This is a genomic window from Mesobacillus foraminis, assembly GCF_004340465.1.
Classification (GTDB): domain Bacteria; phylum Bacillota; class Bacilli; order Bacillales; family Cytobacillaceae; genus Mesobacillus_B; species Mesobacillus_B foraminis.
In genome coordinates this window covers 57672-102749 of record NZ_SLVV01000015.1, presented here as the reverse complement: position 1 = coordinate 102749, position 45078 = coordinate 57672, and the positions used below count along the sequence as shown (strand labels likewise).

40 protein-coding genes (1 of these 40 cut by a window edge) are annotated in these 45078 nt (G+C 44.0%); 7 read left to right on the top strand and 33 right to left on the bottom strand.

Annotation, left to right across the window (positions count from 1 at the left end; translation table 11 throughout):
• Window positions 1–127 precede the first annotated feature (127 nt).
• The 3 genes from EV146_RS28270 to EV146_RS23825 all read right to left on the bottom strand — a co-directional run bounded on the left by EV146_RS28270 (window position 128) and on the right by EV146_RS23825 (window position 2376).
• Complete coding sequence (locus tag EV146_RS28270; RefSeq protein WP_258236051.1) at window positions 128–253, bottom strand: hypothetical protein; 126 nt, start codon at window positions 251–253, stop codon at window positions 128–130.
• Window positions 254–476: 223 nt separating this feature from the next.
• Window positions 477–1634 carry an ABC transporter permease gene (locus tag EV146_RS23830; protein ID WP_132011231.1) on the bottom strand — a complete coding sequence of 386 codons (1158 nt, stop codon included), beginning with the start codon at window positions 1632–1634 and terminating at the stop codon, window positions 477–479.
• Window positions 1624–2376, bottom strand: a complete 753-nt coding sequence (locus EV146_RS23825; RefSeq protein WP_121610125.1) for an ATP-binding cassette domain-containing protein — start codon at window positions 2374–2376, stop codon at window positions 1624–1626. Before EV146_RS23825 ends, EV146_RS23830 begins: the two co-directional genes overlap by 11 nt.
• A 185-nt stretch (window positions 2377–2561) precedes the next feature.
• Here EV146_RS23825 and EV146_RS23820 point away from each other — a divergent pair, with 185 nt between their 5' ends.
• The 4 genes from EV146_RS23820 to EV146_RS23805 all read left to right on the top strand — a co-directional run bounded on the left by EV146_RS23820 (window position 2562) and on the right by EV146_RS23805 (window position 7076).
• Window positions 2562–3260: a LytR/AlgR family response regulator transcription factor gene (locus EV146_RS23820; protein ID WP_132011230.1), complete on the top strand. Its 699-nt coding sequence runs from the start codon at window positions 2562–2564 to the stop codon at window positions 3258–3260.
• Between the two features lie 13 nt (window positions 3261–3273).
• Window positions 3274–4254 carry a sensor histidine kinase gene (locus EV146_RS23815; RefSeq protein WP_241994037.1) on the top strand — a complete coding sequence of 327 codons (981 nt, stop codon included), beginning with the start codon at window positions 3274–3276 and terminating at the stop codon, window positions 4252–4254.
• A gap of 392 nt (window positions 4255–4646) precedes the next feature.
• A complete protein-coding gene (locus tag EV146_RS23810; protein WP_132011229.1) occupies window positions 4647–5864 on the top strand; it encodes a threonine synthase in 1218 nt (405 codons plus the stop codon).
• A gap of 12 nt (window positions 5865–5876) precedes the next feature.
• Entirely contained in the window at window positions 5877–7076 is a 1200-nt protein-coding gene (locus tag EV146_RS23805; RefSeq protein WP_241994036.1) for a dicarboxylate/amino acid:cation symporter, read from the top strand.
• Window positions 7077–7124: 48 nt separating this feature from the next.
• Here EV146_RS23805 and nagE read toward each other — a convergent pair whose 3' ends face one another.
• The gene (gene nagE / locus EV146_RS23800) at window positions 7125–8567 is read right to left on the bottom strand and encodes an N-acetylglucosamine-specific PTS transporter subunit IIBC (RefSeq protein WP_132011228.1); all 1443 of its coding nucleotides are present in this window, start codon (window positions 8565–8567) and stop codon (window positions 7125–7127) included.
• A gap of 285 nt (window positions 8568–8852) precedes the next feature.
• Here nagE and EV146_RS23795 point away from each other — a divergent pair, with 285 nt between their 5' ends.
• Window positions 8853–9032, top strand: coding sequence for an SE1832 family protein (locus tag EV146_RS23795; protein WP_121610129.1), 180 nt, complete (start codon window positions 8853–8855; stop codon window positions 9030–9032).
• A 162-nt stretch (window positions 9033–9194) separates the two neighbouring features.
• Here the strand turns inward: EV146_RS23795 and EV146_RS27310 are convergent, their stop codons facing one another.
• From EV146_RS27310 to EV146_RS23740, 12 genes are all read right to left on the bottom strand, one after another.
• Window positions 9195–9353, bottom strand: coding sequence for a hypothetical protein (locus tag EV146_RS27310; protein WP_158287201.1), 159 nt, complete (start codon window positions 9351–9353; stop codon window positions 9195–9197).
• 484 nt (window positions 9354–9837) lie between these two features.
• Window positions 9838–10446, bottom strand: coding sequence for a class I SAM-dependent methyltransferase (locus EV146_RS23790; protein ID WP_132011227.1), 609 nt, complete (start codon window positions 10444–10446; stop codon window positions 9838–9840).
• Window positions 10447–10497: 51 nt separating this feature from the next.
• Window positions 10498–11562 carry a C45 family autoproteolytic acyltransferase/hydrolase gene (locus tag EV146_RS23785; RefSeq protein WP_132011226.1) on the bottom strand — a complete coding sequence of 355 codons (1065 nt, stop codon included), beginning with the start codon at window positions 11560–11562 and terminating at the stop codon, window positions 10498–10500.
• A 150-nt stretch (window positions 11563–11712) separates the two neighbouring features.
• Entirely contained in the window at window positions 11713–12099 is a 387-nt protein-coding gene (locus EV146_RS23780; protein ID WP_132011225.1) for a YidH family protein, read from the bottom strand.
• A gap of 248 nt (window positions 12100–12347) precedes the next feature.
• Window positions 12348–13124 carry a sulfite exporter TauE/SafE family protein gene (locus tag EV146_RS23775; protein ID WP_132011224.1) on the bottom strand — a complete coding sequence of 259 codons (777 nt, stop codon included), beginning with the start codon at window positions 13122–13124 and terminating at the stop codon, window positions 12348–12350.
• A gap of 50 nt (window positions 13125–13174) precedes the next feature.
• Window positions 13175–13402 carry a sulfurtransferase TusA family protein gene (locus EV146_RS23770; protein ID WP_132011223.1) on the bottom strand — a complete coding sequence of 76 codons (228 nt, stop codon included), beginning with the start codon at window positions 13400–13402 and terminating at the stop codon, window positions 13175–13177.
• 31 nt (window positions 13403–13433) lie between these two features.
• The gene (locus tag EV146_RS23765) at window positions 13434–14561 is read right to left on the bottom strand and encodes an MBL fold metallo-hydrolase (RefSeq protein ID WP_132011222.1); all 1128 of its coding nucleotides are present in this window, start codon (window positions 14559–14561) and stop codon (window positions 13434–13436) included.
• A gap of 45 nt (window positions 14562–14606) precedes the next feature.
• On the bottom strand, window positions 14607–15170 hold the full coding sequence (locus EV146_RS23760) for a sulfurtransferase TusA family protein (protein WP_132011221.1): 564 nt from the start codon (window positions 15168–15170) through the stop codon (window positions 14607–14609).
• 48 nt (window positions 15171–15218) lie between these two features.
• Window positions 15219–15515: a rhodanese-like domain-containing protein gene (locus tag EV146_RS23755; RefSeq protein ID WP_132011220.1), complete on the bottom strand. Its 297-nt coding sequence runs from the start codon at window positions 15513–15515 to the stop codon at window positions 15219–15221.
• A 100-nt stretch (window positions 15516–15615) separates the two neighbouring features.
• Window positions 15616–16095, bottom strand: coding sequence for a DsrE/DsrF/DrsH-like family protein (locus EV146_RS23750; RefSeq protein WP_132011219.1), 480 nt, complete (start codon window positions 16093–16095; stop codon window positions 15616–15618).
• 84 nt (window positions 16096–16179) lie between these two features.
• Complete coding sequence (locus EV146_RS23745) at window positions 16180–16443, bottom strand: metal-sensitive transcriptional regulator (RefSeq protein ID WP_132011218.1); 264 nt, start codon at window positions 16441–16443, stop codon at window positions 16180–16182.
• A gap of 290 nt (window positions 16444–16733) precedes the next feature.
• Window positions 16734–18242, bottom strand: a complete 1509-nt coding sequence (locus tag EV146_RS23740; RefSeq protein WP_132011217.1) for a DHA2 family efflux MFS transporter permease subunit — start codon at window positions 18240–18242, stop codon at window positions 16734–16736.
• 187 nt (window positions 18243–18429) lie between these two features.
• Between EV146_RS23740 and EV146_RS23735 the strand changes: the two genes are divergently transcribed.
• Window positions 18430–19329, top strand: coding sequence for a TetR/AcrR family transcriptional regulator (locus EV146_RS23735; RefSeq protein ID WP_132011216.1), 900 nt, complete (start codon window positions 18430–18432; stop codon window positions 19327–19329).
• Window positions 19330–19389: 60 nt separating this feature from the next.
• Here the strand turns inward: EV146_RS23735 and EV146_RS23730 are convergent, their stop codons facing one another.
• From EV146_RS23730 to EV146_RS23670, 13 genes are all read right to left on the bottom strand, one after another.
• On the bottom strand, window positions 19390–21075 hold the full coding sequence (locus EV146_RS23730; RefSeq protein WP_132011215.1) for a methyl-accepting chemotaxis protein: 1686 nt from the start codon (window positions 21073–21075) through the stop codon (window positions 19390–19392).
• Window positions 21076–21536: 461 nt separating this feature from the next.
• A complete protein-coding gene (locus EV146_RS23725) occupies window positions 21537–23285 on the bottom strand; it encodes an alkaline phosphatase D family protein (RefSeq protein ID WP_132011214.1) in 1749 nt (582 codons plus the stop codon).
• A 548-nt stretch (window positions 23286–23833) separates the two neighbouring features.
• Window positions 23834–24826 (bottom strand): LLM class flavin-dependent oxidoreductase, encoded by a 993-nt coding sequence (locus EV146_RS23720; RefSeq protein ID WP_132011213.1) that lies wholly within the window; start codon window positions 24824–24826, stop codon window positions 23834–23836.
• A gap of 138 nt (window positions 24827–24964) precedes the next feature.
• Entirely contained in the window at window positions 24965–26659 is a 1695-nt protein-coding gene (locus EV146_RS23715; protein WP_132011212.1) for a sigma-54 interaction domain-containing protein, read from the bottom strand.
• A gap of 507 nt (window positions 26660–27166) precedes the next feature.
• A complete protein-coding gene (putP, locus tag EV146_RS23710; protein WP_132011211.1) occupies window positions 27167–28630 on the bottom strand; it encodes a sodium/proline symporter PutP in 1464 nt (487 codons plus the stop codon).
• 116 nt (window positions 28631–28746) lie between these two features.
• On the bottom strand, window positions 28747–30318 hold the full coding sequence (gene pruA / locus EV146_RS23705; protein WP_132011210.1) for an L-glutamate gamma-semialdehyde dehydrogenase: 1572 nt from the start codon (window positions 30316–30318) through the stop codon (window positions 28747–28749).
• Window positions 30319–30348: 30 nt separating this feature from the next.
• Entirely contained in the window at window positions 30349–31263 is a 915-nt protein-coding gene (locus EV146_RS23700; protein ID WP_132011209.1) for a proline dehydrogenase family protein, read from the bottom strand.
• A 464-nt stretch (window positions 31264–31727) separates the two neighbouring features.
• On the bottom strand, window positions 31728–32129 hold the full coding sequence (locus EV146_RS23695; protein WP_241994035.1) for a YsnF/AvaK domain-containing protein: 402 nt from the start codon (window positions 32127–32129) through the stop codon (window positions 31728–31730).
• 71 nt (window positions 32130–32200) lie between these two features.
• A complete protein-coding gene (locus EV146_RS23690) occupies window positions 32201–32803 on the bottom strand; it encodes a YsnF/AvaK domain-containing protein (RefSeq protein WP_132011208.1) in 603 nt (200 codons plus the stop codon).
• Window positions 32804–32954: 151 nt separating this feature from the next.
• On the bottom strand, window positions 32955–33788 hold the full coding sequence (locus tag EV146_RS23685) for a carbonic anhydrase (protein WP_241994034.1): 834 nt from the start codon (window positions 33786–33788) through the stop codon (window positions 32955–32957).
• A gap of 205 nt (window positions 33789–33993) precedes the next feature.
• On the bottom strand, window positions 33994–35469 hold the full coding sequence (locus EV146_RS23680) for a glycoside hydrolase family 32 protein (RefSeq protein ID WP_132011233.1): 1476 nt from the start codon (window positions 35467–35469) through the stop codon (window positions 33994–33996).
• A gap of 12 nt (window positions 35470–35481) precedes the next feature.
• Complete coding sequence (locus EV146_RS23675) at window positions 35482–36723, bottom strand: MFS transporter (RefSeq protein ID WP_132011207.1); 1242 nt, start codon at window positions 36721–36723, stop codon at window positions 35482–35484.
• A gap of 145 nt (window positions 36724–36868) precedes the next feature.
• The gene (locus tag EV146_RS23670; RefSeq protein ID WP_132011206.1) at window positions 36869–37852 is read right to left on the bottom strand and encodes a LacI family DNA-binding transcriptional regulator; all 984 of its coding nucleotides are present in this window, start codon (window positions 37850–37852) and stop codon (window positions 36869–36871) included.
• Window positions 37853–38136: 284 nt separating this feature from the next.
• Here EV146_RS23670 and EV146_RS23665 point away from each other — a divergent pair, with 284 nt between their 5' ends.
• Window positions 38137–38436, top strand: a complete 300-nt coding sequence (locus tag EV146_RS23665; protein WP_121610154.1) for a hypothetical protein — start codon at window positions 38137–38139, stop codon at window positions 38434–38436.
• Between the two features lie 225 nt (window positions 38437–38661).
• On the opposite strand, the gene EV146_RS23660 is transcribed toward EV146_RS23665, so the two are convergent.
• From EV146_RS23660 to EV146_RS23645, 4 genes are all read right to left on the bottom strand, one after another.
• A complete protein-coding gene (locus tag EV146_RS23660; RefSeq protein WP_132011205.1) occupies window positions 38662–39495 on the bottom strand; it encodes a GNAT family N-acetyltransferase in 834 nt (277 codons plus the stop codon).
• A gap of 289 nt (window positions 39496–39784) precedes the next feature.
• Entirely contained in the window at window positions 39785–41851 is a 2067-nt protein-coding gene (locus EV146_RS23655) for a DUF4179 domain-containing protein (RefSeq protein ID WP_132011204.1), read from the bottom strand.
• A gap of 874 nt (window positions 41852–42725) precedes the next feature.
• Window positions 42726–43709 (bottom strand): tRNA dihydrouridine synthase, encoded by a 984-nt coding sequence (locus tag EV146_RS23650; protein ID WP_132011203.1) that lies wholly within the window; start codon window positions 43707–43709, stop codon window positions 42726–42728.
• A 594-nt stretch (window positions 43710–44303) separates the two neighbouring features.
• Window positions 44304–45078, bottom strand: partial view of a malate synthase gene (locus tag EV146_RS23645; RefSeq protein ID WP_132011202.1) — the 3' portion only. The gene runs 80 nt beyond the window's last position; 775 of the gene's 855 nt are visible here — the last part of the coding sequence; the start codon falls outside the window, past its right edge; its stop codon occupies window positions 44304–44306.

Below are 45078 nucleotides of genomic sequence, written 5' to 3'. Positions count from 1 at the left end.
CCAATTAAAAATAAGAAGAAAATCGTAAAAATATAGAAAATGAACCAAATAAAAAGCTTGTGGAAGAAAAAATAGTGCCTTTCTCCACAAGCTGAAAGCGGCAGCGGCCGCTTCTTTGTTAATTTTTTTATAGAGAAGGATCATTGTAAGAATTGTCTTCTTTGCTATGCTCATCTAATAAGTAGTTGAGGTAGGAATGCAATTCAAAACGGTCTTCTTCGACAAAGTCTGTTAACGTCTTTTCCATTTGCATGTTCATTTCCTCCCTTCATTATGTAACTCTTACTTCTATCTTTCCCTTTTATAAGACTTTTATACATGGAAAATAGCAGAAATTTTTATTCTCCGAAAGATTGCTAGTATAGCTTCCTATTTTATTTTTAAATAGATGTATATAAATAGGGAACTGGGACAAACTATGAATGTATTCCCCCTCATTAAAAAAGCATCTGCCCCACTGGCAGATGCTTCTTTTTTTAATTCATGACCCACTTATCCTTCAGGAATAAGATTCTTCCGATGATAAAAATAATAATCATGCAAATTAGGTTGCTGGCAATCGTAATCAGGATATGTTCGTAGTTGATGACACCAAACAGAAGCTCCTTCAGCAGGCTGAAAAGGTTCAGGACCGGAATGGCAAAGTGCTGAAAGCTTAACTCATTGACTCCGATACCTGTGGTGATCATCGTTGGGAACACCGCCAGCATCATAATCGGGGTACTGTAGCTTTGGGATTCCTTTACCGTCTTCCCGATCACGCTTGTGAGCATTAGAAGCGAGGCCGTAAACATCGCGTAAATCACCGATACAAGGACACCGAAGCCAATGACCAGGCCGGCATTGTCCCCAAACGAAACCGCCTTTCTCAGGTTTTCCGTCAGTAAATTAATTTCAATCGCTACCACAATCAAAGTAATGATCCCAGTAACCGCCCCGATGGTTGCAATGGTCAGCCATTTCGCAAACAGCAGCGTCGGGCGCTTGACAGGCGTCATTAACAGGGCCTCCATTGTCTTCCGTTCTTTTTCCCCGGCGAATAGATCAGAGGCAGCCGGTCCGGCACCTATCCCAATGGCAATGGACAGGATCAGGGGAATGAGCATGGCAATTAAATTGATATTAGGGTCCTCTTCCGACATTTCTTTCTGGTCGATTGTAAAAGGCTGAATTAATTTCAGGTCTGTTCCCTGTGCCTGAAGCCGCTCGGAAATGACTGTTTTTTCATAAATGGACAGGGCATTGGAGACCAGGGACATTAAATTGGATGACTTCTGGCTGAAGGAATCCCCCACCATGGTAACTGAGGCCTCCTGGCCGCTTTCGATCTTAGAGATAAAATCCGGACTAAGGACCAGTGCGGCAGCAGCATCCCCATCCTCCAGGGTTTTTTCCGGGTCGGAGGATTTCACGATGTCAATATTGTCAAACCCGGCTAAGATTTTCTCCTCTTCCTTGCCAAACGACTGGTCGACAGCGAGCGTATAGGTTTCTCCCTCATCCCCGGAAACCAGCTGTTCATAAAAGAACGTTAGCCCGGTCATCATGACAATTGGAAGAAGGACGGTCAGAAACAGGGTACGGCGGTCGCGGAAGCAATCCTTCAATTCTTTTAAATATATTTTAAGAAGCATAATTCTCATTCCCCCTTACAAGCTTGCTCATGAAGATATAGTTCAGGTCGGAGCTGCCCTCAGATTGATAAAGCTCCTGAAGATTTCCATGGTAGACCAGCTCCCCTTTATGCATCATGGCCACACTGTCGCAAAGCATAGAAACCTCCTCCATGATATGGCTCGAGAACAGGATCGTCTTGCCTTCACGCTTCAGCTGGTGAACCAGCTGGCGGAAGACATTGGAAGAAGTGATATCAAGGCCCGTGGTCGGTTCATCGAACAGAATGATGTCCGGGTTATGGATAAGCGTCCGGGCGATCGAAACCTTTTGGCGCATCCCTTTTGAAAATCCGCCGACTTTCCGATCCAGATAATCCCTCATCCCAAACATTTTGGCCAGGTCATCAATCCTCACTTTCGTCTCATGCTTGCTGAGCCCATACAAAACCGCAAAATATTCAAGGTTTTCCCGGGCTGTCAGGCGGTCATACAGTCCTGTTTCCCCTCCGAATAAAACACCGATTCTTTTCTTGATTTCATTTGGATTCTTAATGGTGTCATATCCGGACACCGTAACAGTTCCGTCCGTTGGCTGAAGCAGTGTGGCAATGGTTCGAAGCAGGGTTGTTTTGCCTGCCCCGTTCTCCCCAAGCAATCCAACGACTTCACCTTTATTTACCGAAAAGGAAACATGCTTTAAGGCCGTTACGAATTTCTTTTTATCCTGAAACTGCTTTGTCACTTCGTTAATTTCAATCATTTCTCCACCCCGTTCAATGATTTCTTGTTTTTATCTTACAAACAAATCCTTTTTGATTCTGCACTTCTGTCGCGAATCATCCATTTGTTGTCGCGAAAATGCCAAATCTTGCTGAAATGATGGTAAAATAAAGAAAAAATCGCTGTCATCCTGCGGTATGAAGTCAGCTTAGTGAGGCGTTAACTATGAAAATTGGTCTTGTGGATGACCGCCAAATCGATTTGGACAAATTAAATGCGATCGTTTCCGGCATTCCCAATGTGGAAATCATTTTCTCAACTGCTTCTGCAGAGGAGGCCTACGAACATATTAAAAAAGAGACAATCGATTTATTGATCGCGGATATTGAGATGCCCAATCTGTCCGGCTATGAGCTCGCGGATATCATCCACTCCCACGCTCTCAGCATATCTGTCATCTTCGTTACGGGGAACAGCGGCTACGCGGTACATGCTTTTGAACTGAATGTGCACGATTATATTATGAAGCCCTATCCAAAGGAACGGCTGATCAAATCGATTGAACGCCTGGCTGAGAAGTCAAGCTCCGCGGAAATTGCCGGCCGTCTCTATTTAAAACAGAAAAACAATATTCATATTATCCAAAAGAAGGATATTATTTTTATTGAACGCTCCGGCAGGTCGACCACTATATACACAAAGACCGAACAGATTAAAACCTATCAAACTCTGAATGAGCTTGAGGGAGAATTGCGGGAGCGGGATTTTATCCGTTCACACCGGTCTTTCATCATTAACATCCACTATGTCAAAAACTTTTCCCTCTATGCGAAAAACTCTTATATTGTGGCATTTGAAGGGATTGAAGCGCAGGCAATGATTACAAAGGAAAAAGTGGATTTCTTGCAAAAACATTATTTTTAAAGGTGGGGCGGGTTTGAAACAGGCAATCTTTTACTGGATTTATATAGCATTAATGGGGATTGTCCATCTGCAGGCAATGGTCATGAATTTATCATGGAAAACTCCCTTTTATCTGACAGTCCTGGTGGCAGGAATCCTAAGCTATTTCTTGTATAGACGAATGATGCTGCAGCTGCCGGTGCTGGGTACCTGGCTTCATCTTCTGCTGTTCGTCATGCAGCTTTTAATCCTTCTTGTTTATACCGCTGAGGGACCTTTTTGGCTGAATTTTATACCTGTCGTTCTTTTTATGGGGTTGGAAGCTACCCGGATCATTGGTGCGGGCAGGCTGGCAAGGCTTGAAAAGCAGGCTGAGCAATATGAAGAGGAACGGGAACATTTTAATGAAACCTTCCGGATTATCCGCAGCGAACGGCACGACTTCCTGAAACATATTTCCTCCATCCATTTTATGCTGGACCACGGGCAGCCTTCAGAAGCGAAGGATTACCTGGACCAGTTAGTTGAAGGTTATGAGGAGACCAACCTTTCGATAAAAGGTGAGCGCGGAGTTGTTGCCGGTGTATTGCACCAGATGCACCGGCGGGCAAAAGCAGCCGGGATTTCGCTGGTTTATGACCTCGATCTTCCCTTGTCGACGCTTCCGCTTTCTGACAAGGACCTTGTTGCGCTTATTGGCAATCTTTTGGCCAACAGCATCGACGCTGCGGAGGAATGGCAGCAGGAACGCGAGGATCAGGCACTGATTACTCTTCAGTTTTATAAAAGAAGCGGACTGTTTCTCTTAATCTGCAAGAACAGCACATTGCCAATTTCCGCTTCCATCTTGGACCATTTATTTGTTTCTTATGGAAAAACAACAAAAGGAGAAGGGCATGAAGGGCTCGGGACGAAGCTGATCCAGGATATTGTCTCGCACCACCAGGGATTCCTGGATTTTGTCCATAAAGAGGAAGAATTCACCCTTAAAATCAAAATCCCGGCCATTCGCTAAGACCGGATTTGAATAGCAATCATCCAGCATACGGAAAAGGTCTTAATCAAACGATTGATTAAAGTCTCCCTGTCGTACCGGGACCCAACGGATTTCACCTTTCCCTAAATTCTCAATTTAAGAGAAAGATTAATCGCAGATTGCTGTGTTTCGCTATCCTGCTATAAAAATAAACACGTTTATACCTTGGGTGTCCACAGGATGGAACCCTTTTTTCTATTCCATTACCTCAGAGAAACACCCTGGAAAACTTGGCAAAATTTAAATGCAAGTTGACAAGTAGGATTACTATTATTAATCTATTTATATAATATTCTTTATTTAACCAGACTCAGCAAGTATTGTATTTTCAGTTCTTACATGAATAGTTAATAAATATTGGAGGTTTTACTGTGTCTTATAGTTATGTTTCCCACCTTGAATGCCCTAAATGCCATAAAACTTATTCTGACCAGGAAGTGCAGCAGCTTTGTGAATGCGGAGCACCGTTGCTTGTCCGCTACAATCTGGATGAAGTGAAAGCAAATTGGAAGAAATCCGATCTCTCCACTCGTGATACCAGCTTATGGCGCTACCATGAAGTGCTCCCGGTCCGAAGTGAAGAAAACACGGTTTCATTGGGAGAAGGAATGACTCCTTTTGTGCATATGAAAAAATTGGGCCAGCAAATGGATATCCCCAATCTTTATATGAAAGATGAAGGAATCATTCCGACCGGTTCTTTTAAAACTAGAGGAGCTAGCGTTGGAATTTCTAAAGCAAAAGAGCTTGGAGTAGAGCAGCTGGCAATGCCGACAAACGGAAACGCCGGTGCCGCATGGGCCCTTTATTCCGCTCGTGCAGGGATCAAGGCAACCATCGTGATGCCAGTGGATGCACCGAATATTACCAGGAAAGAAGTGGCTGTCTCCGGCGGCGATTTGCACCTGGTCAATGGATTGATTTCTCATGCTGGTAAAATTGTCGGCCAGCTTGTAAAAGAAAAGGGCGTTTATGATGCTTCTACCCTTAAAGAGCCTTACCGCATTGAAGGTAAGAAAACCATGGGCTACGAAATCCTGGAACAAATGAACTGGGAAATCCCCGATGTGATTCTCTACCCTACCGGCGGCGGTGTCGGACTGATCGGCATTTATAAAGCGATCCTTGAGCTGAAGGAACTGGGCTGGATTCCTGAAGACAAGCTGCCAAGACTTGTGGCCGTTCAGGCAGAAGGCTGTGCGCCTATCGTAAAAGCATGGGAAGAAGGAAAAACAGAGTCGGAGTTCTTCGAAAACTCGCAGACCAGCGCTTTCGGAATCAATGTTCCAAAAGCACTCGGTGACTTCCTTGTCCTTGAAGCGGTCTATAAAACAAATGGCTGTGCCATTGCCGTATCCGAAGCAGACCTTGACAAGGCACAAAAAGAAGTGGCACAGCTTGAAGGGAATTTTATCTGCCCAGAAGGAGCAGCTACTTTCGCCGCAGCGCAAAATTTGCGCAAACAAGGCTGGATTAAAGAAAACGAAACCGTCATATGCTTAAACACCGGACAGGGAATCAAGTACCCGGAAACAGTTAACATCGAAAACCTGCCGCTGCTTGAGCCGGGTGATGTAATCAAAGGATAAAGGAGCGAACCAGTGAAAAAGTTTGGGATGCTGACGCAAATACTGATTGGCTTTGTGCTTGCGATTGTTTTAGGCGCCATTTTCGGTCCTAAAATAGCCGTCGTCCAGCCATTGGGAGATTTATTTCTCCGCTTGATCAAATTCATCGTGGTGCCATTAGTGCTGGCATCATTGGTTACAGGGATTACAAGCTTAAATAACGTCAATAAACTGCTGTCGATTGGCGGCAAGACGATCGCCTACTTTATGGCTACGACCTTTATGGCGGTCGTGATTGGCCTTGTGGTTGGTTTTGCCATTTCTCCCGGCAAAGGCCTGGATATTGAGATGCCGACCCAAAATGCCGAAAAGACCGAGATTCCAGGTACAATTGACACCATTTTAAACATTGTCCCGGTGAATCCGTTCGAATCCCTCAGTACCGGAAATATTCTGCAGATCATTTTTGTGGCGATTGCATTTGGGATTGCGATTACAGCCGTCGGTGAAAAAGCGAAGCCTTTGGCAAATTTCTTCGACGCACTGGCTCTTGTCATGTACAAGATTACAGGCGTGATCATGAAATTTGCGCCAATCGGGATTTTCGGAATCCTGGCTCCAATCGTCGGAAATTACGGGCTGGAGGTTCTGATGCCGCTGCTGAAGGTCATCCTTGCCGTAGCCATTGCCTGTTCAATTCAGCTGCTGGTTACCTATTCAATTGCAGTGCGCACAATGGGCAAGATGAGTCCTATTACCTTTTTAAAAGGAATTGCGCCGGCCGGTGTTTTTGCTTTTACAACCGCTAGCAGCTCGGCCACCCTGCCAATTTCAATCAGAAATGCAGAAGAAAACCTAGGCGTTTCCAAAGAGGTCAGCTCTTTTGTCCTCCCTCTTGGATCAACCATCAATATGGACGGTTCCGCCATCTATCAAGGAATCGCTGTTGTCTTTATTGCCCAGTTTTTTAATGTTGATTTAACCTTTGCGAACATCGTTACGGTGGTCCTCATGTCCATCCTGGTATCCATTGGTGCAGCCGGCGTTCCAGGCGCAGGCCTCATTATGCTTACGATGGTCCTGCAGTCTGTAAACCTTCCTCTCGAAGGAATTGCCCTGGTCGCAGCCATCGACCGGATTCTGGATATGTTCAGAACGAGCGTCAATGTCATGGGGGATGCTTCCGCTGCTGTTGTGGTGCAGAACCTTGAAAACAAAAAAAAGAGCGCGTAAAAATGAAGCCGGGTCAATAGCTGACCCGGCTTTTTTTCGGAAAGATACTTACTGTCCGCGGATTTTATGAATTTCATCCGCAACGAACTGGACCTGGGTTCCAACGATCACCTGAATGCTTCTCGGCCCTACCACATTGATCCCCGGAACCCCGGTATTTTTAATCATCTGCTGGTTGACCCTGGCCATGTCGATTACTTCAATTCGCAATCGGGTGACACAGTTATCCACTGAGGTGACATTCTCATCTCCGCCGAGACCTTCATAAATCTGGGCAGCCATCTGTGCAAAACGATCCTTCCCTGGCGCCATCTCCACGATTTCTTCATCGGTGTCTTCTTCCCGCCCAGGAGTCATCAAATTGAATTTTTTAATAATCAATCGGAACAAGAAATAATAAATGATCGCAAAAACTAGACCTTGAACAAGCAGCATATAAGGCTGGTTAGCCAGCGGAAGTCGAGAGCTTAAAACAAAGTCAATCATCCCCGCACTAAAACCGAAGCCTGCAGTCCAATTAAAGGCAGCAGCAAGGGCTAGTGAAATCCCCGTCAAGGCGGCATGGACCACGTAAAGTGCCGGCGCAACAAACATGAAAGCAAATTCAATCGGTTCGGTCACACCTGTTAAAAAGGCTGCAAACCCAGCCGCCAACATCAAGGAGGCTACTTGCTTTTTCTTCTTCGTTTTAGCAGTATGGTACATGGCAAGCCCGGCTGCCGGCAGCCCGAACATCATGACCGGGAAAAATCCTGCCTGATACATGCCAGTGACCCCTTTTGTCCCTGTTCCCGCCCAGAAATTGCCGATGTCATTAATTCCCGCAACATCAAACCAGAATACCGAGTTCAAGGCATGATGCAAGCCGGTCGGAATCAGCAGCCGGTTGAAAAACCCGTAAAGCCCGGCACCGGCAGCTCCCAGCTTGCTGATGGAGGTACCAAAGGAAACTAACGCCGTGTAGATGACCGGCCATACAAAAAAGAGGACGATGGAAACAGCCAGCATTGTCAGTGCCGTCATGATTGGAACTAAACGCTTCCCGCTAAAAAAGGCCAAGGCATCCGGCAGCTTTACCTGACTAAAGCGATTGTACATGATGGAGGCCACAACCCCCGAAAAGATTCCGACGAAGGCATTCTTGATTTTAGCGAACGCAGGATCCACATTCGCAGCATCTATCCCCTGAAGCATCGCTACCGAATCGGTTGACAGCAAAGTGGTGGTCACCAGAAAGGCCACCAGCCCGCTCAATGCCGCCGAACCGTCCTTTTCTTTGGCCAGACCTAAAGCAACCCCCACCGCAAACAGCACAGGGATATTATCAATAATAGAACTTCCTGCTTTGATTAAAAAGGCTGCCAAGGGGCTTTCTGCTCCCCAGCCAACAGGATCAATCCAATAGCCAATCCCCATTAAAATAGCTGCAGCCGGCAGGACAGCCACTGGCAGCATCAAGGAACGGCCCAGTCTTTGCACATACCTCATCATTTGGAATTCCCCCCTATCAAATGCTGATTCCCTCTAGAATTTGGCGAGAAAAAATCCATTGCCCTCAGGCATTCCCCCTTTAACGCTTTATAGAAGCAACCTGATTTGTCCTATTGCCTCTTGTTTGAATTTTATGTGCAAAATTTCCTATTAGTAGCGAAATAAAAAATAAACTTCCATGGGAAATGCCAGCATCCCATACCTGCCGGACCACACCTTACTGGGGCCAATCAGCCATGTACGATGATATAATAAACCTGACTCAATCAGAAATGAGGGATTGTATTGGAAGATAAGAAATCAATAGAATATAAAATTGCGGAGTTAAAAGCGGAGTATATACGCCTGCAAAACGACCTGGAGAAGCTGGAGTATGTAGACGGCAAGCTCTCTCCACTCGAACAGCAAATCGCCGGAATCGAAGAGGAACTACGGACCCTCAATCAAAAACTGCGGGAGCTGTAAAAAGAGATTTTCTGCTGTCACGCTGAAGGCAGCATACTGCTGATTCAGAAGATGGATGGAGCTAGAAGTTTTAGCGGGAGCCACTATCCCACTTGGAGAGGTTTGATCCTGATTCGACTTCATGAAGACCGTATATCTTTTTTTCGAGGGAGTTCTCAGTCTTCATCGCCTTGATGAAGGCCTTTCCCGCTTTCGCCCGGCGGCATTTTGGCCTTCATACCTTTGATGAAGGCCTTTCCCGCTTTGACTCGGCGGTATTTTGGCCTTCATACCTTTGATGAAGGCCTTTTCCACTTTGCCCGGCGGTATTTTGGTCTTCATCCCCTTGATGATGACCTTTTAGGCTATCGCCAGGTGGCATTTTGGCCTTCATCGCCTTGATGATGACCTTTTCGGCTATCGCCAGGCGGCATTTCGGCCTTCATCGCCTTGATGAAGGCTTTTTCCGCTCTGGCCCGGCGGCATTTTGGCCTTCATCCCCTTGATGATGACCTTTTCCTCTTTCATCCGGCGGCATTTTGGCCTTCATCGCCTTGATGAAGGCCTTTTACCTCCCGTCCCAGAGGAATTTCCGTCTTCATCACCTTAATGAAGACCTCTTTCCGACCTACCCCGAGGAGTTTTCGTCTTCATTCCCTTCATGAAGACCTTTTACCTCCCGACCCCGAGGAGCTTTCATCTTCCTCCTCTAAGAATTAGAGTCTTTCAACGTCCCTGCTAAAACCCTCTTTCCCCACACCAAGAGAAATTCATCCCTGGCTTCAAAGAGCCCAATCAATTTTCATCTTTCCTGATCGGGCTTCCCCTAAAAGTCCAGCTCATATATTAAAAACCGCTCGAACGGGTTTTGTTCATATAATTCTTTTAAAACGACTTCCTCCTTTAACTGGAAAGGAGTCTGGTTCTCTAAAAAGTAGATGTAATCCTGAGATGGGTAGTATAAAAGCAGCTCCATCTTTCTTGGTGCCTTTTCAAAGGAAAGCAGAATGCTGCTGGTGATTTTCATGAATATCTGGATGGAAAACGGGTTGAAAAAATAAAACTTATTGTCCGCAGGATGAACATTATATTCCTCCGCCAGACAGCAGAAAAACTGGATTTTCCCTTTAGGAAGCCGATGCTTTTTTGAATATCCATCAAGGTTTTCAATGCAATCATGATAGAAAGATTCGTTCATTTCCACGCCCGCCACAGCGGCCTTGAAATAATGATGGATATAAAAGTTGAGCCGCCCTTTTCCACAGCCAAAGTCCACTACATGATCGCTGCTTTTTACTTCGTATGTTTCAAACAGCTTCTCCAAAGCGCTATAAGGTGTAGGCTCATAACGGTGGTAGTGGAACGATTTCGCGAACCCTGCCTGGTCTCCGCCCGTTTTAATATTCAGCAGTTTATCGTAAAAATGTTCTTTCATGGATTTTCCCCTCTGGATTCAAACTGAATTCCGTCATTTCTGCTTCCGATTCTATCTTCTGAACCAATCTGCTTTCTCGTCCATATGCAGGAATGGTATATCGGTATCAATTTCACCTGTAATCCGGTTTATGTCTACATCCTCGCCTTCGAGCCACTTCCCAAAGTCGCACTCCACTGGCTCCCTGTCCCCGCCCAATGCAATCCATGCCTTCATTTCCCTTGGAAGATAGGCGGTCGTATGAATGGTCCCTGCCCAGCTGCTGTATAAATCAGAAAACACGCCTTTATTCCGGTCATTCAACAGCCTGAAAGCCTGTTTCGCTTCTTGGTGGGCATATTGCTGTTTCCGCATGACATCCAGCCGGCGCTTTGAATCTTCTAGGTGATTGCGGTTTTCGTGCTTCATAATCTCAAAGTGGTTGGTGCAGGCATTGGACTGCCGAACCTCTACACCGCGAGGCGATGTCTCGACAACAAAGGTCTCGCCGCTTTTATCATAAACGACATAAGTGAACGAATGCCGGTGAGGGATTTCCTTCAGCATGGCTACGGCCTCTCCTGTATTGGCACAGGATTCTAAAATAAGCCTGCCAATCATACAGCAAATGAAGCCATCACCAGGATTTTTCCGATTCATAAAATTATATCCGATTGCCAGCCCTTTTTCGTTCATACCATCCATGCGCCCAGTCACCCGCTGGCTTGGGCCAATCATGGCATATCCGATATCAGACGGCTGGAAAAGAACATAACGGCCTTCATAGGTTTTGGGATGGTAATCATAATTCCGGATCAAATAATGATCCCCTGTCAAAATGGAACAGCCTGACCGAACATAATCCAGCCGGTAGCCCCCATATTCCTTTAGGACCTTATCCAACGGCCATTCCAGGGCTGCCTGCAGCCCGAGAAGCTCGTCCCAAATACCAGGTGCAAACGCCACGATAGCTGCTTTTGTTTCCTCTATATTAATTGTAAAACGCGGCTTTCGAACCTTCCACTGATTTTCACGGTTCATCACGGACAATGATCCTTTTAATTTCTCGCCTTGCATATATCCAAAATCATAGTGAGATCCCCGAAATTGAATCACATCACTATAAATTTCCTTCATAACAATCCCTCTATTTCATACCTTCTATTTCTAATAAGGATAGCTGATAAATCCATGAAAATAAAGGCAGGAGGGCTAAAGTAGCAGATTCATTTAATTTGGAGTTTATTCATTTTATCGTACATCTTGTAAAACTAAGTACCTTTGGACTTATACAATCACAAAGTAAATCCCAAACAACAAAGCAATAAAAATGATAAACATACTTAAGGTGACAATGTATTTTTTTGAAGCCACAAAAGTCTGCCCATTGATTGAATTGATTTTTTTAAAATAAACAATTGTAGCCATAATGATAGTGATGATTCCAAGACCCACTGAAAAAAGCCCAATTAACGTAGCAAGCCAATGCCCTGCTGGTGTTAGACTGGGCTTCATATTGTGGTGGAGGTTTGTTACCAGAAAACCCACGCCAATGATGGCAATCGCTGTGCGTAGCCAGGCCAAAAAAGTCCGTTCATTGGCCAAATGCTGCTGAATATATTTTGAATCTGTCGTAGGGGCCGAATCTCCCCATCTTTCTTTCCCTCTGATCATCCCGAATCACTCCCTTATAAAAAGCCTTACTCTTACTTTAACCTCAATGATGAACCGTAAATCATTAATCTGCGGGGTCAGGCACCCTTTGGGGCATTACAGCGCCAAAGAGGGTCAGGCACGCCTTCGTGCATTACAGCAACAAAGTGGGACAGGCACCCTTTCACACATTACAGCACCAACGAGGGACAGGCACCGTTTGGGGCATTACAGCACTAACGGGAACAGCCATATTTTACTGGAGTTAGTTATAGGATATCGATCCAGATTTTTATGGCTGTTGACAGAATCAATAAGGCCAATACGACTTGAAGCACCTTGGTATTCATCTTTTTCCCGGCCATTGCCCCTAGTGGAGAGGCAATGAGGCTTGCTACAACCATAATGGCTGCGGGACCATATTCTACCTGCCCTGTTGTAATTTTACCGACTGTAGCACCAATCGATGAAATAAAGGTAATCGCCAATGATGACGCGATGGTCATTCTGGTCGGGATTTTGAGCACAACCAGCATAACCGGGACCAATAAAAATGCCCCGGCGGCTCCAACGATTCCTGCTCCTATCCCAATAATCACCGAAAAAAAAGCTGCAAGCCATTTGTTGAATTTCACTTGATCCAGCGGTATATCATCCAGCCCTTTTTTAGGAATGAACATCATCACTGCGGCTGTCAATGCCAGGATTCCATAAATCAGGTTGATGCCTGCTTCAGACATCAGCCTGGAGCCAAATCCGCCAATAAAGCTTCCGACTAAAATGCTGGCCCCCATGTAGGCAATTAACGATTTATTTAAATAACCGCCTTTCCGGTAGGCAAAGACTCCGCCGATGGTTGCAAAAAATACCTGCACGGCGCTGATGCCGGATACTTCGTGGGCACTGAATGCTGCCAGGCCAAACAATGGAGGAATATAAAGAAGCATCGGATATTTGATGATGGACCCGCCAATCCCGAGCATTCCCGAAATATATGAACCGATAAATCCTATTAGAAAAATAGTGATAATAAATGCGATATCCAAAGAATCTGCCTCCTTTAAAAAAGGGAACCAAGCTGGTTCCCTTTATCCTATTAACCCTTTTTAATCCAGAATTTCAGGACATCACTTTCCTCTTCGTGCTTCGCAAGCTCATGCCCCCCTGATTTTGCCCAGGCAGCAAGGTCATTTTTTGCCCCTTTATCGGTTGCATGGATTTCCAGCACCTGGCCTGATTCAAGCTCAGCCATTGCTTTCTTCGTTTTTATAATCGGCATTGGACATGCCAGCCCTTTTGCGTCTAATACTTTGTTTGCTTCCATTTTTATAGCCCCCTGCACTTATAATTTTTTTTTACCGGACCGCACAGCGGTTCGGACCGATTTCCATTTCGCGCTGCTTTTCTGTATCAGGGCTGATTTTACCCATATTCGTTTCACGAATTTCCTGATACGCATTTGGCTGCGGCGGAAGATTTTCAGTTACTAGCTTTCTAAACACATTTTCATCTTCAATGTTCAAGCCGTGGTTCTTGACAAACAGTGTGCCAAGCTTCTCTGCAACACTTCCATCTTCATTCAGCTCATCAATGATCATAAAGTGGGCAGGTAGGACAATCAATTCTTCAGATAGCTCTCTGTAAGTTTTATAAAGACTTTCTCTCAAATCTCCAACCCAGTCCTCTGCCAATCCAGCAAGATCCGGCCTTCCGATGGAATCGATAAAGAGGATGTCACCTGAAAGCAAGTAATGCTCATCGACTACGAAAGATGTGGATCCAATTGTATGCCCCGGAGAGTATAAAGAATGAATCAGGATCTTGGTTTCCCCAATTGTTACATCATGACCGCCTTCAAGCGGCTCATAATCAAAGGTTACTTCTGCTGCATCCTTAGGGGGCAGCCAGTATGTTGCATTTGTTTTCTCGGCAATCACCCGGCCCCCTGAGATGTGGTCGGCATGAAGATGGGTATCAAGTACATGGGTAATCTTCGCGTTCATGCTTTGAGCAAAATTAAGGTAAATGTCTGTCATGCGGGTAGCATCAATAAGAGCCGCTTCCCCATTTGACAGAACCATGTAGGAAAGGCATCCTTTCCCAATCCGGACAAACTGGTAAAGCTCTCCGCCATCTTTCAGTTCCCCAACCTTCACAGGCTCCAAATGTTCGCTCCAGACCTTCATTCCGCCCTGCAGATAAGAAACATCAAGTCCTGCATCAGACAGCATTTCTGCCACCATTACCGATGAACCTTCTTTTGCGCAGACAACAAGGACCTCCTGGCCGGCTGGAATTTGGTCCAGTATTTCTTCTACTCCGTCAAGCAGCTCAAAATAAGGGATATTTAAATACTGAAAGTTTTTTCCTTCAATCTTCCAATCCTGAAAATCACTTTCATTCCGGACATCTAAAACAAACAGTTTTTCTTTGTTAAAGACTTTCTTCGTTACTTCTTTTGAAGTCATTGCTTTAAAAGCCATTACACTTACCCCCTTGGGTATAATTAAAATTAAATTTTTTTAGGATTACAGAGTAATCGTCTTTCCGCTCCAGCCGCTCATGCCAGGCACGACGTTCGTTACTTTGCTGAACCCATTTTGGGCCAGCTTTTGTGCAGCCAGGTCACTGCGGCTTCCAGTACGGCATATCACAAAGATCTGATCTTCTTTATTAAGCTCATCGAGACGTGTTTCCAGCTCGCCGATCGGAATGTTAATCGCATACGGTATATGGTTAAAGGCATATTCCGCTTCTTCTCTAACATCCAGTACGACAATGGATTCATTTAATTTGTTCTCAAGTTCTTCATTCGTTGCCACGAAAGGATGCTTTCTTTCTTCTGTTTCTTCACTGGATGATTTTCGAAGATAATGCTTCATGACCTCGCCTTCTTCAATGGTACCTAAATAATCATGTCCTGAACTTTCTGCCCATGCTTTAAGGTCCGCTTTTGAACCTTTGTCGGTTGCCTGGACTTCAATCACCTGGCCTGCTTCTACACTGTTCATAGCTTTTTTGGTTTTTACAATTGGCATCGGACAAGCCAGCCCTTTTGCATCCAATACTAAATCAGTTTTTAAAGATTCCATTAAGATTCCTCCGTTTTACCCTTTGGGGTATATATTAGTTTAAAAAAATTATTCAGTCGTACCTTCCCACGCCAGCATCCCGCCAGCCATATTAATAATGTTATAGCCATGGCTGTCCAGCAGCTGGCACGCACGGCCGCTTCTTCCTCCTGACCGGCAGACCATGATATATTCCTTCGATTTATCCAGTTCATGTATGCGGAATTCCAATAATCCAATAGGAATATGAACAGCACCAGGGATTTTACCTGCAGCTACTTCATCCACTTCCCGTACATCGACAATATTCAATGGCTTTTTATCATGTAATAATTTCTCTACTTCTTTGGCTGTCATTTGTTTCATGCTTATTCCTCCTTACTGTTCCCCCGCCCTTAACTTTGTTATCGGCAAAGTCCAGGTTTTCAGCTCTTTGCTTGCTTTCGTCATATCCTTTGACATCTTTTTAGATGAACAGATTCACATTGCCATCCTCGGCATCCGACAGGTAGGCCGCAACTCCTGCATATTCAATATTGTCCAAGAGTTCTTCCTGCTGAAGACCGAGAAGATCCATTGTCATTGTGCAGGCTACAAGCTTTACATCCTGCTCTTGAGCCATCTCGATCAGCTGGGGAAGTGACACGGCATTATGCTTCTTCATGACATCCTTGATCATTTTCGGGCCAAACCCTGCAAAATGCATCTTGGATAGTCCCATTTTATCCGCGCCTCTTGGCATCATTTTGGCAAACATTTTTTCAATGAATCCTTTTTTAATAGCAATATCTTCATCTTTCCTTAAAGCGTTCAACCCCCAGAAGGTATGAAAGATGGTTACTTCATGGTCATAGGCTGCTGCACCATTGGCAATGATGTAGGCTGCCATCGCTTTATCATAATCACCGCTGAATAATACGATTGTTGTTTTTTTCTTTTCAGCCATTGTTATTCCTCCTATATTTAAAATTACATTTACCCCTATGGGTATTATAGTAACGAAAATAAAATTGGGTGTCAACCCATTCTCTTATCTGCTTTTTATCAGCAGGTTTACGGCTTCTTTTACCAGTTCATCTGTTTGCTGCTCTCCCTGGGCTTCGGTGTTTCGCACACACTCGACAAGATTTGAGCTGACGACCAATCCAATTGAACGGTCAATGGCAGATCTCGCTGCCGACAATTGGGTGATTACATCTTTGCACTCTTTGCCTTCTTCCATCATGCGCAAAATTCCTCTAAGCTGGCCTTCAATCCGCTTTACCCGGTTTTTCATCTGTCCATTGTAATCCATCCGAATCCCTCCTTCATATTACAATTAAAAGCTTTTCGCTTGTTTCTTTGATCAATTATGAGATTCATATTATACCCCTTATGGTATTTTGTCAACTTATTCATAAAAAATAGGAGGCTTTTAATTCAGCCTGCCTATCTCGCCTAACAGCAAGGCGTCTGGGCCAGCCTCATCATTTACCCGGATAAAGGTATTTTAAGAAATACAGTTAAGGGTATAAAAAAAAGAGGGAGAAATCACAAATGATTCCTCCCTCTTTATATCGCCAATAATACTGGCAAAAATCAAATTTAAGATTGTTTCTGTGCCTCGACCGGATCCTGGGCCGGCTTGGCTCGTTTGATGAAGAATGCCATTATCAGGGCCACCGCGGCAATGAAAGTTGCCACAAGGAAAGCATCGTTGATTCCTTCAAGCATGGCCTTCATGGCAATTTGCTGCTTCATTTCGGCAATCGCTGCCTCTGTCGGCGGAGTGGCAGCGGCAGTAGCCTGCTTCATGGCATCCTCAGCGATTTGAGCAGCATGTGTTTCAGTGCGTGTGGACATGACGGTTACCAGCAATGCGGTTCCGATGGCGCCTGACACCTGGTTCAATGTATTGTTCATGGCGGTACCATGCGGGTAGAAGCGTGTCGGCAGCTGATTTAAGCCATTGGTCGAAACCGGCATCATCACCATGGACATCCCGAACATCCTGACTCCGTGTAAAACCATCAAATAGGTATATGGCGTATCAAGCTCTAATTGACTAAACATATAAGTTGTAATCACCAGGATCGTCAATCCTACTATTGCAAGGATGCGTCCGCCAAACTTATCAAATAGACGGCCGGTTACAGGTGACATCAACGCCATCGCAAGAGCACCTGGAAGCATCATTAATCCCGCATCCAGCGGTGAAATCCCGCGGATCGTCTGGACATAGATAGGAATCAGCAGCATGCCGGAAAACATCGCCATGTTGACGACCATGGTAATGGCGGATGATAAAGCAAACATTGGATATTTAAAAATGGTGAAATTCAGCATTGGGCGCTCCAGTTTTGACTGGCGCAGGATAAAGATAATTAAAGAGATAACACCGATAGTGATCGTTCCATAAACCTGGGGGCTGTCCCATCCTTTGCTGCCTGCAGAACTGAATCCATACAGCAAGCCGCCAAAACCCACACTGGATAATAACAGGGATATTAAATCCAGGTGAATATTCACCTTTTCCTTTTTATCTTTAAGCAGGAAGAAGCCAATCAATAATACGGTAATCGCAATTGGTGTAACGAAATGGAACAGCATCCTCCAGTCATAATGCTCAATGATCCAACCGGATAAAGTCGGGCCAATTGCTGGTGCAGCCATTAAAATAAGACCGAAGATCCCCATTGCCGCTCCCCTTTTTTCAATTGGGAAAGATACGAGCATGACATTCATCAGCAATGGCATCATGATGGCCGTTCCGGAAGCCTGGACCATCCGCGCGGTCAGCAGGACAGGAAATGCATGCGCAACGCCCGCTATCAGCGTCCCGATCGTAAACAGACTCATCGCAACCAAAAAGAGACGGCGTACAGAGTATTTTTGAATTAAAAAGGCCGTTGTAGGAATCATAATTCCGTTAACCAGCATGAAGCCCGTTGTCAGCCACTGGACTGTGGAAGCATCAACATCAAGCTCCACCATGATGGAAGGAAGAGCAATATTTAGTAATGTATTATTTAAAAAAGCAATAAAAGCACCGATCATCAGGACAGCAAGTATCCCGTAAGGCGGTCGCTTCGCCTCTTTAATGGATTGTTCCATTCTATTTCCCCCTATATACAAATAGTTCATTATTTTATACCCTCGTTATACAGACATCTATCATATACCAAGAGTATAAATTTTGCAATTGCTATATATCCTGTTATTATCTGGGTTTGTTTATCCAACCAAAGTAATGTAGTATGAAATTTGTACAGGCAGTTCAATTCATTTCAAAGGTGATTTTATGAATGACAGGAAGCAGCATGTAATCAAAATGGCCCATCAATTGTTTATCGACAAAGGCTTTCAAAATACATCCATTCAGGACATATTAACCTATAGTGGTATTTCCAAAGGAACGTTCTATAACTATTTTTCTTCCAAAAACGAATTATTAATCGCTCTTTTTAAATCCATCTACAAGAATGTGGAGCAGGCCCGGAACGAGCTGCTGATTGGGCAGGACCCGAGGGATATCGGGATTTTTACCAAACAGGTAGAATTACAGTTAAAAACCAATCGGACAAGCAAGCTGATTTCTCTGTTTGAAGAAGTACTTGTTTCAAACGATGAAGATCTCAAACAATTCATCAATCGCGGCCAGTTAAGGGCCCTCCGGTGGATTTACGGGCGGTTCATCGATCTTTTCGGGGAGGACAAAAAGCCTTATCTTCTGGACTGTTCCATTATGTTCATGGGAATCCTGCATCACAACCTGAAATTTAATAAACTGGCGCATGGTGCAAACACCGATGTCGGCCAAATTGCCCAATATAGTGTGGAGCGTATGATTGGAATGGTCGAAGAAGTATCCCGCAGCCGTGACCAATTAATTCAGCCTGAGCTTTTGGAACGCTGGCTTCCGAACTGCCAGTTGCCTGACAGGACTTTTCAAGAGCAGCTGTTCCGAACGATACTTGGCATGAAAAAGACCCTGAATCCTCATAAAGCCCAGCAGAAATATACAGAGCTACTGGACTTCTTGCAGGAGGAACTTCTGCAATCAAAAAGTCCCAGAAAATACATTGTTGAGAGTGCCTTATTATCTTTAAAAGAAGATTCTGCTTTATTCTCTAGTGAAGATCTCCAGATGCTGAGTCAGCTGGTTCATACCTTTTTTAATCAGGATAAGGTAACACAATAGTCCAAAAGAAAAACAGGCGCTTCGTTTTGCGAATGCGCCTGTTTTTCTTACAATTATCTATTAAACTTTGAAGCGCGAAATCATGGATTGCAAATCCTCGGCCAATTTAGTTAGCGAATGTGTTGCATTTGATACTTCCTCAATAGAGGCCAGCTGCTGCTCGCTGGCAGCCGCGGCGCTTTCTGTACCCGCCAATGCTTCCTTGGATCCTTCCGCAATTTCTTCCATTGTCTGCTGCACGACTTCGAAACCAGTTGTAATATGCTGAGTTGCCGCTGCCACTTCTTGAATTTGTGATGTCACCTGCTCAATTAAGTCCAGGATCTCATTGAAATTCGAATCTGTTTCTTTAGAGATCATAATTCCTGATTTTACATTGTCCTTTACCAAAAGAATATTATTGACTGTTTCATTTGAGTCACTCTGGATGGTTGAGACGAGAGTATGAATATGGGCTGCAGATTGATTAGTCTGGTCAGCCAACTTTCTCACTTCCTCTGCCACGACCGCAAAACCTTTCCCATGCTCTCCGGCCCTTGCTGCCTCAATTGCAGCGTTAAGGGCCAGCAAATTCGTTTGTCCCGAGATATTCGTAATAAGAGAAGAGATTTCCTTAATTTTCGTCGCACTTAGAACTAAAGAATTTACCCCTTTATTGGCCAGATCGACTGACTGATTAATGGAATCCATTTGATTAAGCATATCCTTGACTGAATTGGCACCATGTTCTGCCTGGCCTTTCATGGTAAAAGAAACTTCTGCCACCATGTTCGCGTTGGATGCAACAGACATGATGCTGTTCAGTGATTCATTTACTGAATTCAGGCTATTGACAGTTATATGGCTATGATGACTGTTGCTGTTTGCAATTGCCTGCATGGTCTCTGAGATGTGTTCTGAAGTGACCCTGGATTGTTCTGTACTGGCAGAAAGTTCTTCCGAGGAAGCCGCAACCTGTTCCGAAGAGCTTCCGATTCGGGAAATCATCTCACCAAGAGATCCTGCAAATGCATTGAAAGACTGTGCCAGCTGCCCAAATTCATTATTCCCTTCGACTTGAACCCTCTTTGTAAGATCTGCATCTCCGTGAGCGATATCATCCAGCTGTCTGTTGATCGCGTGAAGTGGTTTAAGAATGGCTCTCAGTAACTGAAGAGTTAAAATGATGCCCGCCACGGATGCCAAGATAGCTATTCCTACAAGGAATCTCTGGCTCCAGGCACCAGCTTTTTCACTTTCCAGCTTGATTGCCTCAACATCCTTATTCAGGCGGTCCACCATTTTATCAACTGCTGGATCAAGAACCTGCTTTCTCAAGTCTCTTTCTTCCCCAAAGTGCAGCTCCTTCGCTTGCTCCGGATTCTCATCATAACTGCCAGCCACTTGCTGACTTATCTCCCAGAACTGATTAAAGCTTTTCTTCAGGAAATCGATGCTATTGCGGGTTTCCCCTTCATGGGCAAGGCTATTAAGGCCTTCAATGGCAGAATTGATATCCTCCGCTTTTTCCCTCATCCCCTCAGTGTACTCATGATCACCTGTAATAATAAATGCCCTCTCATCATTTGACAGTCCTGCTAAGCGATATTGAATGTAAGTTACCGACTTTTGCAATTCCATTTTATCTTTCAAAAGATTTTTTTTCTCGATTGTAGAATCAATAACAAAAACGGAAAAGCCCCCCAGCACGATAATCGTCAGGATTAAAATTGATAGTGTAGATATTAATCTTGTTTTTATACTCATTTAAGCTCCCTATTCCTCCCATTTGCTATAACTTTGGTTTCCATTCCCAATTTATTTCTCTATTAAATATCGACAAATATCCTTCACATTTAACGATTAATTGAAATTAGTCGGCTAACTTAGCTTTATAGCACGGAAAAGCCATTATGTTCGGGGGAAGGTCGCTGGGGATTCTATGGTATGGATTATTCAGTTCCGTATGCGAGTGTTAAAATCGGGAGGCACAGGGGCATCATATTTTCTTTGCGTTCCCTCCACCGATTAAAATCATGGACACCGGGCACGCATTCTCCCTTTGCGTTCCCTCCTCCAGTTAAAATCAACGATGCCGGGCACGCATCTTTTCCTCATGCCGCCTACCCACGTGTAAAACTCGAGATTCGGGCTCACATTCTCCTCAGCATAAAAAAATGGCACCCCGCTTATAACAGGGCACCATGCTTTTACAAAATTTAAGACAATTAATTCGTTACCTTCTTACGCCGTTTCTGCTGCTGCTTTTCATGAGCGCGCTCATGGGCACGATGGCGGTCCTCTTCCACTTCCGCGGATTTTTGGATACCCATTGGCACTGTGTTTGAATCGATTTCTTTTATGCCTTCATTGTTCTTTTCAAAAATAAAGGAAGCTCTGGTAGAAATATCGGCACCCGGTGTTGTCACATAAGGCACGACCCGGTAGTCTGCGCGCCATTGTTCAGGAGTGACCCGGCAGCGGACATAGCCGCGGTAGTTATTAAAGAACTTGATATGAGGGTTCAGCGTTAAAAATTTCTCGGTATCGGCACGAACATCAGAACCATCACCGCCTGAAGTAATGGACGTTCCGACAAACTCCGCACCGATAATAGGGGCATCTGGATTATTATAGTCTGTCGTTAAATTGGAGGCCCAGCTTGCATGAACGTCACCGGTCAGGACAACCAGATTGTTGATGTTCTTTTCTTTTACATAATCGGTTACCCTCTGGCGCTGAGCCGGATATCCGTCCCAGGAGTCCATGCTGAATCTTGGCGCAGTGCTTGTCCCGGAGTTCCGCTGAGCAAAGAAAATCTGCTGCGGCAGCACATTCCATTTTGATTTTGAGTTTCCAAGGTTGTTAAGCAGCCACTGTTCCTGCTCCGCCCCAAGAAGTGTCCGTTTGGGATCCAGTGATTCCGCAGTATGAGCCTTCGTACCATCCCCGTTCGCCTGATCATCGCGATACTGTCGGGTATCCAGGACAAAGAAAGAGGCTAGATCGCCATAATGGAAGTCCCTGTACAGCTGCATGCCTCCATCATGTGGGAGCGAAGATTTCCGCAGCGGCATATGCTCGTAATAAACCTGGTAGGCGGCAGCCCGGCGCTTGATAAATTCTTCCACTGACTGGCCTTTTTCAGGAATGACATTCGCATAGTTATTTTCTACTTCATGGTCATCCCAGGTTACCACCCACGGGAACGCGGCATGTGCAGCTCTCAGGTCAGCATCAGAACGGTATTGCGCAAAGCGGTTGCGGTAGTCTTCAACTGTAACGATTTCATCTCCGCTATGGGCACGGACATTCCCTGTAGGGGATACATATTCATTTGTTCCATATTCATATATGTAGTCGCCAAGATGGAAAACCAGATCAAGGTCCTCTTTTGCCATATGTTTATAGGCAGTAAAATACCCATGCTCGTACTGCTGGCAGGAAGCAATGGCAAATGTCAGGCTCGAGACACTTGCACCAAGCGGCGGCAGGGTTTTCGTTCTTCCAGCCGGGCTGATTTCTTTCCCTGCTTTAAAGCGGTAATAGTAAACACTGTTTGGCTTAAGTCCGCTTACCTCAATATGTACGGAATGTCCAAGATCCGGGGAAGCCATTTCTGTTCCGCGCTGAACGATGTTGCGGAAGTTTTCGTCTGTTGCCAGCTCCCATTTGACTGGTACTACGTGTGCGGGCATCCCGCCGCCGTTTAACGGATCTGGGGCCAGCCGTGTCCATAGAACGACACTGTCCGAAAGCGGGTCTCCTGACGCAACCCCCAGAGAAAATGGATAGTTGCTGAAGTTCGGAGCTGCCTCCACCTTAAATCCGCCTAACGAATGGGCAATCGTAAGGCCGAGTGATAGGCCTGCAATTTTGCCTGCCCCGCTTAGGAAGCTTCGGCGGTCAATATTTTTCTTCATGCTTTCCTCATTGATTTTCCTGATCAGTGCGTCAATTGGCCTTTCATTTGTCATGAAATGGTTCCCCTCTCTACATAAGATCTTTCGAGTTAGATTATAAATCTGAAATTTTAATGATCTGTAAAGAAGTGTAAAAGGAATTGGAAATGCTATCGAGATGTCTGGGTAAAAAGAGGCAGGCCTTATGGGATAAGAAAAACCAACAGCCTGGACGAGGGGAAATGAGGGGCACAGTCCATGGCAAAAGGCATACTAAAAATACAGTCTTTTTACCCTGTAATCGTTAACAGTTTCTTCAAAAAATCATTACAATAAAACAGGAATATTCCGTTTCATTTCAGTGTCAACTGGGAAAGGAATTTTTACTAGCTGGCTGTCACAGAGCATTTAAACTGCCAAAAAGTTATCACGCAAAATTATTTTTAACCTATTAAAAGATTTCTAAAAACCCCCTCCAGCTCTGAAGGGGGTTAGTTGCCTTTTGCCTCTAATCAAACGTTTGATTAAAACCGGCTTGCCAGGACAGGGATTGGCGGCATAAGGGTCCAGGTAAATCAGCGAGTTTACAACGAAATCTTTCTTTAGAATGAGCCTTCTGCCTGTTACAGGAAGGCTTCAGCCAATAAAATATAGCTTTTCATTTTGTCCTGAAAATTATATACATTATTGATAATCATGAATTCGTCGGTTTGATATTTCTCACTTAGCTGCAGGAGTTCATTTTTTACCTTCTCTGGTGTGCCAATGATCATGCGCTTTCGATTTTCCTCAATCTTGCTTTTTTCGCTGGCTGTTAAAGATCTGTTCCTCACTTCATCTACTGATGGAATCCTGGTATCCAGCCCCTTTTCAACTGCCAGCAGCCAAAAATCCTGGCTTAATGCCAGCTCCTCTGCTTTTTCCTGTGTTGGGGCACAAACAACAAATACACATACATTCGCTTTCGGCTCTGACATTAAAGGAGAAGGCTGAAAATGTTCATAGTAATAATCCAGGGCACGACTTCCATTAACAGGGGTAATAAAATGGCCATAGGTAAATGCAGTCCCATTTTCTGCGGCAACCCTTGCTCCCCGGTGGGTAATGCCCAAGAGCCACATTTCCGGCACACTCCCGGTCACCGGAAAAGCTTTTACGTCATGATAGGGGTGGTCCTTGGGCTGCTCATTCATCAAAAATCCCTGCAAATCCCTTACCTGACGGGGAAATTCATTCAGGCTTTTTCGTAAACCGTCTGTCAGCGCCAGCCTGGTGGCTGCGGAGCCTCCAGGGGAACGCCCGATTCCCGCATCAATTCGGTTGGGAAACAGAGCTTCAAGAAGTTTGAAGTTTTCGGCTACCTTATAAGGGCTGTATTGAGGCAGCAAAACACCGCCCGAACCAACACGGATTTTCTTCGTGTTCGAAGCAATATGAGAAATAAGAACCTCCGGAGAAGATCCCGCCATTCCATTCGTATTATGATGTTCCGCTATCCAAAACCGTGTGTATCCCAGGTCTTCCGTAATTTGTGCCAGTTGTACCGTTTTTCTGAGGGCCTCACTCGCTGAATCCCCTTTGCTAATGACTGATTGATCAAGGACACTTAATTTCACTAACAAACCCTCCATGCTTGCCTCTGTTGATGTTTATCTTCTATTTAACCCATAAAAATCTACGTTTGGATCTCGCTCCCCGAAGCGCAAACGAATGCTTCACCTGCTCTCCAAAAAGCCTTAGCTGGAGTTCCCTGTTCAATTCAAACCGTACTCTTTTATCTTGTTGTATAAAGTGCCTCTTGAGATGCCAAGCAGGCTGGCTGCGGCACTTTTGTTGCCATACGTTTTTTTTAAGGCTTCCTCTATTTCCAGCGCTTCTGCATTTTTCAGGGATAATTCGTGAGGTTCGATTTCGCCGTCTTTTCCATCGATATGGCTAACAATCAGCTTGCTTTTTATATGGTCAGGAAGCTGATCACTTGTAATGGCTGGTTTGTCGTTTAAAAGGACCATTCGTTCAATCGTATTCTTGAGTTCACGGATATTGCCGGGCCAGTCATAGTTCACTAACTGGAGTATGGCTTCGGATTCCATCTCTGGGCACGTTTTTTTATACTTGGTACTGAATTCGCGAAGATATTTCTCGACCAGGGAAACGATATCCTCTTTTCTGGTCCGAAGCGGGGGAATATCAATTGTGATGACCGAGAGGCGGAAATAAAGCTTTTCGTTAAAGCTGCCTTCTTTTAGCAATACATCAATGGAGTCCGACGTGGACGTAATGATCCTGGTTGGGGACGTAATCTTTTCTGCCCCTCCCACTCGGTAAAAGCTCTTGTCAACCAGATATTCCAGCAATTTCCCCTGGATGGACAGCGGCATTTTATCAATGTCTTCAATAAATAATGTACCGTTTAATGCCTGTTCGATTCTTCCAATTTGCAATGTTTGCTGCTCCGTCGTATAGGTTTCCTTCTGAAAACCGAAGAGTTCAATTTCCAGCATAGCCGGAGGAATAACGGAACAATTCAGCGTGATAAAAGCTCCATCGGCTTTTGCCCCGCCATAGTGGATGGCCTGAGCAAGCATTTCCTTTCCCGATCCTGGTTCCCCCGTTAAGTGAACCGGAATATCTGCATGAGCCACCTTTTGTGCTATTTTTAAAGCCTCCTGAAACTTGGGGCTCCCGGTGGGCATTGTTGAAAAAGGATTTTTCCTGGAAACAAGCAGAGAGGAGTTTGAGTCCAGCTCCTCGTTGAGCCTGAGGATATTGGTGATATTTTGTTCCGTAGCCACTCCGCCGATAATTTTATTATCAATCATAATAGGTGAAGCGTTTATCAGAACATGTGTATCCTTGTTGGGACGATGGTATTCTCCTCGTACGGGCAGGCCTTCATTCAGGATCCGATGAAGGACAACGGCTTCCTCGTTAAAATGCTCTCCGATTTTTTTGCCCAGGATGAATTCCTTTTTTATCTTGTACGTTTCTTCAGCGACAAGGTTCCAGTAAACAACTTGACCGTCTTCATTTACCGCAGTTACAGAGTCGTTTATCGTTTCCGCCAGTGTATCAAAATAGGCCGTAATCTCCCGGTTCTCTCCCTCCAGCTTTTCGATTGCCTTCGCGGAGGTTAAAACCCCCATGAATTCCCTTTCATTTTTAACTAGTACTGGCCGCCTCCAGTCCACTTCTTGCGAAACGATCCTTTCAGCCGTGACAATGGTTGAAGGCAGCCATTTGAGCTGCCGAAGCCAATCCGCAACAGGCCTGGAATCACCGCCCAGCTCGATCAGGCCATACTCATGGTCATGAATAATAAAGTATGTTCCACCCGCGACAACGACAAAATGATACTCGTTTAGTTTCTTCTTTATTTCAGATAAAGGTGTATGATCATTTACAATGGTAAAGGAGTTATCCAGTTGGTATTGTGCACTTTTGAACATACTAAATTCCTTTCTGGCTTTTTTATCACTGTAACATAAATTAAACAGCCGTATCCACTCACTCGTACCTATCAGGGAGCTGGAGATACACTTCCTACGCCAGAAACGATTACCTGACGCCTTCCTAACAGGGAGCACCTGGACTCTAGCAGACTAGCACAGCTTTGCCCTCACTTCAAAGATATCCCGCAGTTTCCCAGCGAGGGAAGTGTATAAAAATCATCCTGTCCATAAAGCTTGCGCAGATGGATGAAAAAAAAAGCTGAACCTGTATGTCACAGATTTCAGCAATTGCAGGCCGATCATATTGACCCTTCTATCCACTCCCTGAATTTGAAGCATCGACGATTTACTAGGGCGACAAAGCATGCAGCCATTCCCTTTTTCACCCTTTTAACGTGTAAAACTATTGGTTTCAAAAGTTGTTTCCAGGACATTCATTTGTTTAAATATTAACCCTGAGGCACTCCTAACTAGTCTTATAAAAGAACCTTGGGCACTTAATAGCTAAGCTGTCTTTTTATAAAGGTCAAATTCCTTCTTTAACTGGTCACTTGGCTCAGGTGTCGCCAGGCTGACCATCCAAATTGCAGCCAAACCAACAATGAAGCCAGGGATGATCTCGTAAAGGCTGTCCGCCAATACCGGTACATTGGCCCAGACAATGACCGTTACCGCTCCGCCAATCATTCCCGCCAGTGCGCCCCATCTGTTCATGCGTTTCCAGTAAAGACTCAAGAGAATGACGGGCCCAAATGCAGCTCCAAATCCCGCCCATGCATAGGCGACAAGCGAAAGGATGGTTCCATTTTTATTAAAAGCGAGCAGAACCGCAACCAGAGATACGACCAGGACGGAAATCCTGCTTACAAGCATCAGCTCCTTGTCTGAAGCCGACCTGCGGAAGAAGGTTTTATAGACATCCTCTGTCAGGGAGCTCGCGGTAACCAAAAGCTGTGATGAAATCGTACTCATCACGGCTGCCAAAAGTGCCGCCAGCAAAAACCCGGTAATCAATGGATGAAATAAGATTCCGCCAAGTTCAATAAAAATCGTTTCGGGGTCAGCAAGATTGAGGCCTTGCTTCGAAAAGAAGGCGAGGCCGATAAAACCAGTCAGCATGGCACCGCCAACGGAAAAAATCATCCAGCTCATGCCAATTCTTCGTGCTTTTTTGATTTCCTTTACCGACGAAATCGCCATAAATCGCACAATGATATGAGGCTGTCCAAAGTAGCCCAGCCCCCAGGCAAGCAAGGAGATGATCCCCAGGACCGTAGTTCCCTTAAAAATATCGAATAATTTCAAATCGATCCCTTTGATTTCTTCAACGGCCGGGCCAAAACCGCCAACCTCCATAATCGTTACTGCTGGTACTAAAATAAGTGCCACTACCATGATCAAGCCTTGGACAAAGTCAGTCCAGCTGACTGCTAAAAACCCGCCGAACAGCGTATAGGCAATGACCACCGCAGTAATGATCCAAAGGCCCGCCTGATAATCCAGATTAAAAGTTGACTCAAACAGTACCCCGCCCGATACCATTCCGGAAGAAACATAAAAAGTAAAGAATATAATAATGACAAGTCCGGAGGTTAAACGCAGCATGGATGACTGATCACCAAAACGATTTTCCAGATAGGAAGGAATCGTCATTGAATCATTGGCATTTTCTGTATACGTTCTTAGCCTCGGAGCCACATAAAGCCAATTTAAATAGGCACCGATTGTCAGCCCAATAGCAATCCACGAGGCGCTCAACCCTTGGGCAAACATCGCACCCGGCAGACCCATCAGCAGCCAGCCGCTCATATCGGACGCACCTGCGCTTAATGCCGTGACTGCAGCTCCAAGTCCCCTTCCACCCAACATATAATCCGATAGATTAGAAGTTCGCCTGTAAGCGAAATAACCGATTAACAGCATTCCCGCCATATAAATACCAATCGATATAAGTATCTGTGTGTTCAATCGTCATCCCCCGTTCACCAGAAATAAAAGAAAGGTAAAGCACTTACAAAATTGGATTGTCCCTTCTTGAATTTCCGGGAAGCCCCCCAAAAGAGGGTCCTCCCCGGCCTTGATCATTACGATTTCTTTCTGGATTTCAGCTTCGCCTGGGTGAATAGCAGCAAGTAGTCATATCCTCCAGCTTTTGAATCTGTTCCGGACATATTAAATCCGCCAAACGGATGTGCTCCAACTAACGCACCGGTACACTTTTTATTAATATAGAGGTTTCCGCAATGCATATTTTCAAGGGCATATTCGATGTGCTCCTCATCCTTTGAATGATAGGCACCTGTTAAACCATACTCTGTATCATTGTAGATTTCGATTGCTTCTTTCCAGTCAGAGGCTTTTGCAAGGGCAAGGACCGGACCAAAGATTTCCTCCTGCATAATGCGGGCTTTTGGATCTACATCGGCAAAAACGGTTGGCTCAATATAGAAGCCGTTTCCTTCCGCTCTTCCACCCCCTGTCAGCAGCCTGCCTTCTGTTTTTCCAATTTCAATATAGCCCATGATTTTATCGACTGACCTTTGATCAATCACAGGTCCCACTTGATAGTTCTCTTCAGGAAGGCCGACAGTAAGATTTTTCGTCAATTCCGTTACCTTTTCAACCACTTGGTCATAAACCGATTCTACAATGATCGCCCTGGAACCCGCGGAGCATTTTTGCCCCTGGAAACCAAAGGCTGAAGCAACAATTGCTGCGGCTGCTGCATCAACGTCAGCTGTTTCGTCAACAACTACCCCGTCCTTGCCGCCCATTTCGGCAATAACGCGCTTTAACCACAATTGGCCTGGCTGGACTTTGGAAGCACGCTCATAAATGCGGCATCCTACTGCACGGGAGCCTGTGAATGAGATGAAACGGGTTTTTGGGTGTTCAACCAGATACTCGCCCACTTCAATCCCATCCCCCGGGATGAAGTTAAGCACACCTGCTGGAAGGCCAACTTCATCCATTAACTCAACAAATTTTGCCGCTACCACAGGAGTAGCATCAGCAGGTTTTAAGATAACTGTGTTTCCTGATACAATCCCGGCGACCGTTGTACCTGCCATAATGGCCAGCGGGAAGTTGAATGGAGAAATGACAATTCCCACTCCGAGAGGAATATAGGAAATTTGATTATCTTCCCCATCTATTTTAGTGAGCGGCTGATGGATGCTTGTTTCACTGAGGCGAATCATTTCCCTTGCGTAAAATTCCATAAAATCAATTGCCTCTGCTGTATCAGCATCTGCTTCAGCCCAGTTCTTCCCTGACTCATAAATCAGATAGGCAGAAAACTCATGCTTTCGCTGCCTCATTAAATCGGCTGCTTTGAATAAATACTGTGCACGTTCCACAGGATCAACCTTTTTCCAGGTTTCAAATGCCTTCAGCGCCTCCTGCATAGCCTTTTCGGCTAGCTCATTATTCCCTTTGCTGACAGATCCAATCACTTCGTCTGTATTTCCTGGATTAATTGAAACCGTCTGCTCTTCGGTAAACACCTTTTCGCCGCCGATAACAAGAGGATGCTTTTTGCCCAGATCTTTTTTAACTTTTGAAAGGGCTGCATACATCGCTTTTTTATTTTCTTCAACCGTAAAATCTGTAAAAGGTTCATTTTTAAATGGTGCTTGGCTGGTTAATGTTTTCATTATGTTCCGACTCCTTTTTAGATAAATTTATTATTTTAATAGATTCTTCAGGACAAACCAGACATTTGCCGGCCTTTCTGCCAGGCGCCTCATAAAGTAGCCGAACCAGTCGACCCCGAATGGCACATAAACACGGACTTTATAGCCTTCTTTTACGAGTCTTGCCTGAATATCTTCACAAATGCCATAGAGCATCTGGAATTCAAACTGTTCTTTCGGTATATTGTACTCACTCACGACTGACTTCGTAAATTCAATCATTGTTTCGTCATGGGAAGCGACAGCTGTATAATTTCCATTCAGCAAATGCTGCTTAATGATTTTTTTATAGTTGTCATCCACATCCTTTTTCTCGGGGAAAGCGACTGCCGGCGACTCTTTGTAGGCCCCTTTCACAAGGCGCAGGTTCGCATTCAGGAGGTTTAAATCCGCGATATCCTGCTCAGTCCTGTAAAGGTATGCCTGGATCACGATGCCAACATTGTCATATTCCCGGCGCAATTCTTTGTATATATCGAGCGAGATTTGACAATGCTCGTAATCTTCCATATCGATTCTGACAAAATTGTTATAAAGCCTGGCACGGTCAAGGATATTTCGCATATTCCTCATGCAAAGCTCCTTGCTTATATCAAGGCCAAGGGATGTCATTTTAAGGGAAAGGTTGGAATTGACGCCTGCTTCCTCAATAGCGTCCAAGGTTTGAATACACATGGCAGCTGACTGCAGTGCCTCTTCCTCGGTATAAACAAATTCACCAAGGTGATCCAGGGTTACAACTTTGCCGTCACTATTAAGCTTTTTAACTGCATCAATAGCGGCTTTGATAGAATCTCCTGCCACGAACCGGGCTGCTCCAAAGCGCAATCCATATTTCTTCGCTAGTTTATTGGCCGAGGTATTCTTTCCAAGCGACTGAAACATATTTCTCATTAATAATTCCAAATCCTTCAATCCTCCTTAAAATTGCCTTTTGTAAGCGTTTACCCATATTTTAAATCTTCTTAAACACTTTTGTCTATATTTTTTTGAATTTAAACAATATTGTTAATGTGTAAATAGATTATAAGTTACTCTTAAGGTTATTCGTACACTATTGTCAGTATAGCTGACACACTTTTTTACAATTCTGCTCATACTGCAATGAAATGGGCTTGGCTTCATTCTGAACCTGGCCGAAAAGACTATTAGGAACTGGTGTTAAACAAATTAAAAACCTCGAATTAAAAGGATTCGAGGTTCTCACATATGATAGTTAACCTGCCTTTTAGCAGGCAGATTTAAAAAGTCCTTAAAATAGATAAATCAAAATCTGGCAGCTTGGGAATTTTCCGAATGCCTCTCTCGCTTCTTCTCTTGTGTAAGTTCTTCAAATACTTGAAGAATGATGCCACCGAAACACCGAGCAGCTAACAATCATCCTCTATTACTCTTATATTCCCCACTGTATTTATCCTTGCCTTTTCTTCCTTCAGTGTTTCTTGAATCTCGATGATTTCTTCAAACTGTTGTGTATAAATTTCCACGTCTTCAAGGATCGTAGGGTGCAATGTGACCTCAATTCGCTCTTCGCTCAAAGGAATTCGAATGGTTTCGATCAGCTCTCCTTCCGCCTCGGCTTCATTCAGCTTTCTCTTCTCAATGACAAGTTCTTCATGTCTTACCGGGATCGAGATCTGCTTTTCCTCGGTATAAGATCTCTTATATACCTTTACATCTGATGTCTGCACCATTTTTTTGCTTATCTGCAGTTCTTCCTTATGTAGCCGGAGTGTCGCTTCCTGATTTGTCGAATTATGCTTTTCAGACACTGAATCTCCCTCCAAAAGGATGGTAAAAACACCTTTTCATTCTGAATCAATGAAAAGGTGTTTTTTCTTTACTAACCTTTATTTATATCCTCGAAGCCTGAACCGCCTTCAACAATGTCCACACTTCCAGTCGTATTTACATGAGCCTCTTCATGTTTAAGGGTTTCTTGAACTTGCTGCGTTTCCTCAACTTGGCGTTTAGAAGCAGAGATTTCCTCGGTCGTTACTGTATACTTGTTTACCTCAACTTGCTCCTGGCTGACAGGAATGTGGACGGTTTCCTGGGCGCTGATGGATGCATTGCTTCGTTCGTTATTCATTGGCTTTCGCTTTATGACAACTTCCTCGTGCATAACAGGAACGTCGACGGTTTTTTGTTCTTCTACAACTTCTTTGGACAGGACAACTTCACCAGCACTTACATTATTTTTTGTGACATCCAGCTGTTCTTTATGAAGCTCCAATGAGCCTTCATTTTTATTACCGCTCGTTGTTTGGCTGGTATCGTTTCCTTGGGCGCTTGAGCTGGCACCGTTTCCTTGGCCGCCTGAGCTCGCATCATTTCCTTGGCTGCCTGAGCTGGCATCCTTTCCTTGGCCGCGTGAGTATTGATTTTTCTTATCTTCAGTTCCTTGTGATTCATCACCAAATAAACCGCCTAAAAAGTCGCTCATGTACATATCCCCCTTGCTGTAGTTTAGAAAAGCCTTTTATATAATGTGCTTTTGGAGGATATTTATTCTGTAGATCAAAAGGTAAAAATTAAAATGCATAGATCATTCAGGATTGTTCAAACTTTTAAGATGGTCCGATAATCCGTACTTTTTATTCCTTAATAATTTTATGATTGTTTTTAGCCTGTACGGGACGATGATTGTCAGGGAAGATTTGACGGAATGCTTTTATTTGCTGTTTTGACATTTCAATTGGCTTTTCAAAAACAGTCCATTTTACCCCTTCCGTACAAGGAGGTGTGGTAAGCGATCCGTCATAGGCGAAAGCTGATCGATCATCGGGCAGCAAAGCTTCCAAATGAACAGGCTCATTTAATGATTTATCTTTTTCGTTTTTCTCTGTTGGCAGTGTATTCCAAAGGGAAATTAAACTTTCATTTTCTTCTCCTTCTTTAATCATCAAACCGAGGACGGCAATTTTGCCCCTCATATCTTTATGAACAAGGTGAAGCTCCATTTCATAATTTTGACCGTTAAATTGGTGCTCGCTTGGGGTATGAAAATGAAATTGAACAAGCTCGTACTCCTTCCCTTCAATCATAACGCTATTACCCTCATCAACCGCATTTGCCTGGACTGTGTGGCCATTGTTCATGATTGTAAATAACGCAGGCTGATAGTTGATGTGAAGGTCTTCTACAGCTTTTTTAGTTTGTACCTGCGAAAATTCAATATTAATGGGTGATTGCTCACTGCCATTGACACAGGCTGAATTGGCCGGATCGATTTTACCCCAATGCTCCGGACCTGTGTCCCCTTCGTAAGACCAATGAGCAGAACTTAATCTAGACTCTTTTTTCTCACCGTTCGTGTCAGCAGCATGTTCTTCTCTCTGCCCGGAAGGCTTAGTACTTTGTACAGAACAAGCTGCCAGGGCCAAACTTAAAGTAACTGTTAAAATTTGATTAGTGATTTTTTTCATCATATAATTACCTCCATTTCTTGTTTTTACATATGTCTAAAAGTACATTACCAGAAATACCCAATATTAAAAATGGGATTTTTGAAGGAAATTACCTATCATAAGAAAATTGGTAATAATAGACTACTTTTTTAGAGAAAGAGTCAGGGATTTGTCAAAAAAAGCCCCCGGTTATTCCGGGGGCCATTCAAATAAATTCCTATTTTAATTATTTCCAAATATCTTTTAAGCTCCAATAAGTAAATTCACTTACTTGTGCATCTCCATCCTCCGCAAAGAGTTCAATACCCAGTCTTTCATGCTGCGGATAGATGCGGCTTGTCATTGTCGCCTGCCCCTCGTTGGCAAAGATCTCAACGGAGGAACGGTCAATGAACACCCGCAAAGACAGTCTGTCGCCGGCTTCAAGAGCTGTACGTCTGATTCCATCTTCCTTCTTGCCATGCTTCGTGCAATCCAGGACCAGTTTTTGGTCTTTGACTTGATAGCGCAAAACGGTTTCTTCCTGATCCAATCCGCGGATTTTAAAACCAACAGCCTGTGCGGTCGTTTTTGTCAGGTCGAATTCAACTTTTAATTCAATCAAGTCTTGATTTGTTTTAGCAAGATAGTTTCCTGAGATTGATTGGTTTGCGAAAACCTTATGCTCCGTTTCCCGGAGCAGCGTCAGCTCATCAACAGGATTCATCAATACTTTATTCCTTTTATCCAGAGTCAGTTCCCTCGGAAGCGTTAAAGCTCCGCACCAGCCGTCTTCCTTCGTTGGCATGTTTGATTCCCACATGTCCATCCAGCCAATTGCAATTCGGCGGCCTTTATCATCTTTTAATGTCTGGACCGCATAAAAATCATGGCCATTGTCCATCTCGATGAATTCACCATGTGAAAATTTGTTTGTTTCGTAGTCATACTCACCAATCAGGTAGCCTGTCTGGAACCGGTTGTTGTACAAATCTCCCTCCGCCTCCAAACCTTGCGGAGAAATCAGCAGGACATGTTTTCCATCCAGTTCAAAGAAGTCCGGGCATTCCCACATATAGCCGAGCGTTCCTTCGCTTTGCGCCAAAACCCCGATATATTCCCATTTTCTCAGATCTGCAGAACGGTAAAGGATGACTCTTCCCACTTCATCCTTTGTCGCATTTCCCAGTATCATATACCATGAATCTCCATGCTTCCAGACTTTCGGGTCGCGGAAATGATGGGCACTGTCAGCCGGAGGTTCCGCAATGACCGGATTTTCCTCTGCCTTCTCGAAAGTTACTCCATCCTGGCTTACAGCTATATTCTGATTCTGCGTGAATAAGTCTTTTTCTTTATCAGTATAATGATGACCGGTATAAATGAGTGTCAATTCTCCATCGTTATCCACCGCACTGCCGGAGAAGCATCCATCCTTGTCGCAGGCATCCCCCGGGGCCAGCGCAACAGGCAAGTGCTCCCAATGAACAAGGTCCTTGCTTTTCGCATGGCCCCAGTGCATCGGACCCCAATTTTCATCATAGGGATGGTGCTGATAGAATACATGGTATTCCCCTTTGAACTGGACTAACCCATTTGGATCGTTAATCCAGTTGGCAGGTGCCACGATATGGTAACCTAACCGGTAACGCTCATTCAATTTCTCTTTTGCCTTCTGAAGTGCTTCTTCCGCCTGCTGAAGTCTATTATTTGTTGTCAACATCATCTATTCCTCCTAAAGAGCTGCTTTTTGCAAGTTTTTTATATTCATATTTTCCTTGCCTTTTTTAGTCCCAATTAACGTAAACATCGAAATAATCGTGAAACTTAGTACCATGATGCCCATGATGATATAAGCATTCCGGAATCCCATGCTGTCGTATAAGCTGCCAGCCAGCGGAGACAGAATGGACGCACCTACCTGGGAGGCAAACTGAAAACCTACCAGATAGAGCACTGAAGAAAGGCGTGTATCAAAGTTAGCTGCCAGGTATTTAAAAATGGCAATGAGCATGATCGGAAGTTCCAGCGCATGAATCAGTTTCATGCCGGATATGCCGACCGGCCCTTCGACAAGCCCCGACCCAATAATCCGGAAGGCCATTAAATATCCTGCTAAAATCAAGCTCCTTTTGGCCCCAAGCTTATTCACAATCAATGGGGCAAGAAACATCATTCCGGCTTCCAAAAATACCTGGATGGAGTTGAGGTAGCCGAAGACCTGATTTCCCATCGCCTCTGTCGGGAACAATGAAGAATAATAGATTGGAAACTGCTGATCATACACACTGTAAACACAAGTTACACCGACAACATACATCATTAAATACCAAAAATCTTTCAGTAAGAAAAGCTGTCCCACATCTTTCAATTTTACGGAATCGGCTCTCTTGGCCTCGTGTTCTGTCATTTCCACTTTTACAGACAGGATGATTCCGACCAGGATGATCGCTGATACAGATGCCACCCAAAAATTGATATTGGGATTAATATTATACAGCTGGCCGGCAAAGAATGTTGCGGCTGCCCAGCCAAGGGATCCCCACATTCTCGACTTTCCATATTCAAAATCATACTTCCGGCCAATTTTTTCTATATAGGATTCAATCGCACCAATCCCTGCCAGAAAAGCCGTCCCTAAATAAAGTCCTCCCACAACGGCGCCAAGGTAGACATTGTATTGCAATAATGGGCCGTATACATAAATATAAAACGGTCCGACAAAGACCAGCAGAATGGAGATAAAAAAGAGGATGTTCTTCTTTAGGCCGATCTTGTCTGATATATAGCCGTATAACGGCTGCATGCACAAAGCGAAGACAGCGTTTACAGAGAAGATAATCCCTGTTTCTGCTCCAGTTAAGTTAATTTCCTGGCCCAGCCAAATTGAAAATAGCGAATAACTCGATGACCATGTAAAAAAGAAAAAGAAAAAATAGGCACTTAGTTTCCAGTAGAGACTTTTTGAATTTTTCATTAATCGCTTCTCCTTTTAGTAGGAATATAGAATGGTTATTCAATCTAACTGAAAGCACTTTCACCATGATTGTATGTCAACCGCTTTCATATGTCAACCCGTTGACATAAATGTAAAAGAAAAAAACACTGCATTTACAATGTTTTTAAGCGGTCGTTCCTTTTACTATTTTTACCGGAAGTCTTGTTTCCTGCGGAGATTCTTTCATATCCCCCTCGATTTTTTTTACGAGGATATCAATCGCCGTTCTTGCGATTCTAGCGATCGGCTGCTTGATTGTCGTTAATTCCGGCATTAATGTCTGAGCCGTCTCGGTTCCATCATACCCAATCACCTTTATTTCCCCAGGGACTTCCTTCCCGTGCCTTTTCGCTTCGTTGATAAATGAAGCAGCAAATAGATCATTGGTGGCAAATACACCGTCGACATCCGGGTGCTCACTAAAAATCCTGCTGATGACTTCCTGCTGGCTTTGACGGTCAAACACTTCCGGAATTTCATAGATAATCGGAGCCCTTCCGTTCCTCTTCATCACATCTGAATAAGCTTTTCTTCTTAATCTCGCCGGAGTCTCTAGCTCTCCAATCCCGTCAATCAGGACAATGCACTGGCAGCCTCCTGACATTAACAGCTCTGCCGCCATTGTTCCGCCTTCATAATTGTCGGAACCAACGACAGGAATCGTCTCTGAAAGATACCGGTCAATGGCCACGACCGCCAGGTTCTGCTTATGGTAATCCAGTATCCCCCGGTTATGCGTCCCAACGATGATTCCGTCCACCTGGTTTCGCAGCAGCATTTCTAAATACTTTTCCTCTTTATCAATGGCGTTCAAACTGTTGCAAAGCAGGACCTTATACCCCATCTCCGCACATATATTCTCCAAATGAAAGGTCAGTTCCCCAAAAAACGGATTGCTGGTTGTCGGCAGAATCAATCCGATTATATTCGACCGTTTATTAAATAAAGAACGAGCCACATCATTGGGAAAATAGTTGAGCTCATTCATCGCATTCTGTACTTTCTCTCTTGTCTCATCACTTATATAGCCGCGGTTATTCATCACCCGGGAAACCGTTGTTGGCGATACACCCGCAAGCTTGGCTACATCTTCAATCTTTGGCTTCATTTCCGTTCCTCCTGCATTTCTTCCCCCGCAAATAGTTGTGAATCCATTATAACAGAATGAAGGTCACTATTTCCCCCGCTTCAGCTCCCTAAGCCTTTTACAAAGGCCGATCGGCCGAAACTATCGGGCATAAACTATTCCAGGAATCAAATTTAAAAGCTCCTCACCCATATTGATAAATTCTCTTTTACTGCTGGACTTTTTTATGACTGATTTATTTATTTTATTTAGGTTCCAGATTTCCTTCTCCGTTCATAAGCTTTATCAATGAGGAGCTGAATCATATGGAAAAGGCACAGGAACAGTTTGAGCTTGAAACTCTTAAGCATATCAGAAATAGACTCGATTATATTTACTCTATCGCAGATAGGTACAACAACGACAATCCTGAATTAATGGACGCAATTGCAGATCTGGCTGCTGCAGCGAATATGTTTGCGAAGATTAAGCAGGAAGAGTTGTGCGATCATGCTTCAACCTCAAGCCCTCAAGGTTACATTGTCAGTAAACTGGGAAACTCTTATTCAAGAATGAAGAATTATGAGAAACAAAAAGAAATCGATTTTCCGGCCTGGAAGCTCTGACGGTATTGAGATTTACAAGATTTTAAACAGTCTTTGCCTACCTGCAAAGGCGCCAATTGGCCTTTAACTTGCAGCACAAACCAGGTTTTGCCGCTGCTAATTGCTTAAAAATACTTAAAAGCAGGACCCTTTAGTGGTTCCTGCTTCTTCTTTTAGACGAACATCAAGGATGCCCCTGTATATAGAATTTATTGACCGGCCAAGCTCATCAAGCAATGTTTTAGTTTAATCCTGGTTAAGGTACTGATAATAATCCTGGGAATGGTAGCTTTTGAAACCGCAGGATTCATAGAGTTTCAGGGCGTGGGCATTTTCTGCCTCCACCTCCAGAAAGACCGGCAATCCTTTTTGGCGTTCCATTAGGACCACTTTTGACAGCGCCTTTCTTCCAATCCCCTTTCCCTGGAGTTCGGGAAAAACAGCAAATCCATAAATCCACGCCTCCCCGTTTGACTCAGCTACACGGATTTTCCCTGCTGTTTTGCCAGCCGCTTCAATAATTAAATGCTGATCGGAACTGGTCTTCCTAAGCCGCCGATTATATTCACGAGCTTCCTTTTCATTAAAACCAAAGGCCGTGACCTCCAGCTGTATCTCAGCTTCCATATCTTCATCTGAATAAGAAGGTCTCAACGTTACAGAGGGGTCTTCATTCAAGCTCGTTTCCTGCCACTTCATTTGGTATTCCGCAAAAGAATAGGTGCACGGGACCGTCGTAAGGAACCCTTTTGCACTTACGGACTGTGATGGAGCATTCAATAATACAGTCTCGAAATTTTGGATTTTGGCAGCTTCGAGACCCATACCAAGCAGCCTTGAAAATATTCCTTTCCTTCGGTAATCAGGATGAACCATGCCACAAAGCTCTGCCTTATTCCCAAAACCATAGCTTCCCAAGAACCCGACAAGCTTGCCGTCCTCATAATGGAAAAAGTCCTCCTGGCTATTTTCTGCCCTGTTTGCAAGCATGTCAAAATTCAGCTTAAGCTGGAACCCTCCCTCTTCCTCACAAATCTCCTGCAATTCTTTTATCCCGCGCAATTCATCCTTTGTTAACATCGTTTCCCCCTGTTTTCCGTCTTAAAAATCTAAATGAAATGTCTCCCTGCTCCTCATTTTATTCGCAACTGCATATCTTTACCAACATTAAAAATTTACATTTTTCTATTTTTTATAGTTCTGTGGCATACTTAACCTTGTGAAAGATAACATCAGGCTGATGAAAATGTACTTTCTACAATGCATTTAGAACAACAAAAAGGAACCATAAACAAAACAGGTATAAGTGGCCTTACACATGAATCGTTCCTCGTCATATCCCACAAAAAAATAAGCAGTGATACTCGAATCACTGCTTTATGTCAGCCGTAGATATATTTACAACTTCATCCACATATTTCATTGCACTGTATCCAATAATATTCAGCCTCTTAGGACCAACTTTGCTTCCGTGTAAAGTAATCCTTTGAACAGTTTCAAAATAACGGGGCTGCTCAATTTTTTCATATGAGACAGGGGTTATGTTTAAATCGTATTCAATGCCATTTTTATCAACGAGTACTCCTTCAGAATCCATCTCCATTGAACTATTTTCACTTTCATCATCCCCCATAATATCGAAGTGAAGCGACTGATAGGCTCGATCCTCTATGTCATGATTACTAATGACAACTTCGCTGGGCGGTCCAGCCTCGACCGAGTCAATGGAGATTGTACTTCCTGCATATTCAAAAGTTTGAGGATAGTCCTGGGCAGCATCCAGTTCGATGGTTTTTGGATCCTCAAACGTTAACTGTACGGATGCGAATTGAACGTTAACCTCTTTTGGTTTTTCTCCAAAAACGGGGTCAAAATGTGTTTGTAAAGCAGTCCAATTCATGTCTTTCTGTACGTCCGAAAAAGTGGTGCCATACATATCTGCTTTCAGTTTTTTATCGTTTACTTCTAGATTGTCAAAACTAAGCACTTCTAATCGCTTCTCAGGCTGTTCATTATTAATGCCAAATTGCAGAATTGTCGCAGTTGGGGCGATGGTTAGTTTATTAAATCGAACCGGAATCCCCTCGACTTCGGTTTCCTCCTCCAATGCATATTCGATGCTAGGCTGTTTGGATACAGGAATCTCAAAATTCCATTTTCCTGTTTTAAATTCTATGTTCTCAAAACGCTCGGGGTAAGTGGAATCACGAACCAGTTTCTGAAGCTTTGTAATCTTGAGTTTGATTGTCCCGTCATCCACTGCGAGTGGCAGCAGACTGACCTTCCCTTCAAATATATTTTTTTCTTTGTTATTTCCATCCGATTCTAGGTCAGGAGGATAGTACCTTGAATAGGCTGCATTATTCATGATATCTTGCTGGTTCTCCACAAGAATCCCTTCATCATAATTGATCACATATTGATTGTTTTCATTTTTATCTTCTATTTCATAAAAAACCAGTGTCTGGACATCGTCAGCAATCGCGCTCTTGATTGTGATTTTCACCCCATTGCTTTCCGCTTCAAGGTTCAGCCTTTCACCGAGGTCCTGTTGTGAAAAGGCGCGCAATTGCTTATTATCTTCTGTCCATGCATAGTAGATGCTCGAAAAGGCCCCTGTAAAAAACCCTATGCCCATTACCAATGCGAAAAAGCCTGATAAAACAAGGCGCATTCTATTACGTTTTTCGTTCTTCTGTTGTCTCTGCCTGTCCTTTTCTGCCAGCCTGTCTTTGACACTCTCCATGAAACCAGATGGCATCTGCAGATCCTCAATCCTGTCAGAAAGACTTGTCATGCTCAGCATCACATCCTGAAAAGCAGCCAAATCCTCCTGACATGCATGACAATGATAAATATGTACCTCAAAATCAACCTTTTCCGGCCGACCTATGGCTCTTTCTAAGTAATCAATGTACTTCTTATGATACTCTTTACAGCCATTAAAGGTTGATTCGGACCCCATCTCTTTTCTAAGTGACTGAATTCCGGAAAACAAATGCTCTTGCAACTCTTCCACTGAAACCTTTAGAAGATGTGCGGCTTCCTCCTTAGACATTCTTTTTACATATGTAAGTAGTATTGCTTCTTTCTCGTACTCTTTCAATTGATCCAGTGCTTTCAACACATCCTGACATGGTTCACTTTCCTCTTTAGGTTGTAAGCCTCGATGAGCATAAAGCTCCCGGCAGATTGGAATGAAAATGGAGGTAACCCACATTTCGAATGAAGTTTCATTTTTAAATCGTGGCAGTTCCTTTTGAACCTTTATAATCGATGTGTAAAATAACTCTTCCATTTGTTGCTGATTCCTAAGATAGGCCCAACCAAGTGAATAGAATGTTTGCTTATGCTCATCGAACCAATCGACGATGGAGTCAACACCTCTTCCCCTTTTTGCAGTAATGGAAATTGGATTCATTTTAGCTGGGATCATAAATGTGTTTCCCCCTTGAACAAACTCTTTATACCTAAATTGTATAAGGTGGGTAAGCGGTTAACAATATCTGTAAGATAAAATAAAGAATTCTCAGATGGTTTGGAATAGAATAAAGGGCAAGAAGAATCTCTCTACTTGACCAAGATCCTGATCTGGATTAGAGAAAGGTCACGTAGAAGCCCTCTACTTGACCATGATGCTGGTCTGGATGAGAGAAAGGGCACGTAGACACCCTCTACCTGACCGAGATGCTGATCTGGATTAGAGAAAGGTCACGTAGACTCCCTCTACTTGACCTTGATACCGGTCTGGATTTGAGAAAGGGCACGTAGACTCCTCTACTTGACCATGATGCCGGTCTGGATTAGAGAAAGGTCACATAGAAGCCCCCTACTTGACCAAGGTGCTGGTCTGGATTAGAGAAAGGTCACATAGAAGCCCTCTACTTGACCGAGATGCTGATCTGGATTAGAGAAAGGTCACGTAGAAGCCCTCTACTTGACCATGATGCTAATCTGGATCATAGAAAGGTCACGTAGACACCCGTGAATGCAACTCCCAATTTTACTTGTTTACAGCCTTGAGATTCACAACCGATTCTTAGCTCCCAAAACGAGAAAGAAGCAGGTTCCCTTATCAGGAGCCTGCTTCTTTTTTTAAAATTAATTGCGCCACTGCTCCCATATGTCCAGAGTGTATGTGGTGACCCAAGTGGTGCTGGTGATTTTAGGAAAACAACGGAATATAAAAAAAATGGCAGGCATGATTCCGGTTCAATACCGCCTTCACACCAGCCAATGAACTGCTTCGTCTAATCTCTAACGTTTTTGAGGGCACACCACTTTTTCTTTCACCTTGAACGGGGACACTTCTACTGCTCCCCCACTCCATCCAAATTTTTTGACTCAAAGTGATTAAGCAATTCACGCACTTCATCTGTAGACTCTGTGCTCATTAGCTGATTCCTTAATTCACTCGCCCCTCGAAATCCTTTGACATAGATCTTAAAAAAGCGATGAAGAGCCTTGAACGAACGCAGCTGTAAGTTTAAATATTTATCATGGAGATCCAGATGCAGCCTTAAGAGATCAAGCAATTCCTTACTGCTGTGATCTTTCGGCTCCTTTTCAAAGGCAAATGGATTACTGAAAATGCCGCGCCCAATCATCACCCCGTCAACACCATATTGGGTGGCGAGCTTCAAGCCTGTCTGACGGTCAGGAATATCCCCATTGATTGTCAGAAGTGTATCCGGTGCCACCTGGTCACGAAGTTTCTTGATTTCCGGGATCAGCTCCCAATGAGCATCTACTTTGCTCATTTCCTTCCTTGTACGGAGATGAATGGAAAGATTAGCAATATCTTGTTTCAAGATGTGTGTCAGCCAGTCCTGCCATTCGTCGACCTCCGTGTAACCAAGCCTTGTCTTTACACTTACGGGCAACCCTCCTGCTTTTGCAGCATGTATTAAATCTGCTGCAACTTCTGGACGACGGATAAGGCCGCTTCCCTTGCCGTGCTGTGCCACATTAGGGACAGGACAGCCCATATTGATATCGATCCCCCGAAAGCCTAGTTCCGCCATTCCAATGCTCATTTGCCGGAAGTATTCAGGCTTATCTCCCCATATATGGGCTACCATCGGCTGTTCATCCTCTGTAAAAGTCAAACGCCCGCGCACACTGCGAATCCCCTCTGGGTGACAATAACTTTCCGAGTTTGTAAACTCTGTAAAAAATACATCAGGTCTTGCTGCTTCACTCACTACATGGCGAAAAACAACATCGGTTACATCTTCCATTGGTGCCAGTATAAAAAAAGGTCGTGGTAAATCACGCCAAAAATTATCTTTCATATTCAGATTCAAATCCTCTCATTAAGGGATACCAAATAACTCTAGGTCCCAAAATTAAAAAGCAGAATGTCCCTGCTTCTTTACAGTTATACCATGCTTAAGCACTTTTTATAAACTGATCGGAAATGTTAATTATAACTTCTTCCCATTCTCTGTACAACCAAAATACTATTGCTAAAATCCACCTCGCCAACCAGAATTCCACTTCTCAAAATAATGCTAAAAAGGCTGGAATGATTGGAAGAACAATGACTGACAGGGGTTTAACAGGAAAAAGCCCCAATCTCGCAAAAGGATCTTTTGCGAGATCAGGGTCGTAACAGCATTAGTTTATTTTAAAAGTTACACAATTAAAACGAGTTGCGCGACACACTCCACCCGTCCAGAGTGTTGTAGGAATTCAATATGAGCCACAGGTAACTTTTGAACTTAATGCTTAATTACTAAATAGTGAAAATGAATAAAATGGAATTGCATTGTACTTTAGTTATTCTCCCCCGAAACCAAACTCGCGGCAAACAGTGCCAGGCACCATTGGTAATGGTGAGAAAAGTGTGTCAATCCCTGGTCATTCTTATATTATTGGGCTGAGGCCTAAGTACGCATTAATGCGCCATTTGGGTCTGGTAACTCTTGAGCTATTATCCGGTTCATTTTACAAAAATGGTCAAAAAACTCTTGTGCCTGCTCTCGTTCTTTTGGGTCACTTTTCAACGAAACTATATCAATCAGAATTTGAGCCATCCATGAATTATCAAAATAACGGTATTTGCCTGTATTCCATGTCATTTTGTGAGGCAGCTTTCCATTTACGTAATATTCCCAGAAAAGCATCTGATCCGATTCCTGTTCAGTAAGTTGGAGTCTGTATTTTGAATGAGCGGGAATATATCCATCTTCACAAAGCTTGCCGATAAAATCCTCATTTACCATATAGACACCTAAGATACGTCTGTCTCTTTCAGGCATGCTGGAATCTACTGCTGTTAACAGGACAGCGCTATTTTGGTGCAGGCGGATGGGTTTATTTGACTTCCCCTTGTTAGTACCACTTTTTATTTCGCCTGAAAAAACCTTCCACTCTGAAAAAGAACTATTCTGTTCTTCTGTGTCACACCAAAAAACCATTTGTGATTCGGGATGAAGTTTATGATTTTTCATAAGTTTTTCATGTTCCAAGCGGAGTTCCTGTTTTTTTCGCTGCAGTTTTTTTTCCTCTTCCTTCTTCCATTCTTCCTCCTTTCGTTCCAATTCCTTTTTTTGCAGAATTTTTTCAAGTGAATTAGCAACACTTTTATCATGAAGTTTTAAGTGATTTCCAAATACATCGGGAAAAACAAACTTTTTATTTTCCGATGCGAAATGTATT

Excerpts from the sequence above, each read along its gene's own strand:
- EV146_RS23715 (WP_132011212.1), bottom strand. The coding sequence starts at position 26,659 with ATGTTCAAAAGTGCACAATACCAACTGGATAACTCCTTTACCATTGTA.
- EV146_RS23670 (WP_132011206.1), bottom strand. The coding sequence starts at position 37,852 with ATGAAGCCAAAGATTGAAGATGTAGCCAAGCTTGCGGGTGTATCGCCA.
- EV146_RS23765 (WP_132011222.1), bottom strand. The coding sequence starts at position 14,561 with ATGGCTTTTAAAGCAATGACTTCAAAAGAAGTAACGAAGAAAGTCTTT.
- EV146_RS23830 (WP_132011231.1), bottom strand. The coding sequence starts at position 1,634 with ATGCTTCTTAAAATATATTTAAAAGAATTGAAGGATTGCTTCCGCGAC.
- EV146_RS23760 (WP_132011221.1), bottom strand. The coding sequence starts at position 15,170 with ATGGAATCTTTAAAAACTGATTTAGTATTGGATGCAAAAGGGCTGGCT.
- EV146_RS23660 (WP_132011205.1), bottom strand. The coding sequence starts at position 39,495 with ATGTTAACAAAGGATGAATTGCGCGGGATAAAAGAATTGCAGGAGATT.
- EV146_RS23755 (WP_132011220.1), bottom strand. The coding sequence starts at position 15,515 with ATGAAACAAATGACAGCCAAAGAAGTAGAGAAATTATTACATGATAAA.
- EV146_RS23650 (WP_132011203.1), bottom strand. The coding sequence starts at position 43,709 with ATGAAAGATAATTTTTGGCGTGATTTACCACGACCTTTTTTTATACTG.
- EV146_RS23665 (WP_121610154.1), top strand. The coding sequence starts at position 38,137 with ATGGAAAAGGCACAGGAACAGTTTGAGCTTGAAACTCTTAAGCATATC.
- pruA (WP_132011210.1), bottom strand. The coding sequence starts at position 30,318 with ATGAAAACATTAACCAGCCAAGCACCATTTAAAAATGAACCTTTTACA.
- EV146_RS23770 (WP_132011223.1), bottom strand. The coding sequence starts at position 13,402 with ATGGAAGCAAACAAAGTATTAGACGCAAAAGGGCTGGCATGTCCAATG.
- EV146_RS23780 (WP_132011225.1), bottom strand. The coding sequence starts at position 12,099 with ATGATCAGAGGGAAAGAAAGATGGGGAGATTCGGCCCCTACGACAGAT.
- EV146_RS23690 (WP_132011208.1), bottom strand. The coding sequence starts at position 32,803 with ATGAGCGACTTTTTAGGCGGTTTATTTGGTGATGAATCACAAGGAACT.
- nagE (WP_132011228.1), bottom strand. The coding sequence starts at position 8,567 with ATGATGAGGTATGTGCAAAGACTGGGCCGTTCCTTGATGCTGCCAGTG.
- EV146_RS23680 (WP_132011233.1), bottom strand. The coding sequence starts at position 35,469 with ATGTTGACAACAAATAATAGACTTCAGCAGGCGGAAGAAGCACTTCAG.
- EV146_RS27310 (WP_158287201.1), bottom strand. The coding sequence starts at position 9,353 with ATGAAGACCAAAATACCGCCGGGCAAAGTGGAAAAGGCCTTCATCAAA.
- EV146_RS23675 (WP_132011207.1), bottom strand. The coding sequence starts at position 36,723 with ATGAAAAATTCAAAAAGTCTCTACTGGAAACTAAGTGCCTATTTTTTC.
- EV146_RS23740 (WP_132011217.1), bottom strand. The coding sequence starts at position 18,242 with ATGGAACAATCCATTAAAGAGGCGAAGCGACCGCCTTACGGGATACTT.
- EV146_RS23825 (WP_121610125.1), bottom strand. The coding sequence starts at position 2,376 with ATGATTGAAATTAACGAAGTGACAAAGCAGTTTCAGGATAAAAAGAAA.
- EV146_RS23735 (WP_132011216.1), top strand. The coding sequence starts at position 18,430 with ATGAATGACAGGAAGCAGCATGTAATCAAAATGGCCCATCAATTGTTT.
- EV146_RS23790 (WP_132011227.1), bottom strand. The coding sequence starts at position 10,446 with ATGAAAGAACATTTTTACGATAAACTGCTGAATATTAAAACGGGCGGA.
- EV146_RS23820 (WP_132011230.1), top strand. The coding sequence starts at position 2,562 with ATGAAAATTGGTCTTGTGGATGACCGCCAAATCGATTTGGACAAATTA.
- EV146_RS23750 (WP_132011219.1), bottom strand. The coding sequence starts at position 16,095 with ATGGCTGAAAAGAAAAAAACAACAATCGTATTATTCAGCGGTGATTAT.
- EV146_RS28270 (WP_258236051.1), bottom strand. The coding sequence starts at position 253 with ATGCAAATGGAAAAGACGTTAACAGACTTTGTCGAAGAAGACCGTTTT.
- EV146_RS23685 (WP_241994034.1), bottom strand. The coding sequence starts at position 33,788 with ATGATGAAAAAAATCACTAATCAAATTTTAACAGTTACTTTAAGTTTG.
- EV146_RS23745 (WP_132011218.1), bottom strand. The coding sequence starts at position 16,443 with ATGGATTACAATGGACAGATGAAAAACCGGGTAAAGCGGATTGAAGGC.
- EV146_RS23725 (WP_132011214.1), bottom strand. The coding sequence starts at position 23,285 with ATGACAAATGAAAGGCCAATTGACGCACTGATCAGGAAAATCAATGAG.
- EV146_RS23655 (WP_132011204.1), bottom strand. The coding sequence starts at position 41,851 with ATGATCCCAGCTAAAATGAATCCAATTTCCATTACTGCAAAAAGGGGA.
- EV146_RS23730 (WP_132011215.1), bottom strand. The coding sequence starts at position 21,075 with ATGAGTATAAAAACAAGATTAATATCTACACTATCAATTTTAATCCTG.
- EV146_RS23785 (WP_132011226.1), bottom strand. The coding sequence starts at position 11,562 with ATGAAGGAAATTTATAGTGATGTGATTCAATTTCGGGGATCTCACTAT.